The sequence below is a fragment of the Citrobacter sp. TBCS-15 genome, from assembly GCF_005280815.1.
Lineage (GTDB): Bacteria > Pseudomonadota > Gammaproteobacteria > Enterobacterales > Enterobacteriaceae > Citrobacter > Citrobacter werkmanii.
Genome location: NZ_SZWK01000251.1, coordinates 288,358 through 346,028, shown reverse-complemented (window position 1 = coordinate 346,028; position 57,671 = coordinate 288,358). Strand labels below are relative to the sequence as shown.

Below are 57,671 nucleotides of genomic sequence, written 5' to 3'. Positions count from 1 at the left end.
CAAAACCTGATGAAACAACCGCCAAATTTATTGAAAGTGCAATCAGGCACTTTTTAAAAGTAAACATTACGTATCCCTCATATGTACGCCAAAATACACCGGAAACATACCGTTTCCTGAAATGCGATAACGCCTGAACGCTCAGACATTACTCGCGAGAGAGATAAACGCCCCTGCCCACGTCTTCTCCAAATATTCATTCGTAGATTGAAGTCTTCTGGACAAAATAACATGTCCATTTCGCTTAATTATTACGCAACGAATATCCTGATATTCAGGATGTTTCCTGATTCGCGGTGAAGAATAGAATGGCTTATTAGTGGATTCAGTGACCTGTGTCGCGTAAGTTAATGATGACAAATGTGAATCCTGTGGCAGCACCGTGCTTTTTGTTTCCGGATATGACGTTACCTTTTGCGGCAATACAGCGAGGGAACATTGGAACTGGCGAAAATCCATGCGCCCTTATACTCCTCCATAACCAGGCTCAGGCTGCGTCCGGTCTGCCGATAAAACCCGGGCAACGTATTGTTGATATCCGCTTCATCGGCCGTGTCGGCGAAGGTTTTGACAACTTGCATGGCCTGTAACACCCGTGCATCACGCTGTTGGGTGTAGCTGAAATAGATGTTCCTGCTGATGTCTGAGATATTACGCCCATACAGCTTACCGGTAATTGTCGATAATCCTTCCTGGTTGTACATCCGAAATGAAACCGTTCCAGCAAAGCGGTTGCTGCCAATATTCCATTCAACGTTTCCAACGCAATTTAGCGGCTTTTCGGCATAACGTGAATACCATAGCCAACTACCTGAACCGAGTAGGGTAACCAGGCCAATAGTGAGCAAGATTATTTGGCGTGTTTTTTTCATTGCCCGCGCATCCAGTAATAATGGGTAGTACAAAATGCGTGGGCATCAATCCGCGCATCTTTATCGCATACAAATGCTACCATCCTCTCTGCTTTGAGGTAGCCAGATAGAAATACGTGTTTGTTGTTTTCACAGAGTAAAGGATGAAGCTGCATCAGATTGAAATAGCCATGCTGGTCGTACTCATTTGGAGAGTAATAAATTTTGCAGTTTTGCCGCGAAGGGATCTGCATGGAAACAGAGACAAACTTACTAAATGGCATAACCGGGCGAGTCTGATACCACACCAGCCAGATAACCAGAGTGGCGATAACAACACTAACGCTAAATAAAATGTTCCACCAGGAGATCTGCGTCGTTTGTTGTGGCGCGGTAAGAATTACCTTTGCAGGCGCGCGCTCCTCAATAACCGGTGACTGGGAAACGTCACTCTGAGGATCCGGTATCACTTCGACCTGAGCGTTTTCATTCAATCTTAGCCCACGGCGGGAAATAGTTTTCACCGTATCGCGCGGTAGTCCCACTTCCGCCAGCGCATTACGTAACGTCAGAATTGCCTGGTAGAACGTGTTGGTGGTGGTGACATTATTTCTCTCTCCCCAACCCACTATCATCAACGTGTTTTGGGAAACAATGTCACTTGCGTGAGTAATTAAATAGAGAAAACAGAGCGAAGCAGGGAGCTGGAGTTGTATTGTGCGCCCGGTCTGACGATTGACCAGACTTTTGCTATCAGGATTAAATTCGACCAACTGATTGATAAGATACAATTGCCCAGCCCTCAGTAACCAAAACGTATCACAGCGTGTCCTTGCACACCCCTTAAATTTTACATCCAAATCGATAAGACGCCTCACTCTTTGTACATGATCGAAGATAAGAATTTCACTTAGGGGATAAAAACCCTTCAAATACAACAAGTTATTAACCTAATTTCTTAGGTTGGAATTAGCTAATGTTAAATAATGAGAATTCATTACAGTTTTATCTGGGTTATCATTATATTTATCCACAGAGCGACAAGGGTGATTAAGTTATCTGAATTGTGTAATTAACAAGTAACCTTTACATCGGTTATTTTTTAGCAAATAGTGCTTTTTTAAGATTTATCCTAGAATTTTAATTTATGCATAAAATTCCTAATGCCCAGATTGTTATTCTGAGATAAAACATAAAAAAACTTAGCGGTATGGCATTGTTTACCGTATGTACATATTAGCGCATCAAGAGTTTATTACATTTTTTTAGGGTTGCTGTTATTAACTGACAAGGAATGTCATGCGTGTCGGATTGACACATTTATTTACCGATGAAATATTTATGGAAAAATAACAGGAGTCATTTTTGATGAAGAGATCCCCATCACAGAGTATTCGTTGCATAAGCTGTGAATTATCCTGTCAATTATTTCCGGATACTGCGGTACGCGCCAGGTACTGTCACCGTGCCGCTTTTGCGATCTGGCCGGAGGGAAATGGCTTTCTGCAAAGAGGAGTTATTGAAAAACTTCTACTTAATAATCAAAATCATTTGTCGCGCGGGTTTATTTTTGTGGATTTCTCCTTCCCAAACCTGCGCCTGTTCGCCGACCCGCAATGGGTTGACCGTCTGGCGTATAGCGGCATGCATATTGTTTTGATAGCGGACCGGAACCTGGCGCCGTTAGCCAACTACTGGCTGTCGAAAAGCAATAAAATACAAGGCATTATATATTCTGATGATGATGATGACGTACAGCATCAGAAAATGAGACGATTATTTACGGGTCATCTCGCTAACAGTAAACGTGGACGCTCACTCAACTATACAGAAATGATATTACTGAAGCGATTTGTCTCAGGAAAAAGTATTCAGCAAATTACCCAAATAGATAATATTGATATTAAGAAAATATATGTCTATAAGCTCCGGCTTGAAGATAAGTTGGGCCATAGTATTCATCAAATACTATCGAATATTTTATAACGCATTTCTGATTTTTATTATTTCACATCCTTGAGATGTGGTGGACGCTCTACGCCTGATAGCAGGAGGCTAATATGCCAAATCCCAAATCTTACTCTCGTATTGCCATCGCGGTTTCAGCCGCATTAACGTCTATGATATTTTCAGCCCATGCAGCCTGGGTTGATGTTGATAGTCTTCCTTCCAGCGGTCTGGTTAGCAGTCTGCCCCCGGAATTGCAGGCAATCATCCCAGCGCAGGCAAATGCCAATTTTGCTAAAACCAGCGCCATGCCAAATTATGTTTATCAGTGGAGTGCTGGCACCATTCCCGTTTATGGTAATGGATTAACGTTGAATGGACCCGGTGCAGAAGCTTTTGAGCACTCTGTTACTGTTATTCAGAACAGCGCGACGGGTAGCCCGGGCGTTATTTTCGGTGACGATCTGACGATCCGCACCCAGTCGAAAAATGCCGCCAATAATGGAAAAGATGTTGACGGTATTCGCACGCACGGGGCCAATACGCCGGATAACCCGGTCTTTATCATCACCGGAGATCGCACCAGTATTTATGTGGATGGTCAGGATGGTGATGGTATTAACGCCGGTTATAACGCGATAGGCCAGGGCTGGATAGGCTCGGCTAATATCTACGTCGGTGACGATCTGTACATCAAAACGACGGGTAACCAGGGGCGTGGTATCACCGCCAATGCCATGCGAGATGCGACGCTTGCTAAAAATACGATTGTTGTTGGCGATCGTGCGCACATTGTGACGACCGGCGACGGCTCTGAAGGCATTCGCTCCGGGCAGAGCGGTTCCTCGATCCTGCTTGGCAATGACGCCACCATTGAGACATCGGGTACCTCTTCCACGGGCATTTATGCCGCCTCATCTTCCAAAACGGAACTGGGCAATAACGCCACTATTACGGTTAACGGCGCGAGTGCGCATGCGGTCTATTCCACCAACGCGACCGTGAACCTGGGCGATAACGCGACGATTAGCGTGAACAGTTCTGGAAAAGCGGCTTCATACAGCAAAGCACCACGCGGACTGTTTGCGATCTCACGCGGGGCGATAAATCTGGCCGGTGGTGCCGCCATTACTATGGTGGGCGACCACAGTACTGAAAGCTATGCCATCAGCACCGAAACGGGCGGTACCGTAGACGGATCCACCGGTGGACGCTTTCTTATCGACGGCGATCTTCATGCTGCCGGAGCGATAGCCGCGACCAGTAGTTTGCCCCAGCAAAACAGTACGATTAAGCTCAACATGACCGATAATTCGTTATGGAACGGGGCGTCTTATATCACCAGCGCGACCGCCGGGACGGGGGTAATCTCTCTGCAAATGAGCGATGCGACCTGGAATATGACCAACAGCTCAACGCTGACCGACCTGACGTTGAACAGCGGGGCAGTGGTTAACTTTGGCCATGTTGACGGCGAACCGTGGCAGACGCTTACGATTAATGAAGATTTTACCGGGAATGGCGGCAAACTGGTTTTCAATACCGTCCTGAATGACGATGCCTCCGAAACCAATAAATTGACAGTGCTTGGTAACACGACGGGTAATGCCTTTGTGGCGGTGAACAACATTGGCGGTACCGGGGCGCAGACTGTTGAAGGTATTGAGATAATTGAGGTTGCTGGCAATTCTGACGGCACATTTGAAAAAGCGAGCCGTATTGTTGCCGGGGCGTACGACTATAACGTTGTGCAGAAGGGCAACAACTGGTATCTGACCAGCTTTATTTCTGCTCCGCCCGATCCGGTGGACCCTGTTGACCCTGATCCCGTAGACCCGGACCCGGTTGATCCCATCGACCCCGACCCCGTTGACCCGGATCCGGTGGATCCGATTATCCCTGATCCAGTTAACCCTGACCCGACCGATCCTGTGGACCCGGTTATTCCTGGACCGGAAGAGCCTCATGTTCCGCCGGTCACAGAGCAACAGTATCGTCCGGAAGCCGGCAGCTATCTGGCGAACAATTATGCCGCTAACACGCTGTTCATGACCCGACTGCATGATCGCCTGGGGGAAACCCAGTACGTTGACATGCTGACCGGTGAGAAAAAAGTTACCAGCCTGTGGATGCGTAACGTTGGCGCGCATACCCGCTTCAAAGACGGTAGTGGGCAGTTGAAAACCCAAAGTAACAGCTACGTCTTACAGTTAGGCGGCGATCTGGCGCAGTGGAGTAGCGACGGCCTCGACCGCTGGCATATTGGCGCGATGGCAGGTTATGCCAACAGCCAGAACCGCACGCAGTCCAGCCTGACCGGTTACCACTCTCGTGGTCAGGTCACCGGTTACAGTGTGGGACTGTACGGCACCTGGTATGCCAATGACGCCGACAAGACCGGTACCTACGTGGATACCTGGGCGCTGTACAACTGGTTTGATAACAAAGTGATGGGCCAGGAGCAGGCGACAGAGAAATACAAATCCAGCGGGATAACCGCTTCTGTTGAAGCTGGTTACAGCTTCAAACTTGGCGAAAGCGAGCGCAATAGCTACTGGCTGCAACCGAAAGCGCAAGTGGTGTGGATGGACGTGCAGGCCGACAGCCATCGCGAAGCGAACGGGACCCGCGTGAAGGATGACACCGATGGCAACCTGATGACTCGTCTGGGCGTGAAAGCCTTTATCAACGGCCACAACGCCATCGACGACGGCAAATCTCGCGAGTTCCAGCCGTTTGTCGAAGCCAACTGGATCCATAACACGCAGTCTGCCAGCGTGAAGATGGACGATGTGAGAAACGACATGCGCGGCACGAAGAATATCGGCGAGCTGAAAGTGGGGGTTGAAGGTCAAATCACTCCGCGCCTCAACGTGTGGAGCAATGTGGCCCAACAGGTTGGCGACAAAGGCTACAGTGATACCCGCGGTATGCTCGGCGTAAAATATAATTTCTAATGTAAGTGAGTAATGGAAAAGCCGCTGATTCACCGATCGGCGGCTTTATTTTTTTGGAATCGTAGTCCGGGATAAGCGTCAGCGCCATCCGGCATCAGGTTAACATGTAAGCGCCACTTACATGTTAACTCGCAATTCAATGGAGAGTCGCCAGCGTGCTCTCAATTCTTTTTAACTTCTGATTTGCTTCTTGCAGCTCATCCTGCAGCCGTTGTTCCTGTTCGCCGTAGACCATCAGGACGATACAACCATTCATCACTGGCAAACATAATAAATTCGCCTGTCGGGGATTGTGGAAGGTGTTTATTCGAAATGTCGCCTCCGTTTCAATCTGACTAATCGCGCAGCAGTCAACGTAGTATGCCAGAGATCAACACAGGATAAAGAAAGCTAAAAAGAGATGTGATTTAAGAAGAACTTACTTGAGGAACTTTGGCGGAAGATCACAGGAGTCGAACCTGCCCGGGAACGCTGGCGTCCCCAACTGGATTTGAAGTCCAGCCACCTCACCGGAGATGACGATCTTCCGCGCCTCGATTGCTACATGGAGGCGGGGCGCATTATAGCTACTTCCTCGGGTTTCCACACCCCCTCACTCACTTTTTTAACTTCCGTTTCTCCTTACCATGACCCCTTTCAAATAAATCTCTACAAAATCCATCACTTACAATTAGACATATTTTTAGACGCTACTCCGATCACAGAAAACAAGAATCGTAATTTGATAACGAGATATCGGAATACCCGCGCTCACAGGGATGGTTTACAAGAACTGTAACCGGTACCAGTGCGTGTGAAAGTGCCAACAAGGATGCGTAATGAAAAGTGAGATTCTGTCTGTTAAGGAGAAGATTGGTTACGGCATGGGCGATGCCGCCAGCCACATCATCTTCGATAACGTCATGTTATATATGATGTTCTTTTATACCGATATCTTTGGTATCCCGGCCGGATTTGTCGGCACGATGTTCTTACTGGCCCGCGCGCTGGATGCCATCTCAGACCCCTGCATGGGGCTGCTTGCTGACCGTACCCGTTCACGTTGGGGGAAGTTTCGTCCGTGGGTGCTGTTTGGCGCGCTGCCGTTTGGTCTGGTTTGTGTTCTCGCCTACAGCACGCCCGACTTCAGCCTGCACGGCAAAATGATTTATGCCGTCATCACCTATACGCTGTTAACCCTGCTTTATACCGTGGTGAATATCCCTTATTGCGCGCTGGGCGGCGTGATCACCAATGACCCGACGCAACGTATCTCCCTGCAATCGTGGCGCTTTGTGCTGGCGACGGCGGGCGGCATGCTCTCCACCGTCCTGATGATGCCGCTGGTAAAGCTGATTGGCGGTGAAAACAAGGCCCTGGGCTTCCAGGGAGGAATCGCAGTGCTCTCGGTTGTGGCGTTCCTGATGCTCGCATTCTGCTTCTTCACCACCAAAGAACGTGTTGAAGCGCCGCCAACCAACAATTCAATGCGTGAAGACCTGCGCGACATCTGGCAGAACGACCAGTGGCGTATTGTCGGCTTACTCACCATCCTCAACATTATGGCGGTCTGCATTCGCGGCGGCGCGATGATGTATTACGTTACCTGGATTTTGGGCACACCGGAAGTATTTGTCGCCTTCCTCACCACCTATTGTGTCGGCAACCTGATTGGCTCTGCGCTGGCAAAACCACTGACCGACTGGAAATGCAAAGTTAGCGTCTTCTGGTGGACGAACGCCCTGCTGGCCGTCATCAGCGTGGCGATGTTCTTCGTACCGATGCACGCCAACATCACCATGTTTGTCTTTATCTTCGTGATTGGCGTCCTGCATCAGCTCGTGACGCCAATCCAGTGGGTCATGATGTCCGACACCGTCGATTACGGGGAGTGGTGTAACGGCAAACGTCTGACGGGGATCAGCTTTGCGGGAACGTTGTTCGTGCTCAAACTGGGTCTGGCGCTTGGCGGGGCGCTGATCGGCTGGATGCTGGCAGGCGGTGGCTACGATGCCGCGGCGAAAACGCAAAACAGCGCCACCATCACCATCATCATTGCATTGTTCACCCTTATTCCGGCTATTTGTTACCTGCTGAGTGCTGTGATCGCCAAACGCTTCTACACCCTGAAAACCCCGTATCTGACTGAAATTATGCGTCAACTGGCACAGGGGGCACACCGTAATCAGCAGGATTTTACGACGAAAGAATTACAGAACTAAGGAACCGATTATGAAAATTAGCGACGGAAACTGGCTGATTCAGCCTGGTCTGAATGTGATTAATCCAATCCAGGTGTTCGAGGTTGAACAGCAAGGTAATGAGATGCTGGTCTACGTTGCGCCGCGTGACGTGCGTGAACGGACCTGGCAACTCGATACCCCGTTGTTCACGCTGCGCCTTTTCTCGCCGCAGGAAGGCGTGGTAGGTGTCCGGATGGAGCACTTCCAGGGTGCGCTGGATACCGGTCCGCATTACCCGCTGAACGTGCAGCAGGACGTAAAGGTTGAGATGCAGAACACCTCTGAGTTCGCTGAGCTGAAGAGCGGTAATTTGAGCGTTCGCGTCACCAAAGGCGAGCTCTGGTCGCTGGATTTCCTGCGCAACGGTGAACGTATTACCGGCAGCCAGTTGAAAAACAACGGCTATGTACAGGACGTCAACAGCGGACGCAATTACATGTTCGAGCGCCTGGATCTGGGCGTCGGTGAAACGGTGTACGGGCTGGGCGAGCGCTTTACCGCGCTGGTACGTAATGGGCAGACGGTAGAGACCTGGAACCGCGATGGCGGCACCAGTACCGAGCAGTCTTACAAGAATATCCCGTTCTATATCACCAACCGTGGCTACGGCGTGCTGGTGAACCATCCGCAGTGCGTGTCGTTTGAAATCGGTTCTGAGAAAGTGTCGAAAGTGCAGTTCAGCGTCGAAAGCGAGTATCTGGAATATTTCGTCATCGACGGCCCGACGCCGAAAGCGGTGCTGGATCGCTATACCCGCTTTACCGGTCGTCCGGCGCTGCCGCCAGCCTGGTCATTTGGCCTGTGGCTCACCACCTCGTTCACTACCAACTACGACGAAGCGACGGTAAACAGCTTTATCGACGGCATGGCGGAGCGCAACCTGCCGCTGCACGTTTTCCACTTCGACTGCTTCTGGATGAAGGCTTTCCAGTGGTGCGACTTTGAGTGGGACCCGCAGACCTTCCCGGACCCGGAAGGCATGATCCGCCGCCTGAAAGAAAAAGGCCTGAAGGTCTGCGTATGGATCAACCCGTACATCGGCCAGAAATCACCTGTTTTCAAGGAGCTGAAAGAGAAAGGTTATCTGCTCAAGCGCCCGGACGGTTCCGTCTGGCAGTGGGATAAATGGCAGCCGGGGCTGGCGATTTATGACTTCACCAACCCGGAAGCTTGCGAATGGTATGCCGATAAGCTGAAAGGCCTGGTAGAGATGGGCGTGGACTGCTTCAAAACTGATTTCGGCGAGCGTATTCCGACCGACGTGCGCTGGTTCAACGAGGCTGACCCGCAGAAAATGCACAACCACTACGCCTATATTTACAATGAGCTGGTGTGGAACGTGCTGAAAGAGACCGTCGGTGAAGAAGAGGCGGTGCTGTTCGCCCGTTCAGCCTCCGTGGGCGCACAACAGTTCCCGGTGCACTGGGGTGGCGACTGCTACGCCAACTATGAATCGATGGCCGAAAGCCTGCGCGGCGGCCTGTCCATTGGTCTCTCCGGCTTTGGCTTCTGGAGTCATGACATCGGCGGCTTCGAAAACACCGCCCCTGCGGACGTCTATAAGCGCTGGTGTGCATTCGGGCTGCTCTCCAGCCACAGCCGTCTGCATGGCAGCAAATCCTACCGTGTGCCATGGGCGTACGACGAAGAGTCCTGCGACGTGGTGCGCTACTTCACCGAAATGAAGTGCCGCATGATGCCGTACCTGTATCGCGAAGCAGCGCGCGCCAATGAGCTCGGAACGCCGATGATGCGCGCAATGATGCTGGAGTTCCCGGACGATCCTGCATGCGATTATCTCGACCGCCAGTATATGCTGGGTGACTCGGTAATGGTGGCGCCAGTGTTTTCCGAAGTCGGTGATGTGCAGTTCTACCTGCCGGAAGGGCGTTGGACGCATCTGTGGCACAACGACGAAATTCGGGGCAGCCGTTGGCATAAACAGCAGCACGATTTCCTGAGCCTGCCGGTGTACGTGCGCGACAATACCTTACTGGCGCTGGGCAGTAATAACCAGAAGCCGGACTACGCGTGGCATGAAGAGACCGCATTCCAGTTGTTCCATCTGCAAGAAGGTAGGGAAGCGGTCTGTGAAGTACCATCGATGGACGGCTCGGTTATCTTCACGCTGAAAGCGATACGCACGGGTAACAGCATTACCGTACAAGGTCGCGGTGAAGCGCATAACTGGACGTTGTGCCTGCGTAATATCCCGCAAGTTAGCAGCGTGAAGGGCGGTTCACATGCCAGCAACGAGTGGGGCGTAGTGGTGACCCCTGAAGGTGACGGGCTGACGATTACCCTGTAAATGTAGCCGACGTGGTGCCGGATGCATTTTATCCGGCCCACGATGCGAGCAGCGTTCCAGATCTGAAAATCAAAAATATTCTGACTTAAAAAATTACCTACCCATATTTGCGAGCGCTATCACTCTAATTCCCGTAAAAAATGTGATCTGCGCCGTAAATATCTCACTATTTCCCCGTTTTGTCTTATTTCTGTCCGGAATACAGGACACGATTTAGTATTGTTGGCGCATCGCAGTCCTCTTATATTTATCATCACGGATTACACGTGGAGCATAAACGCTTCTTTAGATATTTAATCTGGTGTGTGATAAGGGTAAATAATGCAAATGATTACCTCGCGACAAAACAGATTATTAAAATTCCTCCTGTCCCGGAAGGAATATGTCACGCTACTGAAAATTGCCGAATATTTGGCTGTTTCAGAGAAAACAGTCCAGCGCGATCTGCGGTTACTGGAACCATGGTTAGCGGAATGGAAAATAGCCATCGATAAGCGTACTGGCGCAGGCGTAATATTAAGCGCCGATAATATTACTGATCTGTTGTATCTGGATCAGTTATTAGGGAGCGAGGGTGATGATACTGACGGCATGATGAATAATTCGCGGCGCGTCAAAATAGCATCGCAATTATTAAGCGAAACGCCGCATGAAACGTCGATCAGTAAATTATCTGAACGTTATTTCATCAGTAGCGCATCGATTGTTAACGATCTGAAAGTGATTGAATCCTGGATAGCGCCATTGGGGTTATCGCTGATCCGCAGTCAAAGCGGCACGCACATTGAAGGTAGTGAGAGCAGCGTGCGCCAGGCGATGGCATCGCTGATTAACGGTGTGATTAACCATAATGAACCCGGCAGCATGGTGTATTCGCGTCTTGATCCCGGCAGCTATAAAGCGTTAGTGCATTACTTCGGCGAGGAAGACGTTTTATTTGTCCAGACGCTGCTGCAGGAAATGGAGAACGACCTGTGTTGGTCATTGGGGGAGCCTTATTACGTCAATATCTTCACCCATATTTTGATCATGATGTACCGCATCACGCGCGGAAATGCGCTGCCGAGAAAAGATGAAAACATCACCTCATGCGACGAGAATATTTTTTCTATTGCCAGTCGTATGATTCAGCATATCGAAAAACGCATCGCTCACCCACTGCCGGAAGACGAAGTCTGGTTTATCTATCAATACATTATCTCGTCCGGCGTGGTGATTGAAGAACATAATGATGTGAGCGTAATTGGTCATATGCACTCCAGCGACGAAGCGCGCTTGATTACCCATCGACTGATTGCCATCTTCGCCGAGATGGTCGACAGCGATCTCAGCCAGGATACTGCGCTGTATGACGGATTGCTAATCCATATTAAGCCGCTGATTAACCGCCTGAACTACCAGATCCGCATTCGTAATCCGCTGCTGGAGGATATTAAAGGCGAGTTGCAGGACGTCTGGCGTCTGACCCAATGTGCAGTGAATAGGGTATTTAGCGGTTGGGGAGAGCGGGCCGTTTCGGAAGATGAAGTGGGATACTTAACCGTCCATTTTCAGGCCGCAATGGAGCGCCAGATAGCGCGTAAGCGGGTGTTGTTAGTCTGCTCAACCGGGATTGGCACCTCGCATTTACTTAAAAGCCGCATTCTGCGCGCCTTTCCGGACTGGACGATTGTCGGCGTGGTGTCAGCTGGCAGTTTGCCCTCCGTACTGACGGACGATATTGAGCTGGTGGTATCGACCATTAATTTGCCCGCCATTGCTATGCCGGTCGTGTATGTCACCGCCTTTTTCAATGATGCGGATATTAAGCGGGTAACGGAAACGGTTATTACGGAAAAATTACATCGGGCGACATCGCTGGTCGTTGAAAATTAATGTCTGAACTCCATGAGGTATGATTGATGGACATCACGAAAATTCTCAATACAAATCGCGTTATTTTGGATATGAAGGCTACGAACAAAACGGAGGCTATTGAGGAACTTACTGATATTCTGCAAAAGGATGGGGCAATTAGCTGTCGGGAAACATTTATCCAGGATGTCTGGCAGCGCGAGTCCGAAGGCTCGACCGGATTCGAAAATCATATTGCGATCCCCCACGGGAAATCCTCGGCGGTAGTTAATACCACCCTGGCAATTGGTCGTACCCGCCAGGATATTCCCTGGGAAACCCTGGACGGCAGCAATGTGCGCTGCATCATTCTGTTTGCCGTACGTCTTGAAGATCAAAACACGACCCATATTCGTCTGCTCTCGCAGGTTGCCGGCGCGCTAGCGGATGATGACATTATTGAACAACTCTTAGTTGAAAGTAGTCCACAAAAAATTATTGAGCTGTTTAGTCAATATGCTGAATCCAATGTCTGCTAAATAAAATGTGGAGCATGTTATGAATATTGTTTGTGTTGCCGCCTGTACGGCTGGTATTGCGCACACCTATATTGCCCGCGAAAAATTAATTAAAGGTGCTAAAGCGCTTGGGCATAATATAAAAGTTGAAACCCAGGGCACCATCGGAACGGAAAACGAACTGCTGGCAGATGATATTTCTGCCGCGGATGTCGTGATTCTTGCCGTCGATGTCAAAATAAAAGGGGAGGAACGATTCTCAAATAAACGTATTGTGCGAGTAAAAACCGAAATCGTCATAAAATCGCCCATTCAGTTTCTTGAAAAGGTCGAAAAATCATTAGTTAATACTAACCAGTAGCGATCCTCATTCTGGAGGGATTTCACATGAGTGAAAATAAAATTCCGCTATCTCAGGAAATAAAAAAACATTTATTAACGGGGATTTCGTGGATGATCCCGTTAATTGTAGCCGCCGGGATCTGTATTGCTCTCGGGCAAATACTTGGTGGCACTAACGTAGGCGAAAAAACAGGAACTATACCCTGGATGCTCAACCAGATTGGCGGCTGGGGGATGGGGTTAATCGTGCCGCTGATAAGCGCGGCGATTGCGTACTCCATTGCCGATCGCCCCGGATTCGCGCCGGGTCTGATTGTCGGCTTTGTCTGCGGCGAAATTCATACCGGTTTTATTGGTGGGATGCTGGGCGGCTTTCTGGTTGGCTATACCGTCCTGCTGCTTAAACGCTATATCCGTTTACCGCAGTCGATGCAGGGTCTGATGCCCATCATGGTGCTGCCCGTATTGAGCACCGTCATCGGCGGGTTGCTGATGATGACGCTGATTGGCAAGCCGATAGCCTGGCTGCAGGACGCGCTAATTCATCTGCTGGAGTCCATGCAAGGCGGGTCACGCTTCCTGATGGGCGCCATTCTCGGCGCAATGGCGACGTTCGACTTCGGGGGGCCGGTGAATAAAACCATGTCGCTGTTCGCTGACGGCATGTTGGTCAGCGGCGTGTATGGCCCCGAAGCGGTGAAGTTTGTCGGTTCGATAATCCCTCCGTTCGGCATTACGCTCTCCTTCCTGCTCACGCGCCACAAGTATACCCGTGCGGAACGTGAGGCGCTGAAAGCGGCATTCCCGATGGGGATCTGCATGATAACTGAAGGCGTTATTCCGATTGCGGCGCGTGATCTGCTGCGCGTGGTGGGCTCCTGTGTGGTGGCCTCGGCGATAGCGGGTGGCCTGATTATGGTATGGGGTGTCGAAAGCCCGGTACCGCACGGCGGCATGTTTGTGGTTCCACTCTTTACGCATCCACTGCTGTTTTGCCTGGCGCTGGGGATCGGGACAGTGATTTGCGGCGTTATGCTCTCGCTGTGGAAGAAACCGGTAACCGAGCGTGACGAAGAGTTTGATGAGCTCAGCGATCAAAAGCTGAAAGACGAAGAGATCACCTTCACCCTGGAATAACCGGAGGCCGTATGTTTGCCGATATGAAAAGCATGGTGACGAAAGCCTGGCGCGGGCAGTATGCGCTGTTGGCTATCAACTGTATGAACCTGGAAAGCGCCCGTGCGGCGGTGCGGGTAGCAGAGAAACACCGTGCGCCCATCATTCTGAATCTGTATCAGGGGCACCTGGACCATTTTCCGGCACCGATAGCGGCGGCGGTGGTTAAAACGCTGGCAGAGGAAGCTTCGGTACCGATCGCGCTGGCGTTAGATCATGGAAAGGATCCTGTACGCATCCGCCAGGCTTTTCGCGCCGGATTCAGTGGGTTAATGATCGACGCCTCCGCCTTTGCCCTGGAAGAAAACATTCGCCAGACCCGGGCGGTGGTCGAGCTCGCAGCCAGCGTTTCTCTGTGCGTGGAAGGCGAGTTGGGCCACCTGGCTGACGCCCCGCGTTATGACCATGCCGCTAACGCTGATTTGATGACTCAGGCCGCTGACGTGGAGCCATTTATCCAACAGACCGGGATTGATTTACTGGCGGTGTCGGTCGGTACGGCGCACGGTATGTACGCGCCGGGCGTAACGCCAGCCATTGATTTCCAACGGCTGGAGGAAATCGCCCGTTTATCAACGGTGCCGCTGGCGCTGCATGGCGGTAGCGGGACGCCGTTTGACCAGCTACAGCGCTGCCCGACGTTCGGCGTTGCCAAGATTAACGTTGGCGCGGCGGTTTTCGAAGCCGGAAAGGCCGCGCTATTGCATACCCTATGTCGCGACACATCCTGCGAACTTGTTGATGCCCTGGCTCTGATGGAGCAGGCCTGCGAGGAAGCCATTATTCCGTATCTACAGGCCAGCGGCGCTATCGGCAAAGCCTGATTCATTTTCTGTAACGCCTTTTATGCCTCTGCGATGACGCACTGGCAGGGCTTTCTACACCCTGAAACTGGAGAATTAACATGTTAGTTTCGATGAAAGAATTACTGCAACCGACCCGTCAGCACGGTTTTGCCGTCGGCGCATTCAACGTGGCGGATAGCTGCTTTGTACGTGCAGTGGTAGAAGAAGCGGAAGCGACCAACACCCCGGCGATTATCTCCATTCACCCCAGCGAACATGATTTCCTCGGCGATGCGTTCTTTAGCTATGTGCGAGATATCACCCTGCGTAGCCCGGTCCCGTTCACTTTGCATTTGGATCACGGCGCTTCGGTAGAGCATGTTCTGCGGGCGATTCAATGTGGATTTACCTCGGTGATGATTGATGGCTCGCTGCTGCCGTATGAAGAAAACGTGGCGTTAACCCGTGAAGTGGTCAAGCTGGCGCATGCGGTGGGCGTTTCGGTTGAAGGCGAGCTGGGAACGATTGGCCAGACCGGAACGTCCGTGGAAGGCGGTGTGTCGAAGGTTACTTACACCGATCCCGCCCAGGCGCAGGATTTTATCGCCCGTACCGGGGCCGATACGCTGGCAGTGGCGATTGGTACCGCGCACGGGATCTACCCGAAAGGGATGCAGCCAGAGCTGCAAATGAACATCCTGCGCGATATCGCCGGGCGGGTGGACATTCCACTGGTGCTGCATGGCGGTTCAGCGAACCCGGATGCGGAAATCGCTGAATCCGTCACGCTCGGCGTGGGCAAAATCAACATTTCCAGCGATATGAAATACGCCTACTTCCAGAAAGTCCGAGAAATCCTGGCAAAAGAGACCTGGTGGGACCCGAACGTCATCTACCCGGAAGCCATCAGCGCTGCGCGGGACGTGATTCGCCACAAAATGAAACTGTTTGGCTCAACTGGNGGGGAGACCCGCCTCTTTCGCAACAAGGAAAAGTGCAATGAAGCGTTCACACATTAATTATGTCATCGATAAAGCACATGCCATCGCCGAGACTTTTCGGGTCTGTCTGCCAGATTTTGCGTATTTTACGGTCGACGCCTGGCGGCAACAGGACGCCACTTTGTGGCGTGAAGTGCGCGATCTCCAGCTGGGTTGGGACGTTACTGACTTTGGGCGCGGAGATTTTGCGCAAACGGGGCTGACGTTACTGACGTTGCGCAATGGTCTGATGGGTTCAGCGGGTTACCCCAAACCGTATGCCGAAAAGATGCTGCAAATTCAGCAGGATCAACAAACACCGTGGCATTTTCATCGCCATAAGATGGAAGATATCGTTAACCGCGGCGGCGGTGATTTGTGTATGCAGCTGGCGTGGTCCACGCCCGATGACGAATATGATACCCGGCGCATTGTTGAGATTAGCGTCGATGGCCAGCGGCGTACCGTTAAATCCGGTGATACGTTGGTGCTAAAACCGGGGCAGGGCGTGTGTCTGCCGCCGCGGTTGTATCATCGTTTCTGGGCTGAGAAAGCTTTTGTGCTGGGCTGGGAAATCTCGATGGTCAATGACGACCAGCATGACAATCACTTCCTTGAACCGGGCGGTCGTTTCCCGACGATAGAAGAAGACGAGCCGGTGAAATGGTTATTATGCAGTGAATATATGCGTTTATGAGCGGTAGGCCCGGTAAGCAAAGCGCCACCGGGCAATAATCACTGCGCAACGGGTGGGGCGATAACGTTACTACCTGATACCACACCCGCCTGCATGGTCTGCGTGACCTGCTGTTTCTCTGCATTCACCGCATGTAACTGGCCGTTGACTGTGGGCTTGAGCGACGTATCGGCCTGAATGTTGCCGCTGGCGGTGAGCTGAATGTTACCGTCACCGGAAAGCGGCAGTGAGGGCCAGCCCCACTGTTGCAGGATAGTCATTGGCACGCCGCGCCCGTTCAGGCTGACCTGTGCCTGACGCTGAGGCAGTTGCGAAATGCTGGCGGTGGCCTCCAGCAGCCCTTTTTCTGTATAGGCGCTTAGTTCGCTGATATTGATAGTACTGTTGTTCGCCGTTAGCGCCAGCGAAGGACGGCGCACGTCGGTGCGATTAAAGGTGGCAGCTGCAGCGTTGAGCGTGGCATTACCGCTCCAGACCCCCCACTGATTATTCTGTACCAGTCCGAGGTTAGCGCCGTAACCGTCCAGTGCGGTGAGTTGCCACGGGAAGGCCGGGTCGATGTCGATCACCAGATTACGGCTGGCGCTGAATTTCTTCAGCGTCAGGCTGTTTAGCCAGGCTGGCAGAGGCTTCATCCATAGCTGTTTCCAGTTTTCCGGTAGCGTATATTCCAGGCCGGCAATTGCGGCATCGTCGAGAACCAGCGCTTTGTTGTTACGGATCCAGTTTCCGGATGTTCTGAGCATTCCCCCTTCCCAGCGGGTCGTGAACTGGCGCAGCGCAATGCCCTGCGGCGAGAACTCGGCGTTCAGAATCGGATCGAAGAAATGCAGTGAACCGTAGATAAACTCGCTGGCGTTCATCGACAGTTTTCCTTCCTGTGTTTGCCAGTCATCTTTGCTAAACGTCATGTTGCGCAAGCTCAGATCGAGATCCGTGACCGCCCAGTCAGGACCTTGCAGACGGGCATCCGTCACTTCCAGACGACCAATTTGCAAGGATGGAATAGTGGTTAGCGGCGCAAAAAAGTCGGCCAGCGATTTATCACTTTGCAGCCGGATATCGTTCAGGCGCAGATTCTCTACCACCCAGCTACCGTCGGTATTGCGCTGCGCCACGCCGGTTAATGCGCCACGCGCGACGTCTGCGCCAATATTACTTAGCATCACCCGACCATGGTCAATACTGCCTTCAATCAATACGTTGGTGGTGGGGACATCGTTCAGCGTCAATGAGCTGGCGCTGAGCTGAATTTGTGCTTTGCTGCCGAGAATTTTACCTGCCTCAGGGCTCCAGGGAATCACGCCGCCGTTCACGCGCTGGGCGCTCAGGTTCCACTCGCTGCCGGGGCTGTTGAGCGCCATATCCTGTAACTGCAGGCGATCGGCCTGGAACGGCAGCGGTGCGGTTTGTTGGGACAGATTCAGCGTGCCGTTTTGCAAAAGGATAGTGTCTACGTGCAACGGGTCGGTGATTTGGCGACTGCTCAGCCCGATGTCGACTGTTTTAGCGACCAGCGTTGCGGGCTGACCATCGCGACCAAAGGTGACGTTTTCCAGCAGAATATGGGAAGGGGAAGAAAACCGGTGATCGATAGCATCAAATGCCAGATGATAGCTGCTGTTCTCCGAGACCCAGGCGCTGACGTGCTCTGCGCCCCAACGGGTTTGCAGTAGAAAATAAAGGCCGAGAATCGCCACTGCACAGGCGATCAGCACGTAAAGAAGCAGCTTTCCAATAAATTTCATGGTCTTCCATCCCGCGAAGTGCACATAGTCAAGTTATGCACGATTTAGAGGCAATGCTCAAGGCGGGAATGGTGAAAGAGCGTTACAGCGGCGTTGATTCAGAACCAACGCCGCATTTTGCTTATTGCTTCTCTGGTGGGAACACCAGATTCAGAACGATAGCGGTGATACCGCCTGCGGCAATGCCAGAAGAGAGCAGATTTTTCACCCAATCCGGGGCAAATTGCAGAATCAGCGGCTGCTGGGAGACACCCAGGCCAACGGCCAGCGACAGCGCAATAATCAAAATAGCGCGGCGGTTCAGCGGCTCGCGAGACACAATACGCACACCAGATGCGGCGATAGTACCGAACATTACCAGGGTTGCGCCGCCCAGTACCGGTTCAGGAATATGCTGTACAAAACCGCTGACTGCCGGGAACAGGCCCAGTGCGATCAGCATCAGCGCCACCACAAAACCGACGTAACGACTGGCTACGCCTGTTAACTGAATGACCCCATTGTTCTGTCCAAAACAAGAGTTCGGGAAGGTATTGAACACAGCGGAAACAAACGAGTTCAGACCGTTCGCCAGCACGCCACCTTTCAGGCGTTTCATGTACAGCGGACCAGAAACGGGCTGTTCGGAAACATCGGAGGTCGCCGTAATATCACCGATGGTTTCCAGCGACGTAATCATAAAGACCAGCATCAGCGGCAGCAGTAAGCTCCAGTCGATGCCGAGGCCGTAGTACAACGGCGTTGGCACCATGATCAGGTCCTGGCTTACCGGTGCGGTATTTTGCGGCAGCATGTCCATAAACCAGGCCAGCAGGTAGCCTGCCGCCATCGCAATCACCAGGGACGCAACACGCAGGTACGGGTTGCGTTGGCGGTTAAGCAGGATGATCAGCGCCAGCACGACGCCGGCCAGCAGTAAATTCTTCGGTGCGCCAAAGGTGTTATCACTCATTGCGGCATAACCACCGCCAATCGACGTCAGACCCACCTGAATCAGCGACAGGCCGATAATCATCACCACCACGCCTGAGACCAGCGGGGTAATAATCCGCCGCGCCAGATGCAGTACACGCGAGATTACCATTTCAGTACAGCTCGCCAACATCAGCGTACCGAACAGGGCCGCCATCATGGTTGGGACATCTGCGCCACCGGTTTTTAGCGCCGTGCCACCCATAATCAGCGGCGCAACAAAATTAAAGCTGGTGCCCTGAATAGATAACAGTCCGGAACCAACCGGCCCCCAGGCTTTGATCTGAATGATAGAAGCTACGCCGGAAGCGAACAGCGACATACTGATAATGTGTTGAGTATCCTGAGCCGGTAAACCGAGCGCCTGGCAAATTAACAGCGCCGGGGTGATCACCGCAACGAACATGGCCAGCAGGTGCTGACAGGCGGCAAACAGGGTCTGGGCTAGCGGGGGGCGATCTTCAAGACGGTAAATCAGTTCACTGTTGTGAGTCTGCGCAACCGGTTGCGCATTTGTTGACTCTACGGCGTTAACGGACATCAGAGGCAATCCCATGGTGGAAAAGCGGTGATTTTATCTGACCAGGGCGGAAAAGCAAACGTTTGCCAGCAGTTATTCTTAATATTTAAAACGGATAAACAAACTTTTTTATATAACTTTTCATCATTTTCTGCTTAAAATCCACCCCGAAAACTCAATAAGAGCTAAAAATCGGTCTGGAATGCATCGTGCGTGATTGTGCTAAACGCACTAATGGAGCTGTAAATGTTTTATCTCGATACGTTATCTACTCTGGTTGCGGCAACCCTTGTTTTGCTGCTGGGACGTAAGCTCGTCCAGTCTGTCTCCTTCCTGAAAAAATACACCATTCCCGAACCTGTAGCCGGTGGATTGCTGGTGGCGATTGCGTTGCTGGTGCTGAAAAAAAGCATGGGCTGGGAAGTAAACTTCGATATGACCCTGCGCGATCCGCTGATGCTGGCGTTCTTCGCTACCATCGGCCTGAACGCTAATATCGCCAGCCTGCGCGCCGGTGGCCGCGTGGTGGGTATTTTTCTGATTGTCGTTGTGGGACTGCTGTTGATGCAGAACGCCATCGGTATCGGTATGGCGAGCCTGCTGGGCCTGGATCCGTTGATGGGCCTGATTGCAGGTTCGATAACGCTTTCTGGCGGACACGGAACCGGGGCTGCGTGGAGTAAGTTGTTTATTGAGCGCTACGGTTTTGCCAATGCGACTGAAGTCGCAATGGCTTGCGCAACGTTTGGTCTGGTGTTGGGGGGACTGATTGGTGGCCCGGTGGCACGCTATCTGGTTAAACACTCCACCACGCCTGACGGTATGCCGGACGATCAGGCTGTGCCGACCGCGTTTGAAAAGCCGGATGTGGGACGCATAATCACTTCGCTGGTGCTGATTGAAACTATCGCGCTGATCGCTATCTGTCTGACGGTGGGTAAAATCGTTGCGCAAATGCTGGTCGGAACGGTGCTCGAACTGCCGACTTTCGTCTGCGTGCTGTTTGTTGGTGTGATCCTCAGTAATGGCCTGGCGCTCATGGGCTTTTATCGGGTGTTTGAACGGGCGGTTTCAGTGCTGGGCAACGTGAGCCTGTCGCTGTTCCTGGCGATGGCGCTGATGAGCCTGAAACTGTGGGAGCTGGCATCTCTGGCGTTGCCGATGCTGGCGATACTGGTCGTGCAGACGATTTTTATGGCGTTGTACGCGGTATTTGTTACCTGGCGCATGATGGGTAAAAACTATGATGCCGCTGTTTTGGCTGCCGGCCACTGCGGTTTTGGCCTCGGCGCGACGCCAACGGCGATTGCTAACATGCAGGCAATTACCGAACGCTTTGGGCCATCCCATATGGCGTTCCTGGTGGTGCCGATGGTGGGGGCGTTCTTTATTGATATCGTCAACGCGTTAGTGATTAAACTGTATCTGCTGCTGCCGATTTTTGCGCAATAACGGCTGTGCGGCGGAGTAACATCCGCCGCGATAAGTCGATTATGCGTTGGAGTAACGTTCGGTTTCCGGCATCCAGCGCTCTATCAGCGCGGCAGCCTGTTGCGGATAACGTTCGTGAATATGGCGGGCTATACGCTGAACTTCCGGAATAATAGCCTGATCGCGCAATAAATCCGCTACTTTGAATTCTGCCGTTCCGGTCTGGCGCGTACCTAACAGCTCGCCGGGTCCGCGGATCTCTAAATCTTTTTGTGCAATCACGAACCCGTCATTGCTGTCCCGCAGAACCTGCAGGCGTTTCTGCGCCGTTTTTGACAGCGGCGATTTGTAGAGCAGGACGCAGTGGGAAGCCACGGCGCCGCGGCCTACGCGGCCACGCAACTGGTGCAGCTGCGCCAGGCCTAATCGCTCCGGGTTTTCAATGATCATCAGGCTGGCGTTTGGCACGTCCACACCCACTTCAATCACCGTGGTGGCGACCAGCAGATGTAATTCACCCTGCTTAAAGGCGGCCATCACCGACTGCTTCTCGGCGGGCTTCATGCGCCCATGCACCAGACCAATATTCAACTCTGGTAAGGCAAGCTTAAGTTCTTCCCACGTGGCTTCTGCCGCCTGAGCTTCTAATAAATCAGACTCCTCGATTAACGTACAAACCCAGTACGCCTGACGCCCTTCGTGGGTACAGGCGTTGCGCACACGGTCAATGATGTCGCTACGGCGGGTGTCGGGGATAGCCACCGTGGTGACCGGCGTACGCCCTGGCGGCAGTTCGTCAATGACAGACGTGTCGAGATCGGCATAGGCGGTCATGGCCAGCGTACGCGGGATCGGGGTGGCGGTCATAATGAGCTGGTGTGGGTGGAAACCCTGCAGCTGGCCTTTCTCCCACAGCGCCAGACGCTGATGCACGCCAAAACGGTGCTGTTCGTCGATAATCACCAGCGCCAGCCCGTTGAACTGAACTTGTTCCTGGAAAATTGCGTGCGTGCCGACAATCATCTGTACCTGACCGCTGGCGATGGCTTCCTGCTGTGCCTGGCGTGCTTTACCTTTTTGCTTACCCGCCAGCCAACCCACTTCAACGCCCAAAGGTTCGAACCAGTTGCGGAAATTATTTGCGTGCTGTTCAGCCAGCAATTCAGTGGGGGCCATCAGCGCCACCTGCTTACCATGCGCAATCGCACGCAGGGCGGCAAGTGCTGCCACCAGCGTTTTACCGGAACCGACATCGCCCTGCACCAGGCGCATCATTGGGACATCCAGCGCCATATCGCGTTCAATTTCGGCAGTGACCCGAGCCTGTGCGCCGGTTGGCTTAAAGGGGAGCGCCGCCAGCAGTTGATCTTTCAGCCGATCGTCAGGACTCAGCGGTTGGGCGTGAAAACGTTGCGCTCCGGCGCGAAGCGCCAGCATGCTGAGATTGTGCGCCAGGAGTTCTTCCAGAATCAGGCGCCGCTGTGCCGGATGTTGCCCGGTTTCAAGATCGCTAAGCTGTAACGTCGGCGGCGGGCGGTGCAATGTGCGCAACGCTTCCGGCAGGCTCATCATGCCTTGCAATAACTCAGGAGGTAAAAGCTCGGCAATGGCGCAGGTATCGAGCAGATCCAGCGCCTGATCGGTCAGTTTGCGCAGCGTTGCCTGCTTAACGCCTTCCGTGGTCGGATACACCGGTGTGAGCGTTTCCTGCAGTTCCGGCGTGTTGAGATCGCCCTGTACGCGGTATTCCGGATGGATCATTTCTGCGCCGTACTTGCCACGTTTAGCCTCGCCATAGGCCAGTACCCGACGCCCGGTGGCGAGGCTGTTTTTCATTGCTGCGCTGAAGTTGAAGAAGCGCATAGTGAGAATGCCGGAGCCATCGCTTATCTGGCAGGTCATCATCCGGCGGCCACCGAAAGTGATATTGCAGTTCAGCACTTCGCCTTCAACGGTGGCATAGACGCCCGGCAGCAGTTCACCAATGGGGTACAGATGAGTACGGTCTTCGTAGCGCAGAGGGAGGTGGAGCAGGAGGTCCTGCACGGTGTGCAAGCCAATTTTCGCCAGTTTACTGCTTTGTGCTGCGCCAACGCCCGTCAGAGAGTTGAGCGGGATGGCATCCAGTAAACGGCCTTTCATCGCGTTTATTTCGCAGACTGCATAGTGGCCCACCACGTTGCATCGGCTTCAATTTCGCCCTGCGTGTTTACGTGAGGGTAGGGAAGTCCTTTGCGCTTAGCGACATTCGCCAGCACCGGATAACCGCCTTCAAACAGCAAGCGCTGCTGTTCATCTTCCGGCAACATACTGTTTTCTCGTCGGTACATGCCAGCATTTTGTCGCTGGCGCTGTGCTTCGTACAGAATCAGCGCAGAGGCAACCGAAACGTTCAGCGATTGCACCATGCCAATCATCGGAATGATGATGTCCTGGTCCGCCAGAGCGAGTGCTTCCTGAGTGATACCGGTTTTTTCCTGGCCCATCAGGATGCAAGTCGGTCGCGTGTAATCAATTTCGCGGAAATCGACGGCTTTATCAGAGAGGTGGGTCGCCAGAACCTGCATGCCCTGGCTTTTTAACTGCGTGACCGCATCGCTAATGGTCGGGTGGGTTTTAACCTGCACCCAGCTGTTACTGCCCGCGGCAGAAGAGGCCATGGTACGCATACGACTACCCGGCCAGACGGCGTGGACTTCATGTACGCCGACAGCGTCTGCGGTACGAATGATCGCAGAAACGTTATGAGGTTTATGGACCTGCTCCATGCAGACGGTCAGATCGGGCTGACGCCTGGCAAGCATTTCGCAAATGCGCTCATAGCGTTTTGAGTTCATATCTCTAGTTTCGGTTGCGGGTGACTTTAATCACGTCCGGCATGACGCGGATTTTGCGCATAATATTCGCCAGATGCACGCGATCGCGAGCGGTCAGGCGAATAAAGGCGCTATAAACACGGCCGTCTTTCTCTTCAGTATTCAGACTTTGAATATTGGAGGTCGTCGTGTTGATTGCCGCCGTCAGGTTCGCCAGAGCACCCTGGTGGTTAAACATATCCACCTTAATTTCGGTGATGAACTCCTGCTCTGTCTCTTTATCCCATTCCACCGCCATAAATTTCTCTGGCTCTTTCTGGTAGCCACGAATGTTACGGCAGGACTCATGGTGAATCACCAGACCTTTACCCGGACTGACGTGGGCAATGATCGGATCGCCAGGGATTGGACGACAGCATTTGGCAAAGGTGATCAGTACGCCGTCTGCGCCTTTGATCGGCAGATGACCATGACCAGATTGCGCAGGAACGTTCGCCGATGCTTCGCCCTGCTGAAGGTTTTTCGCAACCACCACGCTCATGGCGTTGCCCAGACCGATTTCCGCTAACAGATCGTCAAGTGTGGCGAGCTTCATACGCTCAAGCTCACGCTGGATACTTTCCTGCGGGATTTCAGCCAGTTTACGGCTACCACCCAGGGCATGGTTAAGCAGTCGACGCCCCAGACTGACGGAATCATCGCGCTTAAGGTTTTTCAGCAGTTGGCGAATTTTTGCACGCGCTTTCGAGCTGACGACAAAGTTGAGCCATGCCGCATTCGGCCGGGCGCCTGGTGCAGTAATGATTTCAACGGTCTGACCGCTAAACAGCGGTTGGGAAAGCGGATAAGGCTGTCTGTCGACACGTGCGCCAACGCAGGCATGGCCGATATCGGTATGTACGGCGTAGGCGAAGTCGACAGGCGTCGCACCGGCAGGCAACTCGACAATGCGCCCTTCCGGTGTGAAAACATAAATCTCATCCGGGAAGAGATCAGATTTAACGCTTTCAATAAATTCAAACGAGCTACCGGCGCTTTGCTGCAGTTCCAGCAGGCTTTGCATCCAGCGTTGGGCGCGGATTTGTGCCGTGGTGCTGGTTTCGCCATGCTCTTTGTACGCCCAGTGTGCCGCGACCCCCATCTCCGCCATCTGGTCCATGTCTTCGGTACGAATTTGTACTTCAACAGGCACGCCGTGCGGGCCGATCATTGAGGTATGCAAAGACTGGTATCCGTTCGCTTTGGGAATGGCGATATAGTCTTTCACGCGGCCTGGACGCGGTTTGTACAGGCTGTGCATCTGACCGAGTACGCGATAGCAGGTATCGGAGTCATGAACGATGACGCGGAAAGCGTAAATGTCCATGATCGAGTGAAAACGCTGCTCTTTGAGTACCATTTTGCAGTAGATAGAGTACAGGTGTTTCTCGCGACCGCTTACGCGACACGGAATGCCTGCTTCCTGCAAACGCCCTTCGATTTCTGAGAGGATTTTTTGGATCATCTCTTTGCGGTTGCCGCGGGCGGCTTTTACCACTTCTTTAATCACGCGATAGCGGTTCGGGTACAGTGCTTCAAAACCCAGCTCTTCCAGCTCGGTCTTAATGTGATGAATACCTAAACGGTGCGCCAGCGGACTGTAGATTTCGAGGGTTTCACGGGCGATGCGGCGGCGCTTATCGGGGCGTAATGAGCCCAGCGTGCGCATATTGTGGGTACGGTCGGCAAGTTTGATGAGAATGACGCGGATATCCTGCACCATCGCCATAATCATCTTGCGAAAGTTTTCAGCTTGCGCCTCTTTCTTATCGCGAAACTTAAGCTTATCAAGCTTCGATACCCCTTCTACCAGCTCTGCAACGCTTTTACCAAAAAGCTGTTCCATATCCTGGTAGGTGGCCGGAGTATCTTCAATCACGTCATGCAGCAGCGCAGCCATCAGCGTTTCGTAGTCGAGTTTCATCTCGGCCAGAATGCAGGCTACCGCTACGGGGTGCGTGATATAAGGTTCACCGCTTGAACGTGTCTGGCCCTCGTGAGCGTCACGTGCAACGAGATACGCCTGCCGAAGACGCTTAATCTGGTCTTCCGGCAGGTAGTTTTGAATCAGCTGATTCAGGCTTTCAAACAGATACAAGGGCGACCCGCTTTGTGATTAACGACGACCTTCAGCAATAGCGGTAACGGCTTGTAATTCAGCGGCTTCCTGCTCTTGCTGTTCCTGGCGCTCACGCACGTCGAGGATCTGGTTGTTGATCAGACCCTCTTCGATTTCGCGCAGCGCGATAACGGTAGTTTTATCGTTTTCTTCCGGTACGAGCGGATCCTTTCCGCCTACCTGCATCTGACGAGCGCGACGCGCGGCGACCAGTACCAGGTCAAAACGGTTACCAATTTTCTCTACAGCGTCCTGAACAGTTACGCGTGCCATACTTAAAATGCTCCACAGGTGAAGAAATGACTGGGCATGATACTGAATGTGGGTTCAGTCTGCCAACAGTTTGCTGATTAAAGCGTCATGACGCTGCTTTTGGCGGCTCATGCGCAGACGTTCGGCGCGAATGATGGTTTTCAAATCGCCCAGGGCGGTATCGAAATCATCGTTCACAATAAGATAATCATATTCGGCGTAATGGCTCATTTCTGCAACAGCTTGCGCCATACGTTTTGCGATCACGTCTTCGCTATCCTGACCTCGACCACGAAGACGGCGGTCCAGCTCAATCTTAGATGGCGGCAAAATAAAAATACTGCGCGCATGCGGCATTTTTTGACGAATTTGCTGCGCACCTTGCCAATCGATATCTAAAAAGACGTCTACGCCGGATGCTAATACTTGCTCAATGGTCTCACGCGAGGTGCCGTAGTAATTACCGAAAACCTCAGCGTGTTCCAGGAACGCGTCTCTGCCAATCATGGCTCTGAATTCGTCATGGTTCACAAAGAAATAGTGTTCACCGTGCACTTCCCCCGGGCGCGGTGCGCGCGTGGTGTGCGAAACAGAAACCTGGGTGTCATACAACGGTTGGGTCTTTAATAAAGCCTGAATCAGGCTGGATTTACCCGCGCCACTGGGGGCAGAAACAATATAAAGCGTGCCTTGAGCCATGAGTATCTTAATGTATGTGATTGTCGAAAGAGAGCCTACATACGGGCTTATTATACACGTAGCCGCTATGTGACGTAGCCTTTGTCACACTTTTTGCGCATGTTTATTGCGTTTTGCGTACCCGTTTCCCGTTTTACCGGCAATTTGCAGCAATACGTCAAAATGTCAGGAAGGCTGCTCGCAGGATGAATTTTTGTCGCTCTGTTTCGGTTGCACTCCGCGCTATACCTGCCGGGAAGCACATTGGTTAACGGAGGCAATATGGGGCGATGGAAATGCCTTGGCATAGTTTTACTGGTCTGGAATTTGCCGGTCTGGGCGGTATGCCCGGTCTGGTCTCCAGCCCGGGCAGGCGAGGAAATTTCACGATTACAGCAGCAGATAACACGGTGGAATGACAGTTACTGGAAACAGGGTGTCAGCGCCGTTGATGACGGCGTTTATGACCAGCTCAGTGCGCAACTCATCCAATGGCAGCGCTGTTTTGGCGATGATGCTCCACCAGATCTGTCTGCGCCTCCAATAAGTGGCACAGTCCCGCATCCAGTGCCTCACACGGGGGTCCGTAAGCTGGCAGATAAGCAAGCGTTACAGCAATGGATGCGTGTGCGCAGCGATCTCTGGGTACAACCAAAGGTCGACGGCGTGGCGGTAACGCTGGTCTATCGCAATGGCAATCTGGTAAGAGCGATTAGCCGAGGTAATGGCCTGAAAGGTGAAGACTGGACGCAAAAGATTCTTCAGATCCCATCCGTACCACACACAACCAAAGGTCTGCTGGCGAACAGTACGTTGCAGGGCGAGATTTTTTTACAGCAGGAAGGGCATATCCAGCAACAGAGCGGGGGAATGAACGCACGTTCAAAGGTCGCTGGAATGATGATGCGCCAGAGCAACCCGGAATTGTTACGCTCATTGGCTATTTTTATCTGGGCCTGGCCTGATGGTCCGGCGGTCATGTCGGAAAGGCTGGAACAACTCACTTCTGCCGGGTTCAGTTTCACGCAACGCTATACCCAGCCCGTGAAAAATGCGGACGATGTCGAGCATGCCCGTGCCCGATGGTGGACTTCGGCACTCCCTTTTGTGACGGATGGCGTCGTGGTGCGATCGGGGAAAGAACCGCAAGCGCGATACTGGTTACCCGGGCAGGGAGACTGGCTGGCGGCGTGGAAATATCCGCCCGTGGCTCAGGTATCCGAGGTCACAGATATTCAGTTTTCAGTCGGTAAAAGTGGGAAAATTGCCGTAGTCGCGCTGCTGGCACCCGTCATGCTGGATGATAAGCGCGTGCAACGCGTGAATATTGGCTCTGTACGTCGCTGGAATGAATGGGATATCGCGCCTGGAGATCGGATCCTGATAAGCCTGGCCGGACAGGGGATCCCTCGTATCGACGAAGTGGTCTGGCGCAGCACTCAACGCACTAAGCCAACGCCGCCTGAGGGGCGCTTCAATTCAATGACCTGCTTTTATGCCACGCCGGCGTGTTATGAGCAGTTTATTGCCAGACTGGTTTGGCTGGGCGCGAAAGAAGTGCTGGAATTAGAAGGTATTGGTGAAGCAGGATGGCGTGACCTTCATCAGGCGTATCACTTTGAACATATCTTTTCCTGGCTCGGATTAACTCAGGAGCAGCTCCAGTCCACATTAGGCGTAAGCAAAGGGGAGAAGATGTGGCATCAGTTCAACCTGTCGCGCCATCTTCCGTTCACACGTTGGGTTATTGCCATGGGAATACCGTTAACACAGGCAACCCTGAATGCCAGTCGGGATGCTTCGTGGCAACAATTGCAGGACCGTGATGAGCAAAGCTGGCGGCAGCTCCCTTTAATGGGGGAACGCCGGGCACGACAGATCATTCAGTGGCTGGAGACCAGGGAGGTCATAGCGCTGAGCAACTGGCTGGCTGCTCAGCGTATTACGGGCTTTATGCCTAATGGCCTTCATGCCGATAATAAAATACTGGCAGGCCCAACTTCAGGCGCAGCGCCAGTAACCGGGCGGTAAAGCCGAAGAGTAGGGTAGAGATAACCACCACATCGTGGCTGGAGACGTAATGTTGCAGCACGATGTAAAGCACGGCAGCGGCAAAAGAAACTCCAGCATACAGTTCTTTCTGGAACACTAATGGAATGCGTTTGCAGAACATGTCGCGTAACACGCCACCGAAGACGCCGGTAGTGACCGCAGCGACCACGGCGATAATCGGCCCGTGGCCCATATCCAGTGCCACCTGTGCGCCAATAATAGAAAAGACCACCAGGCCCAGCGCATCCAGTACAAGGAATATTTTACGCAGGTAGGGCATGACAGGAGCGATAATGGTGGTGAGTACCGCAGCGGCCGCCACGATAATGACGTATTCAGGATGCTTTACCCAGCCAAGCGGATAGTGGCCGAGAAGAATGTCGCGTACCGAACCACCGCCGATGGCGGTCGCAGTGGCAATAATAATAACGCCAAATGTATCCATACGGCGACGCCCCGCCGCAAGCGCGCCTGTCATGGCTTCGGCAGTAATACCAATTAAATATAAAACGTGTAACAGCATGTATTCCCCCTGATGTGCTGGGGGCTAAGGTTATCGATTTGTGCGCATTGTCACGATTGAGATTTTCTAAGGTGAAACGATTTTAATAACTACAGCTAATGTGAATATGTCAGAAATGCGTTATGGCATGCTGTTTAAAATGTGGTGGATGATAATAAACGATGAGAAAATGTAATTCGAAGTAAAGGAGCGGAAGCGAAACGCCGGGAAAAATACGTAGTCCCGCCGTTTACTGGCGGGCTACGTTGAGTAATGGCTTACTCGATGTTCTGAATCTGCTCGCGCATTTGCTCGATCAAAACTTTCAGTTCAATTGCGGAGTTAGTCACCTCAGCATTGATAGACTTGGATGCCAGGGTGTTCGACTCACGGTTGAATTCCTGCATCATGAAGTCCAGACGACGGCCAACCGCCTCTTTTTTCTTCAGAATGTTGTAGGTTTCTTTGACGTGAGCTTCCAGGCGATCCAGTTCTTCAGCCACATCGATACGCTGTGCCATCAGCACCAGCTCTTGCTCAAGACGGTTATTTTCCAGTTGCACCTGTGCGTCTTCCAGTTTGGCTACCAGACGCTCGCGCTGCCATTGCAGAATTTCCGGCATGTGCGCACGTACCTTCGTCACTTCAGCGCTGACGCCTTCCAGACGCTGCTCGATCAACGCTTTCAGCGCCTGACCTTCGGTTTCACGCGCAACGATAAAGTCATCCAGCGTACCGTCAAGCGCAGCGAGGATTTCGGCGGCGATGGCATCCAGGTCTTGCTCCTGCGCTGCCATTACCCCTGGCCAACGAAGGATATCAACCGGATTAATTTCACCTTCATCACTCTGCATTTTGACCCAGTTAGCAGCGCTCACGAGCTGTTTAGCGAGCTTTTCATTCAGGATCAGCTCGCCTTGCGCGCTGGCATCCGGCTCAAAACGCAGTGTACATTCGATTTTACCGCGCGTCAGACGCGAGCGAATGCGTTCGCGAACCACGGGTTCGAGACTACGGAACTGTTCCGGCAGGCGAAAATAAGTTTCCAGATAACGCTGGTTTACCGAGCGCATTTCCCAGGTTGCGCTACCCCATTCACCCTTGATTTCACGCCGGGCGTAGGCGGTCATGCTGCGGATCATAGACGTTCCTGTTTTTAAAGATGAGATGGGAGGATTATAGCCATCCACGTCTTGTCAGGATAGGAATAACCGTCGGAAGTCCGTATAATGCGCAGCCACATTCGTTTCAAGCCGGAGATTTTATCATGCGTCCAGCAGGTCGTAGTGCCAATCAGGTGCGTCCCGTTACCCTGACCCGTAATTATACAAAACACGCTGAAGGCTCCGTGCTGGTCGAATTTGGTGATACCAAAGTGCTGTGTACCGCTTCTATTGATGAAGGCGTCCCACGTTTTCTGAAAGGTCAGGGCCAGGGCTGGATCACCGCAGAATATGGCATGCTGCCACGCGCCACGCACACCCGTAACGCCCGTGAAGCGGCGAAAGGTAAGCAGGGCGGCCGTACCATGGAAATCCAGCGCCTGATCGCTCGTGCGCTGCGCGCCGCCGTTGACCTGAAGACGCTCGGTGAATTCACTATTACGCTGGACTGTGATGTTATTCAGGCAGATGGCGGTACGCGTACTGCATCGATTACTGGCGCATGCGTTGCGTTGGCTGATGCGCTGAACAAGCTGGTGGCGAGCGGTAAGCTGAAAACTAACCCGATGAAAGGGATGGTTGCCGCGGTTTCCGTGGGGATTGTCAATGGTGAAGCGCTCTGTGATCTGGAGTACGTTGAGGATTCAGCGGCAGAAACTGACATGAACGTGGTGATGACTGAAGACGGTCGAATTATTGAAGTGCAGGGCACGGCGGAAGGTGAGCCGTTCAGCCATGAAGAACTTCTCACCCTACTGGCCTTGGCCCGAGGGGGAATCGAATCCATTGTAGCGACGCAGAAGGCGGCGTTAGAAAATTGATTTTAAAGGCGACTGAAGAGTCGCCTTTTTTTTGTCTGTAATAAAGTGAGATGAGGAGCGAATCCATGAAACCGTATCAGCGCCAGTTTATTGAGTTTGCGCTTAGCAAGGAGGTACTAAAGTTTGGCGAATTTACGCTGAAATCCGGGCGCAAAAGCCCCTATTTCTTCAACGCCGGGCTGTTTAATACCGGGCGCGATCTGGCACTGCTAGGCCGTTTTTATGCCGAAGCGCTGGTGGATTCCGGCATCGAGTTCGATTTGCTGTTTGGCCCAGCCTACAAAGGTATTCCGATTGCCACTACTACGGCTGTAGCACTTGCGGAACACCACGATAAAGATATGCCGTACTGCTTTAACCGCAAAGAGGCGAAGACCCATGGCGAAGGCGGTAATCTGGTAGGTAGCGCACTTGAGGGGCGTGTCATGCTGGTGGATGATGTTATCACCGCAGGTACGGCTATTCGTGAGTCGATGGAGATTATTCAGGCTAATGGCGCTACGCTTGCTGGGGTATTGATTTCTCTCGATCGTCAGGAGCGTGGTCGGGGCGAGATTTCGGCGATTCAGGAAGTAGAGCGTGATTATGGTTGCAAGGTGATTTCTATCATTACCCTGAAAGACCTGATTGCGTATCTGGAAGAGAAGCCTGAAATGGCAGAACACCTGGTAGCAGTGCGGGCATATCGCGAAGCATATGGCGTATAAAAAGTGTAGATGCCACTGCGCGTATCCGGCCTACGGGTTACGTAGGCCGGACAAAACGAAGCCGCTACTGCAATTGAGCAGCAACCAGCGGCCAGCGGGTGTCAAAATCATCCGTTGGACGATATTTAAATTCGCTACGTACAAACCGGGACAACATACCTTCGCAGAAAGCCAGTAACTGGCTGGCCAGCAGCGTTTCATCCACGGTGTAACCTTCACCTTCACGCATTCTTTTTTCGCGCAGAACCTGGCGCAGCTGGGCCTCAATACGTTCGAAAAGCTGGTTAATGCGGCCTTGCAGACGATCCTGTTCAAACATGAGCGCATGCCCGGTCAGAATGCGCGTCAGACCGGGGTTACGTTCACCGAAGCCTAAAATCAGCAGAACGATCAAACGCAGACGTGCGCTGGTGTCCTTTTCGTCTTTTAAGATCAAATTGATACGGGTAATCAGACTATCTTCGATAAACTCAATCAGACTATCGAACATGCGGGTCTTGCTGGGAAAATGGCGATACAAGGCCGCTTCGGAAACGCCTACAGAGGCTGCCAGTTTCGCTGTCGTGATGCGTTGGCTTCCATCGCTGGACTCAAGCATCAGTGCCAGAGACTGAAGTATTTCTTCGCGACGATTCCTTTTCGCAGTTTGCTTTTCTACCATGTTACAAAATACCCCTGAAAATAAGCTCTTGCCAGGCAGGCATCCACACAGCGACCGCAAACGGCTGTTTGCGGTGTGTTATTGCGTTATTACGCTGTGGGATACTTTTCTGCGGGTTACTTGCGCCCGGAATGGCCGAAGCCACCTTCGCCACGATCGGTGGCTTCAAACTCTTCCACCAGATTAAATTCAGCCTGCACGACCGGTACAAATACCATCTGTGCGATACGTTCGCCCGGTTCAATCGTGAAGCTGTCCTGACCACGGTTCCAGATAGACACCATCAATTGTCCTTGATAGTCGGAATCAATCAGACCGACCAGGTTGCCCAGTACGATGCCGTGCTTATGACCCAGCCCGGAACGTGGCAACATCACTGCCGCCAGAGAGGGATCGGCAATATGGATGGCTAACCCGGTTGGCACCAGCGTGGTTGCACCCGGCGCCAGCTCTACGGCGTCATCAAGACAAGCACGCAGGTCAAGTCCGGCAGAGCCAGAAGTGGCGTACGTTGGGAGCGGAAATTGTTGCCCTACGCGCGGGTCCAGAATCTTAACGTCGATTTTTTTCATCATAACGGGTCACGATCTCGTCGAGTAATAATTGGCCCAGGAGTTCTTTACGCTCAAGCGGTAAGACTTTATCTCCATCCTGCCAAAAAAGGTGTAATGCGTTGCTGTCGCTGTTAAATCCTTGATTTGATAACGAAACGTCGTTCGCACAGATCACATCAAGGTTTTTGCGGATGCGTTTTTGCCGGGCATATTCTTCCACATTATTTGTTTCGGCGGCAAACCCAACGACAAAAGGACGATTAGCATCCAGTGCGGCAACACCGGCGATAATATCCGGATTTTTGACCATTTTTACTGTTAATTCATCACCCTGCGTCGCCTGTTTTTTGATTTTTTCGGGGGCGACGGTCTCGGCGCGATAATCAGCGACTGCGGCGCAGCCGATAAAAATATGCTGTTGTTGCACCGCAGATTGCACGGCGGCTTCCATCTCCAGTGCGGTCATCACATCAATGCGCTGCACAAATGGCGGTGTGGGTAACGAAACAGGTCCCGACACCAGCGTGACGTTTGCGCCGCGTTTTGCGGCAGCGGCTGCGATCGCAAATCCCATTTTTCCGGAGCTGTGATTGGAAATGTAACGCACGGGATCCAGCGGTTCACGCGTCGGGCCCGCCGTAATCATGATGTTGAGATGTTGCAGATCGTTGACAGGCGAGAAATGTTCTGCGGCCATATCGACAATCGTCAACGGATCCAGCATGCGGCCAGGACCGACATCGCCACATGCCTGGCTACCGCTGTCAGGGCCCCAAATGAGCAAACCTCGCGAGGCAAGAATGCCCAGATTGTGCTGGGTCGCGGCAGCACGGTACATCTGCTGGTTCATGGCTGGCAGCACAGCAACAGGAGCAGGCGTTGCCAGACAGATCGTTGAAACCAAATCGTTAGCCATACCTGCGGCGACGCGGGCAATCAGGTCTGCCGTAGCAGGGGCCAGGATAACCAGGTCGGCCCATTTCCCCAGCTCAATGTGGCCCATCGCGGCTTCGGCCGCGGGGTCAAGCAGGCTGTCGGAAACGGGATAACCCGAAACCGCTTGTAAGCTCAGGGGAGTAATAAACGCTTTTGCCGCTTCGGTCATCGCCACGCGGACGTCAGCGCCGCGTTCCCGCAAACGACGCACCAGTTCAGGGGTTTTGTACGCAGCAATGCCGCCACTGACGCCAAGTACGATTTTTTTACCGGCCAGGCTCATCATGATCTTTCCTGTTGGGTTTCACCAGAAGGCGGATATTTTATCACAATCCGCAATGAGTCGTGCTTTTGCCCGCGCTTCAGTTTGCGAGCCGCTACGAAGAAGTGATAACAGAGCGTCGATTCGCGACAGGCGTTATGCCACTATGCGGACGCGAAAGGAGGGGGAAGCATGGAAAATACAGGACGTATGATGCCCCGGGAAAAACTATTGGCGCAGGGGCCAGGTTCACTTAGCGATGTTGAGCTACTGGCGCTTTTTTTACGCACCGGGATTCTGGGTAAAGATGTGCTGACGCTGGCAAAAGAGTTGATCCAGCATTTTGGTTCGCTGTATGGTCTGTTATCAGCAGACTATATGGCGTTTAGCCACGTTCACGGTATTGGCCTGGCGAAGTATGCGCAGCTTAAAGGGATTGCCGAACTGGCAAGGCGCTACCATAACGTGCGAGTGATGGAAGAGCGCGCGTTACTTAGCCCGGAAATGGCGCGAGAATTTCTGCAAAGTCAGCTCGCGCAAGAGGAACGTGAGATCTTTCTGGTGATCTTTATGGATTCTCAACATCACGTGATTAAACACAGCAAACTTTTTTCCGGTACGCTTAGCCATGTTGAGGTGCATCCACGAGAAATTGTGCGTGAAGCGATAAAATTGAATGCGTCAGCGGTGATCCTTGCGCATAATCACCCTTCGGGTTGTGCAGAGCCGAGTAAAGCAGATAAACTTATCACCGAGCGTGTTGTGAAATGCTGTCAGTTCATGGATATCCGGGTGCTTGATCATCTGGTCATTGGGCGCGGAGAGTACGTTTCTTTTGTGGAACGCGGTTGGATTTAACGCACTTTACGCGATCCATCGGGATCTTTGTCTGTTCGGGACTTGAGCATAACGCCGGGTCAGCGTATACTACGCCACCTTTGAGAATCTCGGGTTTGGCATTTGGGCCTGGCAATCGAGAGTTCACTTAGAACTATGCGATGACCGGGCTGTAAAGCCTGACGAGGCGCCGATACCCCATACGAAGCTCGAGCTAATTTGATTTTTGGAGAATAGACATGTCCCGAGTCTGCCAAGTTACTGGCAAGCGTCCGGTGACCGGTAACAACCGTTCCCACGCACTGAACGCGACTAAACGCCGTTTCCTGCCTAACCTGCACTCTCACCGTTTCTGGGTTGAGAGCGAAAAGCGTTTTGTCACCCTGCGTGTATCTGCTAAAGGTATGCGTGTTATTGATAAGAAAGGCATCGAAACAGTTCTGTCTGAACTGCGTGCCCGTGGCGAAAAGTACTAAGTACTAAGAGGAAATAAATCATGGCTAAAGGTATTCGTGAGAAAATCAAGCTGGTTTCTTCTGCTGGTACTGGTCACTTCTATACCACTACGAAGAACAAACGTACTAAGCCGGAAAAACTGGAACTGAAAAAATTCGATCCAGTTGTCCGTCAGCACGTTCTCTACAAAGAAGCGAAAATCAAATAATTCTCGCTTTGATGTAATAAAAAACCTCGCTTCGGCGGGGTTTTTTGTTTTCTGGCCGTCCCCATATTAATGTGACCTGATACATCGCCGGAGATACTATGCCTGAATTACCTGAAGTCGAAACCAGCCGCCGCGGTATTGAGCCGCATCTGGTTGGGGCAACGATTATGCACGCGACTGTGCGTAACGGTCGTTTGCGTTGGCCGGTATCAGAGGAAATCTATCGTCTGAGTGATAAACCTGTCCTCAGCGTACAGCGGCGCGCTAAATACCTGCTGCTGGAGCTGCCGGATGGTTGGGTAATCATTCATCTGGGGATGTCGGGGAGTTTGCGTATCCTTCCTGAAGAGCTTCCTGCAGAAAAGCATGACCACGTTGACTTAGTGATGAGTAACGGCAAAGTCCTGCGCTATACCGATCCTCGCCGTTTTGGCGCCTGGTTGTGGACTCCCGAATTGGATGGACACAATGTTCTCGCTCATCTTGGCCCTGAGCCACTGAGCGACGATTTCAACGCCAGTTATCTGCAGCAGAAATGCGCGAAGAAGAAAACCGCGATTAAACCCTGGCTAATGGATAATAAGCTGGTGGTGGGGGTCGGTAATATCTATGCCAGCGAGTCGCTGTTTGCCGCTGGCATCCATCCTGACCGCCTGGCGTCATCTTTGTCGCAGGATGAGTACGAACTGCTGGTACGCGTCATCAAGGCGGTTTTACTGCGTTCGATTGAACAGGGTGGAACGACGCTGAAGGACTTCCTGCAAAGCGACGGTAAGCCGGGCTATTTTGCCCAGGAGTTGCAGGTCTATGGGAGAGAAGGTGAACCCTGTCGCGTATGCGGCGCGCCAATCATTGCGACAAAACACGCCCAGCGCACAACGTTCTACTGCCGTCGCTGTCAGAAATAACATTCGTTGCTGGCCGGGTAAACTTTATGTCTTATCCGGCAAGACGCATTACTTTAGTTTACTCATTAACGCCTGATGGACGTTTTCCGGCAGAAAGTGTGTCACATCACCCTGATGGCGGGCGACTTCTTTCACCAGTGACGATGAGATAAATGACCACTCTTTAGACGGCATCAGAAAGACGCTTTCCAGTTGCGGCATCAGGTGGCGGTTCATGTGCGCCAGCTGCATTTCATACTCAAAATCTGCTACCGCGCGCAGGCCTCGGATCAGAATGTTAGCCTGATTATCGCGGGCAAAGTTTGCCATTAAGTCGCTGAATCCCAGAACTTCCACATTGCCGAGATGCGCCGTTGCCTGTTGCGCCAGCTCGACGCGCTCTTCAAGGGTAAACATCGGTTTTTTACTGGGACTTGCGGCAATCGCCAGGATCACGTGATCGAACATGCTGGTCGCACGGGTCACGATATCAAGATGGCCGTTAGTTATGGGATCAAAGGTTCCTGGATAAATCGCCCGTTTTTGCATGATTTGCCTCAATGCGTTTTGGGTGGCAGATAAGGTTCCAGCAGTTGCAGCAGGCGCTGTAGCGCGCCCTGATTTTGATACAGGACTTCAACTGCATGACGGCCATAAAAATTACGATAATCGGCATCGGTCAGTAAAGAAGAGACCTCTTTCACCAGCGTGGTTGCGTCGGTGACGGTGATCAATCCGCTTGCCTGTTCGAGACGGGCGCAAATATCTTTAAAATTAAAGGTATGTGGCCCCATCAGCACCGGAATAGCGTGTGCCGCGGCTTCCAGTGGGTTGTGTCCCCCACGTTCAACCAGTGAACCACCGACAAAAGCAAGGTCGGCAATGCCGTACAGCAACATCAGCTCGCCCATGGTGTCGCCGATAACGACCTGAGTATCTGAGGATGGAACTTCGCCAGAAGAACGTGTGGTATAGCTTAGCCCAGCCTGACGTACGAGGTTAATGGCATCCGGGAAGCGTTCCGGATGTCTGGGAACCAGGATCAATAAAAGATTAGGAAACTGATTTAATAACGCTCGATGGGCAGCAATGATAATGCTTTCTTCACCATCGTGCGTGCTGGTTGCAATCCACACCGGGCGATGAGGTGCCCATTGACGACGCAAGGTAATCGCTTTTGCGGCCAGCTGTGGCGTGACGGAAATATCAAACTTCAGGCTGCCGGTGACGGTGACCTGGTTGCTTCTGGCGCCAAGCGTAATAAAACGAGCGCCATCTTCTTCGTTCTGTGCGGCAATCAACGTAATTCGACGCAGTAGCTTACCAACAAATTTGCCTAATTTTGCGTAGCCAGCAGCTGAACGCGCAGAAAGCCGTGCGTTGGCGATGACCAGAGGAATACCGCGCTTATGGAGTGCCGCGATCAGATTTGGCCACAGCTCGGTTTCCATGATTAACACCAGCTTGGGGTCAACTTTATTCAGGAAACGGTTCAGTGCATCCGGTAAATCGTATGGCAAATAAATGTGCTGAACGTCAGTACCAAAAGCGGATTGTACGCGCTCAGAGCCGGTTGGCGTCATGGTGGTTACCGTGATCGGCAAGTCGGGATAGCGATGTCGCAGAGCGCGGACTAATGGAATAGCTGCCAGCGTTTCGCCCACAGAAACTGAGTGAAGCATGATGCCGCCTGGTTTTAGCGGACGGCGGTAAAAACCGTAGCGTTCACCCCAGCGTTTACGGTAGGCCGGAGCCTTACGTCCGCGCACCCAAAGCCGTATCCAGATCAAAGGCTGAATAAGGTAGAAAAGGGCGGTGTAAAGCAATTCGAGCATAATGGTAGCTAACTTATGAATGTGCTGGGGATTCTATGTATTTAACTATGGCTTTACCATCATTTTTATCCAGGTTGCAGCAAAACGATGGAATCGTCGGGCACCGTTTTAGCCTACGGCTATTTTAAAAATGCTTATGATCGTACTGACGTGGCTTAACGTCTTGTGCGGCGTGTGTTTTAAGGTGAAAGCACTAATTTTATATCTTTTTGTTTTTAAAGGTTTATTTGTTTGTTCTGTTCAAAAAATATTCGTTTCGGAATGCGTGATAATAAATGATATACTACTGCGCAATTTCAGGTAGCTAGCCGGCAGAAACATTTCGAAAACATGGGCGGTAAACTTTGGATGTATCAGACCTGCTATGCCTGGCGACGCGATGCGGATATTAATGCATGAATATTGCTTTTTGTTTGTACAAGTATTTTCCCTATGGTGGGTTACAGCGTGATTTTCTGCGAGTAGCGCTCACGGTTGCTGCACGAGGTCATCATGTCCAGGTGTTTACCCAGTCATGGCAGGGCGAACGTCCGGAAGGACTCGAAATTATACTCGTACCCGTCACAGCCAGAACTAATCATGGGAAAAACGAGCAATATTATCAGTGGGTTCAAAATCATTTAAGCCAGCATCCCGTCGATCGTATCGTTGGTTTTAATAAAATGCCTGGGCTGGATGTGTATTACGCTGCCGACGTTTGTTATGCGGAAAAGGTCGCTCGCGAGAAGGGCTTCTTCTATAAGTTGACGCGTCGGTATCGGCACTACTCTGCATTTGAAAAAGCGACGTTTCAACGAGGTTCTGGTACCACGCTTTTGATGTTAACCGATAAGCAAATCGGTGATTTCAAACAGCATTATCATACCGAGAGCCAGCGTTTTCGTATTCTGCCGCCAGGTATCTACCCAGACAGAAAATACAGCCTGCAACCTGAAAACAGCAGGCAGATTGTCAGAGAAAAGAATGGTATTGCTCTCGATCAGTTCCTGCTTCTGCAGGTCGGCTCCGATTTCAAACGCAAAGGTGTGCCAAGAAGCTTACAGGCGTTGGCTTCTTTACCTGAGACTATACGTCACCGTACTCAGTTGATGGTTGTTGGTCAGGATAAGGCCGATCGTTATCGTGCTCAGGCCCGCCAATTGGGTATTGAAAAGCAAGTTCAATTCTTCTCAGGGCGAGATGATGTCGCTGAATTGATGTCTGCTGCCGATTTATTGCTTCACCCGGCAGTTCAGGAAGCCGCTGGTATCGTCTTGCTAGAAGCCGTAGTTGCCGGGCTGCCAGTATTAACCACTGAGGTATGCGGCTACGCAGGGTATATCACTGCCGCCCAATGCGGTGTGGTGATTCCTGAACCTTTTGCGCAGGAAAATTTGAATACAGCACTTCTCGATGCGCTGCAAAATAATGAGCAGAGAAGTCGTTGGGCTGAAAATGCGCGACATTTTGCTGATACAGAAGATCTCTACAGCCTGGCAGATAAAGCTGCAGATATCATTTTAGGTCTTGAAAATGATTGAATTGAAAGAACCATTTGCCACGCAATGGCAAGGAAAAGACCCGTTCACAGAGGTCACTAAGCTGGATGGCGAGGTTTTTCGCGCTCTGGAAACACGGCGTACCCTGCGTTTTGAGATGATGGGAAAAGGTTACTTTCTTAAATATCATCATGGGACCACGCTTAAAGAAGTGTTGAAGAACCTTATTTCTCTGCGCATGCCTGTGCTTGGCGCGGACCGGGAGTGGCTGGCGATTCACCGTTTGCAAGCATTGAATGTGGATACAATGACGGGTGTTGCTTTTGGACAGAAAGGGCTGAATCCGTTAGAGCGAACCTCATTTATTATCACTGAGGATCTTTCTCCTGCTATCAGTCTTGAAGATTTTTGCGCCGATTGGGGAGTTGAACGGCCCGATTTTGTATTAAAACGGACCATTATTACCCGCGTGGCGGAAATGGTGGGTAAAATGCATCGAGGTGGAGTAAATCATCGGGATTGTTATATTTGCCATTTCCTGCTCCAACAGCCGATGCCAGCAGATGTTGCGGAGATCAAACTCTCTGTGATTGATCTGCATCGTGCGCAAATACGTCAGCGGGTACCACGCCGCTGGCGGGATAAGGATTTGATCGGGCTCTATTTCTCCTCACTGGAGATTGGGCTAACGTCCAGAGATATCTACCGTTTTTTACGTGTCTATTTTTCGATGCCATTACGTGAAATCTTTCGTCAGGAAGTCAGGTTGTTTGAACAGGCTGTCACAAAAGCGCAAAAAATAAGACAAAGAACAATAAGAAAAGCGCTATAAATTACACATGAAGTTTGAGGCTATTTTATTATGAACATCGATTTCCAGAAGTTGATCATTCAAAAACATATCATCGACAGCTCGACGCATGGCAAGAGTAAAAAACTAAGCGTTGCGTATGGTGTCGATCGTAATTTTTTGTTTGGATCCGGCATTTCTATGACCTCAGTATTAGTGAATAATCCTGATATTGATATCCATTTTTATATCGCCACTGACTATATCGATGACGACTATCTGGAAAGCATAAAACGCCTAACGCAAATGTACAGTACGACAGTGACTGTCCTTGTTTTCGATAATGCGGCCTTTCGTGAACTGCCGAGCACGAAAGCCTGGACTTATGCAATGTACTATCGTTACTTTGCATTTGAATATTTAAGCACCGAATTAAGCTCGGTACTGTATCTGGATGCCGATGTCATTTGTAAAGGTTCTCTACGGGAACTTACTGAGATTAATTTCTGCGGGGAATATGCAGCTGTCATTAATGATGTTGATGAAGTGCGAATTAAATCCGGTACCAGACTCGGTATCCCTGAACTGAGTAAGGGGTATTTTAATTCGGGTGTTGTATTTGCGAATCTCGAAGTATGGCGTGAGCAGCAGTTGTTAACCAAAGCATTTTCTATATTAGACAAACGCCAAAAGGAATTACTTTATTTCGACCAGGACGTGCTCAATATTTTGTTTGTCGGCAATGTTATTTTCCTGAGAAGAGACTTTAACTGTATCTATGGGGTCGATCAGGAACTCAAAAATAAAAACGATAAGATTTATCAGGATTTCATTACCGACGATACGGTATTAATTCACTATGTGGGCGTCACTAAACCATGGCATTCATGGGCTAAATACCCGGTGGCTAAGTTTTTTATTGAAGCATATCAGAAATCCGCATGGGCAGAAAAGTCTCTGTTAAATGCAAATACAGCCAAGTTGTATAAACGTAAGTCACGACATGAAAGAGTGCAGCGGAAATATATTCGTTCTGTGTTAAGTCATGTTATGTATATAAAAAATAAACTACATAATGCACGGTCGCACTAGTTTGTTGTGCAGATAATTTTCAGATAGCATAAAAAAGGTGTAGTACATGAATTTTGATTGTCATCAGTCTATCAAGGATACCATCGAGATCTTTGGTGCTCCAACAGATCATACCCCTCAGTTGAATATTGCATGGGGGGTTGATCAGAATTTTATGTTCGGAGCGGCAGTTTCGATGTCATCCGTTTTACTACATAATCAAGATATCAGCATTCATTTCCACCTTTTTACTGATTATATTGATTTAGATTATCGGCAACGGCTTGAAAAACTAGCAAAGCAATTTGCTACTAATATAACTGTCTATGTAATGAATGCTGAAGGACTAAAGGTCTTGCCATGCGGAAATGCCTGGTCTCATGCTACTTATTTTAGATTTATTGCATTTGAATATCTTAGCGAAAAAATCGATAGTTTGCTCTATATTGATGCCGATGTGGTATGTAAGGGGTCGTTGATTGATTTAACAAATATCAAATTTGAGCATCATGTAGCTGCAGTTATCCAGGATGTTGATGATAGTCGTTCATATGCAGCTACTCGTCTTAATGTTCCAGAGTTTAATGAGCAATATTTTAATGCTGGGGTTATTTTTGCTAATTTAAAGGAATGGAAGGAGCAACAATTTTTCTCTAAAGCATTTTCTACTCTGTTAGATAAAACTAAGAAATTTGCGTTTCTTGACCAGGATGTTTTAAATATCCTGTTTTTGGGAAAAACTATTTTCTTACCACGAATTTATGATGCAATATATGGTATTAAACAAGAGCTTAAGAGCAAAGATCTTTCAAAGTATAAAGAGTATATAACGCCTGAAACTATTCTGATCCACTATATCGGCGTGACCAAACCATGGAATTCATGGGCTAACTATCCTTCAGCACAGTTTTTTGTTGAAGCGTGGAAGTCTTCTCCATGGGCTGATGTTCCTTTGTTACCAGCCAGAACACCAAAGCAATATAAAAAGAAATCACGGCATGAAAGGCTACAAGGAAAATATGTTGCTTCAGTAATTAGCTATATCGGCTATTTACGTGCAAAGTTACAAAGTAAGTAAAAAAACTCCCGAAAGGGAGTTTTTTATTTAGCGCAATTTCGTTTTGAGATATTTCAGATACCATTTGATAGAAGCGCAGTAATTTCCCCTTTTGGCTTCCTGACGTGAGTAAACCCGATAATCAGTAGGCCTCATTCGTGGGGCATAAGAGCGCATTTCTGTGGTCTGCCAGGGTGTGAAATGATGGTAGAAAAGATACAGTTGCTGTGAAAGCCCAGTATGCTCTTTATACCATGGCTTTCGTCCACCGGTGAAATGGATAATGCGTGGCAGGATATCTTTTTGATAGAAGAAGCTATCTTTTTGTTGGTCGTTAAACCAGTTAAACAAAAAATTCCATCGATTATCAATAAATTTGACATTGCCATCCATTGCGATATTCAGAGCATCTTGATCAAAGTAAGGTAGACTTTTTCCCTGTTCAAATAGTACAGTGTTTGCTTTGTTTTCGATGTCGAACTTAATCCAATTGGCGATATTAATATACAAAAAACCGGCATTGAAGTAATGACCTGTACTGAGACCCAGGCGTTTAGCATTTTTTGTATCATGGATATCGAGCGAGTCGTGGCTGACTGCGCAAATGACGTTACTGATATCAATACTGTTAATATCATTGAGTTTATCAAAACACAGAGTATCGGCATCTAAATAGATAAAGTACTCAACTTTATCTTTTAGTAAGCGCGGAACGGCAAGGCGCATATAGGTCGAACGGTTCAGATGTTTGATTGCAAAGTCATTGTTATACTTTTCAATCTCCTCTTTATCAATATTGATAACCTGAATTTTATCACTGGTTGAGCGCAGTTTATTGATTTCGTCGTCCGAGACGTCATAGACAAAAACGAAAAATGACAGGTCTTGTCCTGGGTTGTTCATTATGACAGACATAATGGACACTGCTACATATTCCAGATAATTAGCATCTGTGCAGTAAGCAATATTAATAACGTTATTTTTGTTGTCCATTTATGCTTTCTCATTACCTTTATCATTGCCACTATCATGAAGTACCCTATCGATAGCGTCAATCACGGCTTGCTCCGGTATCCATGTTAAATATTTTTTTGACCTGTCGAGTTCATCTCTGGAGGGCATTGGATGGTAATCACCAGCCCAAATCAACACGGCGTTATCTGACCATGGTCTCCATTGCTGATAATTGGTCGCGCCAAACAGACAGACCTGAGGTGTTCCTAATGCTGCCGCCATATGCATAGGCGCAGAATCGACCCCGATGTAAAGAACGGCATGGTCGATTAACGCAGCCAACTGCAGGAAAGTTGTTTTGCCTGCCAGCGCCAGGTCAGGGGCAGATTGACACAGTTCAGCAATGCGCTGGACTTGCTGTTGCTCACTTTGTGCTGGCCCACAGGTGAGGTAAACATGCAGACCACGCTGATGCAGATGGTCAATCACATGGGCGAATTTATCATCATCCCAACATTTAAATTCTTGTCTGGCAGTAGGTTGAATAACGACATATTTTTGTGAAGATAATGCCGGAAGTTGGGAAACCAAATGGTGGTAATCATCCTGGCGATAGTGCAGTGACATCTCTTTTTTCAGATCTGCTTCGCTAAACCCGATACCCTTTAAAATGGATAGATTTTGTTCAACTATGTGCGTGCCGGTCATCGGTGTAACACGTGAAAAAAGATTGTTCCATTGTTTCTTATCACGCTCAAATGCAATTGAGGGGCGACGTAAGGAGGCAACAAGAGCGCCAATCGGCCATTGCTCGGTTAGGTTAACGATCAGGTCATAGTGATTTTTTTTCAGCTGTTGACGCACTGAAAGATAATTTTTTACTGTATCTAAAAGGCCTTTCTTTTTCTCAATGAGATAAAAATTATTGATACTTTCATTTGCTGCCAAAATTGATTTTGTATCTTTATAAAGAAGCAGATCGATTTTAGCATGAGGATAACGAGCCTGAATGCTGGCAATAACAGGTGTTGTTAACAGAACATCACCATAAAATTTGAGCTTGCAAATAAGAACACGGTCGACTTTATCAAACATGTTAAAATCCCTTTCGAAAAAATAAACTTTTGCAAGCGGATAGTATCTTATATCTAATTTCAGAAATTGAACGATCAATATGCGGGTATTTCATCTTAAGGATTATTTTATTCTTAACGATTTTTGTATCGCAGCACGCAAGCGCATTCTGAATGTCATTCAACATACTTTCGTTATAACGATAGTAGCCTTTTTTCTTGCGTAAAAGTTTGCGGCCTTCCAGAAAACAATTGATGATCATTAATGTGGCGACGGTACGTTTCTCGTTATTTTTATTCACATAGTTATACATTTTTCGCATAGCAAAGAAGATGCTGTCCGCATCGCTATCAATAATATTTTCGGTAATGCTTTTTTCATTTACCCGATAGTAATATAATTTATTCTCTATCTTTAATATGTTATGACACTTAAAGTATTGGAAGGGACAAAAAATCATGTCTTCATATCGACGATGTTCTTCGAATCGATCGTTGCCAATAATGTCGCGGTGAAAAATTTTTGTCATGAGATGCCATTGCCCGGCACGAAAAGTTGGTAACAGGGGAGCATAGTTATCATCAGCCAAAATAATTTCGTGTTGAGCCAGGGTATTCTTTGCGCCAGGTTTATTCTGATACAGATTGTTTATATTTCGAGTTAAATTGAATTCCACAATATCATATTTCCCCTCCCTAAGTTTAGGGAGAAGGATAGTGAAATAATCAGCACAGACAATGTCATCGCTGTCGACAAAACCAATATACTTTCCCGTTGCCTGGGTCAATCCGACGTTGCGGGTGATTGCAACACCTTGATTTTTCTGGCTTATATATTTTACATTGTTGCAGTTATGCTCATGATAAAATGCCTTGATGCGCTCTTCCGTTAAATCTGTTGAACCATCATTGACAATTATTATCTCCACCTCGTCAGTGATGCTCTGATGGACCGATGTCAACGTAGCTGTGATGAGTTCAGCATTGTTATAAGTAGGTATAATTATGCTCAGCAAATAACCTGAAGCGTTAATCATGGCATTGTTCTCTCGTTGAATTTCGAGCTCAGCATTGCTGCTACACATAACGCCAGCACACTGCTCAAGGCTTCACCTTTGGCATACAATAATAAATCACTCAAGCCATAGATAGCGATAGCGCTTGAGATGACGAACAACAGAGGGCTGCGTTGCCAGTAAGCTGTTAAAAACATGGCAGTATAGAGCAAGAGTAGCACAATCACCCCAGGGATGCCCTTCAGCGAAAAGGTATCAACGATTTCGTTATGCAGATGGACGTTAAGGAACACTACCGCCCCTTGCAGAGAGGTGTCTTGCACAGCAAGTTGCTGAATTTCTGCACCACGTTGTTCAAGTGACTGCCCCCCGAGATGTACTTTCCCTGCTTCAATACCTGCTCGTTGCATTGCAAGCCGCGCGCCAATAGAGTTAACACTATTGTTCTGAATATAAGAATGTAGATCGATGAGAAAACTCTGGTAACGATTTTCAATCACTGATTTTAAGGGGATAGCTACCAGCCCAATCAAGAGTAAGAAGCCCAATAGCGCCTTTAATAAGATGGTGCGGTTATGGCGAAAGTGCATGAAAAACAGCCCAATGCTCAGGAGTGGGTAAACTAAAATCGCCGCCCGGGTTTGCGTGGTGATGATCACTGCGAGCGATATCAAAAAATGTAATAGATACAAAGAAATGGTATGTTTCAGGCGCAGGTTAATAATGGCCTGTGATGCTAATAATGCAATAAGTGTCAGGGCGTAGGCTGTGCCGGTTTGGTGTTCAAAACCAAGGGCTACGCGATACCTAAAAAGATAGTCTGCTCCCGAAATTTGATATCCCGCGTAAAGGTACAAACCTATTGCTGTAAGAATCACCCAGATACTGGTGATGCGGGTTTTATTGGCACACGGCGCTCGCGATGTTAGCGCGGTCATCACCAGTGCGGAAAAAAGCATCACTTTGCCACCGTTCTGGTATGAGCGGTAGGCTCCGGTAAAGGCTGAGCCTGGCTGTTTAAATATTTCTACCCAAATAATCTGCAGCAAACCGAAGAGCAGCAACATAAAAGGCAAAACCAGATTCTTTTTGTTACTGCATACATGCTTTAAGTTTTTACCTATAAGAGGCAGAGACAGAACAGTGGAGAAAATAAATATCTTCAGTGCTTCATCCGGATTGACCAGTACCATCCCTAAAGTAGCAAGTATCCCGACATAAAATAAGAAGTATATAAAATCGAATGGATTGTTTTTTATACTATATATAAAGCGAGAAAGCATGTGTTGGTGAAGCATGGTTCATCTCTTAAAGTTAAAGCAAATTATTATCAACCAGCGATGCGTTGACTAAACTAGCATCCAGATCCTGCAATTTTCCGGAATGGCTCTGTTGTGTATATTGGTTTTTCCCATATCCCCCAATCAATCCCGGATCCGTTGGGCCATACAGCGTTATATTGGGGCGATCCAATGCGGCGGTTAAATGGCTTAGGCCTGTATCAACCGACACTACAAATTTGGCCCCCGCCAGAACGCGGGCGACCTCCTCCAGACTCATCCGTGGCAGGACATCAACATAAGTAAACCCTTCCGCCAGTCGCCTGGCACGCGCTTCTTCATGCGCGGCTCCCCAGGGCAGTTTAATGCGTATGCCTGCATTGTTTAACAGGCCAATCAGCTCCCGCCAGTTGGCTTCCGGCCAGTGCTTATCATCACGGGTCGTGGCATGAAGAAACACCGCATACTGCGCTGTATCAGCATTTACTTCCGTCAAAAAATGCTGAGCGATAGCGTAATCACCCTGCGATTGCGGTTTGGTATATCCCAGACTTTTTGCGAACAATTCACGCGTACGTTCTACGGCGTGCTGTTGTCTGGCAATATGGTGCTTGCGATTATAAAACAGGCTCGCCAGCGGTTCACGGGCGGTGCTCCAATCCATACCATGCTTGACCCCGTGTGCCAGACGGGTAACCAGTGCTGCGCTTTTTACCAGCCCCTGGGCATCAATTATCGCGTCATACTGCTGTAAACGGACGGCATCACGAAACGCTTTACGCTCGGCTTTAATCGACGCGGAAAACCACGCTTTACGCCAGCGGCGGATCGCCACCGGTATCACGCGGTCAACGGCCGAATGCCAGGAGGGGATCTGAGCGAACCCTTCTTCCACCACCCAGTCAAAGTGAATATCCGGTATGGCCTGCTGCGCATCGGTTAATGCGGGCAACGTATGCAGCACATCACCCATAGACGATGTTTTAACGATCAGAACCCGCATCCGTCAGGCTTCCTCTTGTAACAACAGGTCATTCAGTTCTTCCAGTACGCGCTGAGGAGTGATGTCGATCAGGCTCTGGTGATAACCTTCTGCTGCATCGCCCTTACGCACCTTGTGGTAGCCCGTAATCAGGCGGATGACTCGCGCTTTGTGCGACAACGGCGGGGTAAAGTCCGGACTACTTGGACCATACAATGCTACCAGAGGTCGATTCAACGCGGCGGCAACGTGCATTAATCCAGAATCATTGGTGACAACCGCTTTGCAGGCGGCGAGAAGAATGACCGCCTGCTCCAGCTGTGTCTCACCCGCCAGATTGCGGCACCAGGCCTGCTGTTCAAGGCTCAGCGTAGCGAGGATCTCATTTCCGGCTTCGTGGTCTTTTGCCGAGCCAAACAGCACAATCTGATGACCTTCATCGATCAATTGTTTCGCCAGTTCCGCATAGTGATAATGTGGCCAGCGTTTCGCCGGACCAAATTCCGCACCTGGGCAAAAACCGATGATCGGACGTTCGGCAGAAAGAGAAAACTGACTACAGGTCAGTGATTTTTCACCTTCGCTGACCTGCAACTGCGGCCATAGCAGAGGCTGCGGCAAATCTTTGGCCGTCAGCATCACGCCTTTATCATAGGCCAGAGCCACATAGCGCTCGACCATCAACGGCCATGCTTCTTTATCCAACACGCGCGCATCGTTTAGGAGGCCGTAGCGCATCTCTCCACGCCAGCCGGTACGATGGGGAATGCCAGCAAAAAAGGGCACCAGAGCGGATTTAAAAGAGTTGGGTAGCACCCAGGCGCGATCATAGCGTTTCTCACGCAGGCTATGACCAAGCTTACGGCGCTCGCCGATCTCCAGCGCGCCATGTCCCAGCGGCATGGCGATGGCTTCGTTGACTTCAGGCATACGCGACAGCAGCGGACGGCACCACGCCGGTGCCATCACGTCGATTATCGCCTGGGGATAGCGCGCCTTGAGCGTGCGATAGAGACTTTGCGACATCATCATGTCGCCCACCCATGACGGGCCGATCACCAGTATTTTCATGCTAACTTCTTACGCGTCGCGGTTCAGCCAGGCCATATATTCCGTTACGCCTTCGGCAACGGTCTTAAACGGCTTGTCATAGCCCGCTGCGCGCAGGTTAGTCAGATCTGCCTGGGTAAATGCCTGGTAGCGGCCTTTCAGTTTTTCCGGGAATGGAATGTACTCAATGCTGCCTTTTTTATGGTACGCCAGCGTTGCATCGGCAACGGCCTGGAAAGATTCCGCGCGCCCGGTACCGAGGTTAAAGATGCCGGAAACCCCGTTTTCGAGGAACCACAGATTTACCGCCGCCACATCGCCAACATAAACGAAATCACGTTTGAAGTTTTCACTGCCTTCGAACAGTTTTGGTGTTTCGCCATTGTTAAGCTGGGTGTTGAGGTGGAAAGCGACGCTTGCCATGCTGCCTTTGTGGCCTTCACGCGGTCCGTAGACGTTGAAATAGCGGAAGCCAACAATCTGAGAGTTGGCTTCTGGCAGGATCTGGCGCACGTATTCGTCGAACAGGAATTTTGAGTAGCCATAGACGTTCAGTGGTTTCTCATATTCACGGGATTCGATGAAATCAGATGTACGACCGCCGTAAGTCGCGGCGGAAGAGGCGTACAGGAACGGAATTTCACGCTCCAGGCAGTAGTGCAGCAGCTCTTTGGAGTATTGATAATTGTTATCCATCATATACTTGCCATCCCACTCGGTGGTGGAGGAGCATGCGCCTTCGTGGAAAATCGCTTCGATATCGCCGAAATCTTCGCCAGCCATAATCTGGATCAGGAAGTCTTCCTTATCCATGTAGTCAGCAATATTCAGGTCCACCAGGTTAACAAATTTAGTGCCGTCTTTCAGGTTGTCCACCACCAGAATATCGGTGATGCCTTTATCATTCAGGGACTTAACGATGTTGCTGCCGATAAATCCCGCGCCGCCGGTAACGATGATCATAAATGTAACCTTCGAATTATGGAGTCAGAGACAATCTCAGACACGAATACTTCTATCATATCACTACATGGTCCAGGCTTCAGCCATTCACCGATAAGCTGTGCGGGTACGCGTGATTTATGCTTCATTTTGAAGAAGTGATGATGCGTCATCTCGTATCAATGTATAGCTTTGGGTAATATGTGCTGAAATTTGCCCAGTCTGGAGAATTGAAATGCGTGGGGATTTTTACAAACAGTTAACCAACGATCTCGAAACCGCACGTGCGGAAGGATTGTTTAAAGAAGAGCGCATTATTACATCTGCCCAGCAGGCGGATATCACCGTGGCAGATGGAAGCCACGTTATTAACTTTTGTGCGAACAACTATCTGGGACTGGCTAACCACCCGGAACTGATTGCCGCGGCAAAAGCGGGTATGGATTCTCACGGGTTTGGTATGGCTTCGGTACGCTTTATTTGCGGTACCCAGGACAGCCATAAGCAACTGGAGCAAAAACTGGCGGCTTTCCTTGGTATGGAAGATGCCATCCTTTACTCTTCCTGCTTTGACGCCAACGGCGGCCTGTTTGAAACGCTGTTGGGCGCAGAAGACGCGATCATCTCCGATGCCCTGAACCATGCTTCAATCATTGATGGCGTTCGTCTGTGTAAAGCGAAGCGTTTCCGTTACGCCAACAACGACATGGCCGAGCTGGAAGCGCGTCTGAAAGAGGCGCGCGAAGCGGGGGCTCGTCATATCCTGATTGCCACCGATGGCGTGTTCTCTATGGATGGCGTGATTGCGAACCTGAAAGGCGTCTGCGATCTGGCGGACAAGTACGATGCGCTGGTCATGGTTGATGACTCCCATGCGGTCGGCTTTGTCGGCGAAAATGGTCGTGGCTCTCATGAATACTGTGACGTGATGGGCCGTGTGGACATCATTACCGGTACGCTGGGTAAAGCGCTCGGCGGCGCATCCGGTGGTTATACCGCAGCGCGTAAGGAAGTGGTGGAGTGGCTGCGCCAGCGTTCACGTCCGTATCTGTTCTCCAACTCACTGGCTCCGGCGATTGTGGCTGCTTCCATTAAAGTGCTGGAAATGGTCGAGGAAGGTAGCGAACTGCGCGATCGCCTGTGGGCGAACGCGCGCCAGTTCCGCGAGCAAATGTCTGCCGCAGGCTTTACCTTAGCCGGTGCGGACCACGCGATTATCCCGGTTATGCTGGGTGATGCGGTGGTGGCGCAGGAGTTTGCCCGTGAGCTGCAAAAAGAGGGGATTTACGTTACTGGATTCTTCTATCCAGTGGTTCCAAAAGGCCAGGCGCGTATCCGTACTCAGATGTCTGCAGCGCATACCCCTGAGCAGATTACGCGTGCTGTTGAGGCGTTCACACGCATTGGTAAACAACTGGGCGTTATTGCCTGAGGATGTGAAATGAAAGCGTTATCCAAACTGAAAGCGGAAGAGGGCATTTGGATGACCGACGTTCCTGAACCGGAAGTCGGCCATAACGATTTGCTGATTAAAATCCGTAAAACAGCCATCTGCGGGACTGACGTTCACATTTATAACTGGGATGACTGGTCGCAAAAAACCATCCCGGTTCCGATGGTCGTGGGGCATGAATATGTCGGCGAAGTTGTTGGCATTGGTCAGGAAGTTAAAGGCTTTAAAATCGGCGATCGCGTTTCTGGCGAAGGTCATATCACCTGTGGGCATTGCCGTAACTGCCGCGGTGGGCGTACGCACCTGTGTCGCAATACGACCGGTGTCGGTGTAAACCGTCCTGGTTGTTTTGCACAATACCTGGTGATCCCGGCATTTAACGCGTTTAAAATCCCGGACAATATCTCCGATGATCTGGCGTCCATCTTCGATCCGTTCGGTAATGCGGTGCACACGGCGCTGTCGTTCGATCTGGTGGGTGAAGATGTGCTGGTATCCGGCGCGGGTCCAATCGGTATTATGGCGGCGGCGGTCGCGAAGCACGTTGGCGCACGCCACGTGGTGATCACCGACGTGAATGAGTATCGTCTTGAGCTGGCACGCAAAATGGGCATCACCCGTGCGGTCAACGTATCGAAAGAGAATTTGACCGACGTGATGGCTGAGCTGGGTATGACCGAAGGGTTTGATGTAGGCCTGGAGATGTCCGGCGCGCCGCCAGCGTTTCGCACCATGCTGGACACCATGAACCACGGTGGCCGTATTGCTATGCTGGGGATCCCTCCGTCAGATATGTCTATCGACTGGACAAAGGTTATCTTTAAGGGGCTGTTTATTAAAGGTATCTACGGTCGCGAGATGTTTGAAACCTGGTACAAAATGGCTGCACTGATTCAGTCTGGTTTGGATTTGTCGCCAATCATCACCCATCGATTCTCGATCGATGAATTCCAGCAAGGCTTTGACGCGATGCGTTCAGGCCAGTCAGGGAAAGTGATCCTGAGCTGGGATTAACCGTATCCACGTAGTGGATTCTGTATGTAATCCCCGGATGTTGACTATCGTTAACTCTCCGGGGATTTTTTTGTTTGCTGCACTCACTCATCCGGCGCATTTTCCGCTAAAGTTTTGAGAAATTTTCTCTGAAGATTTACCGCTAAATATGTTAGAAATTGCCGTTAATTATACTGTTTGGCAGGATTTGACATGACCTATACCCCCGGCCTATTGAGCGTCATTATGCCGCTCTACAATACGGGTGAACCATTCATTGCGTGTATGGATTCGCTGATTGCGCAAACGTGGAAAAATCTGGAGATCATCATTGTTAATGATGGCTCTACGGATAACTCTGCGCAGCTCGCACAGGCATATGCGGATCGTTATCCGCACGTTCATCTACTGCATCGGCGGAACGGGGGAGTCTCAGCGGCGCGTAATACCGGGATGGAAGTCGCCAGGGGTGAGTACATCGCTTATGTTGACGGCGATGATATTGCTTATCCGGAAATGTATGAAACGTTGATGAATATGGCGCTGCAGGACAATCTGGATGTGGCGCAGTGCAATGCCGATTGGTGTATTGCGGAGACGGGGCATACATGGGCATCCATTCCTACCGATCGTATACGTTCTACTGACGTGATGACCGGACCGGACTGGTTAAGAAAAGCGTTAGCCAGCCGCCGCTGGCGGCATGTTGTCTGGATGGGCGTATATCGTCATCAGACGATCCGCGACGCGGGGCTGACCTTCCTGTCTGGCCTGCACCACCAGGATATCATCTGGACCACGGAATTTATGTTTAACGCCAAACGCACGCGCTATACGGAAGTTCCATTGTACAAATACTTTCTGCACGGCGCGTCCGTGAGTCGTCTGCCGCGTACCGGGCTGAAGAACCTCGCCTATCAGCGCCACTACATCAAAATTACCCGCCTGCTCGACAAGATGAATCACGAGTACGCCGGGCGCATTCCCATTTACCCGGAATTCAAACAGCAGGTGATTTACGAAGCGCTACGCGTTTGTCATTGCATACGTAAAGAGCCGGATGAAAAAATCCGCCAGCGTATGATTGCTGAAGTATTTGTGTCGGGTATGTTCAAACGGATGGTAAGTAATATCTGCAGCGTTAAGCTGGGTTATCAGGTGCTGCTGTGGGCCATCCGTTTTAGCCAGTGGCGCGATAAATCACTGACGCCGCGCCGCCTGGCCCATTTAACGCTGGAACTTAACGACTGATTATTGCCAGCCCTGCCACTGCAGGCGCATATACTGCACCAGCGTACTTTGGGTGATGCTTTCACCGAGTACGGTGAAGAATCGACTGGCGTAAATGGGTTCTAACGGCTGTTTCGGTTTGCACAATTTCACACCACGGAAAGGATTACGTGGTGCGCTGTTATTCGGCGGCGTGAGGTTGGGTCTGGAGGTATCGACCTGCGGTTCATTGAGCAGACTGCTCGGGCGAACCAGCGTAATATCGGCTGGCAGATTATAAAGCATCTGCTGTAATACTCGCACCGTGGAAGGGTGAGGGTGACCAATGGCGATTGCTGAGCCGTTGCGGCGTGCAAGATCGACGGCGCGAGTAAACTGACGACGAATGTCAGCTTCATTTTGTGTGTCATCCAGGAAGACTTTGCGTTTGATGACCTTCACACCGGTTCCTGACGCTGCGCGCATGGCCTGGCTGTTGCCGATAGTCATGCTGTCCAGAAAGTAGAGATCGTAACGCTCCAGCGCCTGCATCACCTTCTGCATGCCAAACAGGCTGGAAGTCATCGCGCTACCCATATGGTTGTTCAGCCCCACGGCATTCGGCACTTTACTTACCGCGTCGCGAATAATGCGCTCAATCTCTTCGCTGCTCATTTCCGGGCGCAAAGTATCTTTCTCTAACGGTTGTTTGCTCAGCGGCGCCATCGGCAGATGGATTAACACTTCATGCCCGCTGTTATGCGCTTTAATCGCCATTTCACGCGCGTGTGGGGCATTAGGGAGAACGGCAACCGAGATGGTGGAAGGCATCGCCAGTACTTGATTTTCAGTTTGTGGACGATAGCCGAAATCATCAATAACGATGGCGAGTTTGCCAGCAAAAACAGGTGTTACGAAGGCCAGCACGCTGGCAAGAGAGAGTAATTGACGACGAAATTGAGGCAAAACTTATCTTCCCAACCACGGCTGTGGATTGACCGCCTGACCCTGGCGACGAATTTCGAAATAGAGTGCCGGCCTGCCCTGACCGCCGCTGCTACCCACAAGTGCAATAGGCTGCCCGGCGCGAACCTGCGTACCGACGCTGACCAGCGCGCTCTGGTTATAACCGTACAGGCTCATATCGCCTTTACCGTGCTCAACCACCACCACCAGGCCATAGCCCTGCAGCCAGTCCGCCAGAATGACGCGACCATCGGCAATGGCTTTAACTTCGGTGCCTTCGGATGCGCCAATAACCATACCCTTCCAACGTAGCTCACCCTGCAGTTGTTCGCCATAACGATGCAGCGTTGGGCCACGAACGGGCCAGAATGCCTGGCCGCGCGGCGAACCCAGGCCACCGGTACGGGACATCAGTGATTTTTCGCTTTCGGTCGGCTTGTAGGTCGAGCCTTTTCGTGACGCATCCTTCTGCTTATCACGTACGGCCTGCGCCTCGCGCGCTTCACGTTCCGCGCGCGCTTTGGCCGCGGCTTCGGCGCGAGCAATGCTGTTGCGCAGACGGGATTCGTTAGCGCGCATTTCGCCCAGTTGCTGCTGGCCCTGTTGAATTGATGATTCCAGACCCGACAGTGTTTTCTGGCGTTCGTTACGCGCCTGCTCCAGCTTAGCCTGCTGAGCGCGTTGTTCGTACAGCAGGGTCTGCTGTTCGCTCTGCTTATCTTCCAGCTCGGCTTTTTGCGAGTCGACCTCTTCGCGGGTTTGTTTCAGCTGCGCGATAGTTTCTTGCCGCGCCTGGTTCAGGTAGCCGAAATAGGCCTGCAGGCGCTGTCCGCGCTGGCTTTCTTCGCCGCTGAGGATGAGCTGAATACCGGTGTGTTCACCCTGGCGAAACGCGGCGTCTAACTGTGCTGCCAGGCTGCGCTCTTGCGCTGCCCGCTGCTTTTCCAGCTTCGCGAGCGCGGCGTTCATCTCAGCGATTTGTGCATTCAGCTGTGCCAATGAGTTTTGTGTTTCGCGCAGTTGCCTTGCGGCGACGGCAATAGCCTGTTCCTGAGCTTTAAGCTGAGCGAGGAGAGTGGAACGTTGTTGTTGCTGTTGGCGTACCGCGCGTTCTTTTGCCGCGATATCGGCCTGAATAGATTTGAGCTGATCGCGTTCGTCCGCGTGGGCGGAAAAGGCGCACAGCAATACGCCAGCGCTAAGCGCGCTGGCGTAGAACAAGGGCCTGACTGAAAACTTTGGCAGTTTCACGGCCCGAGTGATGGTATTAATCGCCTTTCCCCTCATGGGGAGGGATTATTCCACGATGAACAGCGGCTTACCAGTCATCTCTTGCGGGATTTCCATACCCATCAGCGTCAGCATCGTCGGGGCGATATCCGAAAGTTTACCGCCTTCGACCGCTTTAACGTTTTTACCACCGACATAAATCAGCGGAACCGGCAGGTTGGTATGCGCGGTATGCGCCTGGCCAGTAGACGGATCGCGCATTTGCTCTGCGTTACCGTGGTCTGCGGTGATCAGCAGCTGTCCACCAACGGATTCAACGGCTTTCGCTACCTGCTCAACGCAATGGTCCAGCGCTTCAACCGCTTTAACCGCTGCTTCCATCACCCCGGTGTGGCCAACCATGTCGCCGTTCGGGTAGTTACAAATGATGGTGTCGTATTTACCACTCTCAATCGCTGCAACCAGCTTCTCGGTCAGTTCAGCAGAACTCATTTCCGGCTGCAGATCGTAGGTAGCGACTTTCGGAGAGTTGATCAGAATACGGTCTTCGCCTTTGAACGGCTCTTCTACACCGCCGTTGAAGAAGAAGGTTACGTGCGCATATTTTTCAGTTTCGGAAATACGCAGCTGCGTTTTTTCGTTCTTCGCCATCCACTCGCCAAAGGTGTTGGCCAGAGATGCTGGTGGGTAAGCAACCGCAGTTTTGATGTCTGCCGCGTATTCGGTCAGCATCACAAAGTTGAGGTTAACGACTTTCTTACGGGCGAAGCCGTCGAAATCAGCGTTAACAAATGCGCGAGTGATTTCACGCGCACGGTCAGCACGGAAGTTCATGAAAATCAGCGTATCGCCGTCTTCCATAGCTGCATCTGCCTGACCTTCGGCACGGATCACGGTCGCTTTGACGAATTCGTCGTTTTCGTCGCGGGCATAAGCAGCCTGCAGGCCTTCAACCGCCGTAGCGAACTGGAACTCGCCCTTTGCCAGCGTCATCAGATCGTAAGCCTGTTCTACGCGATCCCAACGGTTGTCGCGGTCCATAGCGTAGTAACGAC

Annotated in this window: 53 protein-coding genes, 1 tRNA gene and 1 pseudogene (2 of these 55 only partly in view); 26 read left to right on the top strand and 29 right to left on the bottom strand. The window is 50.9% G+C overall.

The annotated features are described in order from the left end of the window. The 3 genes from FDW96_RS14490 to FDW96_RS14480 all read right to left on the bottom strand — a co-directional run. Positions 1-67, bottom strand: partial view of a C69 family dipeptidase gene (locus FDW96_RS14490; RefSeq protein ID WP_137365869.1) — the 5' portion only. Its footprint begins 1,430 nt before the window's first position; only the first 67 of its 1,497 coding nucleotides appear in the window; its start codon is at positions 65-67; its stop codon lies beyond the left edge, outside the window. 340 nt (positions 68-407) lie between these two features. Further along, positions 408-872 carry a hypothetical protein gene (locus FDW96_RS14485; protein WP_042311533.1) on the bottom strand — a complete coding sequence of 155 codons (465 nt, stop codon included), beginning with the start codon at positions 870-872 and terminating at the stop codon, positions 408-410. Beyond that, positions 869-1,642 carry a transcriptional regulator gene (locus FDW96_RS14480; protein WP_079226201.1) on the bottom strand — a complete coding sequence of 258 codons (774 nt, stop codon included), beginning with the start codon at positions 1,640-1,642 and terminating at the stop codon, positions 869-871. The genes FDW96_RS14485 and FDW96_RS14480 overlap by 4 nt, the downstream gene beginning before the upstream one ends. A 577-nt stretch (positions 1,643-2,219) precedes the next feature. Between FDW96_RS14480 and FDW96_RS14475 the strand changes: the two genes are divergently transcribed. Both FDW96_RS14475 and misL read left to right on the top strand, forming a co-directional pair. Continuing rightward, complete coding sequence (locus FDW96_RS14475; RefSeq protein WP_042311535.1) at positions 2,220-2,837, top strand: helix-turn-helix transcriptional regulator; 618 nt, start codon at positions 2,220-2,222, stop codon at positions 2,835-2,837. Positions 2,838-2,911: 74 nt separating this feature from the next. Beyond that, on the top strand, positions 2,912-5,755 hold the full coding sequence (gene misL, locus FDW96_RS14470) for an intestinal colonization autotransporter adhesin MisL (RefSeq protein ID WP_137365868.1): 2,844 nt from the start codon (positions 2,912-2,914) through the stop codon (positions 5,753-5,755). Positions 5,756-5,891: 136 nt separating this feature from the next. Here the strand turns inward: misL and FDW96_RS25545 are convergent, their stop codons facing one another. Then, on the bottom strand, positions 5,892-6,020 hold the full coding sequence (locus FDW96_RS25545) for a hypothetical protein (RefSeq protein WP_256372614.1): 129 nt from the start codon (positions 6,018-6,020) through the stop codon (positions 5,892-5,894). A gap of 168 nt (positions 6,021-6,188) precedes the next feature. Further along, a tRNA-Sec gene (locus FDW96_RS14465) sits at positions 6,189-6,283 on the bottom strand. A 290-nt stretch (positions 6,284-6,573) separates the two neighbouring features. On the opposite strand from FDW96_RS14465, the gene FDW96_RS14460 reads away from it, so the two are divergent. The 9 genes from FDW96_RS14460 to FDW96_RS14420 all read left to right on the top strand — a co-directional run bounded on the left by FDW96_RS14460 (position 6,574) and on the right by FDW96_RS14420 (position 16,616). Beyond that, complete coding sequence (locus FDW96_RS14460) at positions 6,574-7,956, top strand: glycoside-pentoside-hexuronide family transporter (RefSeq protein ID WP_038635456.1); 1,383 nt, start codon at positions 6,574-6,576, stop codon at positions 7,954-7,956. A gap of 10 nt (positions 7,957-7,966) precedes the next feature. Continuing rightward, a complete protein-coding gene (gene yicI, locus FDW96_RS14455; RefSeq protein ID WP_137365867.1) occupies positions 7,967-10,285 on the top strand; it encodes an alpha-xylosidase in 2,319 nt (772 codons plus the stop codon). 321 nt (positions 10,286-10,606) lie between these two features. After that, positions 10,607-12,160 (top strand): transcription antiterminator, encoded by a 1,554-nt coding sequence (locus FDW96_RS14450; RefSeq protein WP_042311540.1) that lies wholly within the window; start codon positions 10,607-10,609, stop codon positions 12,158-12,160. A gap of 26 nt (positions 12,161-12,186) precedes the next feature. Next, positions 12,187-12,657 carry a PTS sugar transporter subunit IIA gene (locus FDW96_RS14445; protein ID WP_003024008.1) on the top strand — a complete coding sequence of 157 codons (471 nt, stop codon included), beginning with the start codon at positions 12,187-12,189 and terminating at the stop codon, positions 12,655-12,657. 19 nt (positions 12,658-12,676) lie between these two features. Beyond that, positions 12,677-12,997, top strand: a complete 321-nt coding sequence (locus FDW96_RS14440; protein WP_042311542.1) for a PTS fructose transporter subunit IIB — start codon at positions 12,677-12,679, stop codon at positions 12,995-12,997. 26 nt (positions 12,998-13,023) lie between these two features. After that, positions 13,024-14,115, top strand: a complete 1,092-nt coding sequence (locus tag FDW96_RS14435) for a PTS fructose transporter subunit IIC (RefSeq protein WP_042311543.1) — start codon at positions 13,024-13,026, stop codon at positions 14,113-14,115. 11 nt (positions 14,116-14,126) lie between these two features. Further along, positions 14,127-14,978 (top strand): class II fructose-bisphosphate aldolase, encoded by an 852-nt coding sequence (locus FDW96_RS14430; RefSeq protein ID WP_042311544.1) that lies wholly within the window; start codon positions 14,127-14,129, stop codon positions 14,976-14,978. Positions 14,979-15,058: 80 nt separating this feature from the next. After that, entirely contained in the window at positions 15,059-15,958 is a 900-nt protein-coding gene (locus FDW96_RS14425) for a ketose-bisphosphate aldolase (RefSeq protein WP_137365866.1), read from the top strand. Continuing rightward, entirely contained in the window at positions 15,939-16,616 is a 678-nt protein-coding gene (locus tag FDW96_RS14420; RefSeq protein ID WP_061380894.1) for a D-lyxose/D-mannose family sugar isomerase, read from the top strand. The genes FDW96_RS14425 and FDW96_RS14420 overlap by 20 nt, the downstream gene beginning before the upstream one ends. Positions 16,617-16,654: 38 nt before the next feature. Here the strand turns inward: FDW96_RS14420 and FDW96_RS14415 are convergent, their stop codons facing one another. Both FDW96_RS14415 and xanP read right to left on the bottom strand, forming a co-directional pair. Next, on the bottom strand, positions 16,655-18,364 hold the full coding sequence (locus tag FDW96_RS14415) for an AsmA family protein (protein ID WP_137365865.1): 1,710 nt from the start codon (positions 18,362-18,364) through the stop codon (positions 16,655-16,657). Positions 18,365-18,485: 121 nt separating this feature from the next. Further along, the gene (gene xanP / locus FDW96_RS14410) at positions 18,486-19,877 is read right to left on the bottom strand and encodes a xanthine/proton symporter XanP (protein ID WP_038635433.1); all 1,392 of its coding nucleotides are present in this window, start codon (positions 19,875-19,877) and stop codon (positions 18,486-18,488) included. A 225-nt stretch (positions 19,878-20,102) separates the two neighbouring features. Here xanP and gltS point away from each other — a divergent pair, with 225 nt between their 5' ends. Next, positions 20,103-21,308 carry a sodium/glutamate symporter gene (gene gltS / locus FDW96_RS14405; RefSeq protein WP_042311549.1) on the top strand — a complete coding sequence of 402 codons (1,206 nt, stop codon included), beginning with the start codon at positions 20,103-20,105 and terminating at the stop codon, positions 21,306-21,308. A 39-nt stretch (positions 21,309-21,347) separates the two neighbouring features. Here the strand turns inward: gltS and recG are convergent, their stop codons facing one another. From recG to gmk, 5 genes are read right to left on the bottom strand one after another with little or no spacing between them, the layout of a single operon-like run. After that, positions 21,348-23,429 (bottom strand): ATP-dependent DNA helicase RecG, encoded by a 2,082-nt coding sequence (gene recG, locus FDW96_RS14400; protein ID WP_061380896.1) that lies wholly within the window; start codon positions 23,427-23,429, stop codon positions 21,348-21,350. 5 nt (positions 23,430-23,434) lie between these two features. Next, positions 23,435-24,124, bottom strand: a complete 690-nt coding sequence (gene trmH, locus FDW96_RS14395; RefSeq protein ID WP_042311553.1) for a tRNA (guanosine(18)-2'-O)-methyltransferase TrmH — start codon at positions 24,122-24,124, stop codon at positions 23,435-23,437. Positions 24,125-24,128: 4 nt separating this feature from the next. Further along, the gene (gene spoT, locus FDW96_RS14390; protein WP_038635422.1) at positions 24,129-26,240 is read right to left on the bottom strand and encodes a bifunctional GTP diphosphokinase/guanosine-3',5'-bis pyrophosphate 3'-pyrophosphohydrolase; all 2,112 of its coding nucleotides are present in this window, start codon (positions 26,238-26,240) and stop codon (positions 24,129-24,131) included. Between the two features lie 18 nt (positions 26,241-26,258). Continuing rightward, complete coding sequence (rpoZ, locus tag FDW96_RS14385) at positions 26,259-26,534, bottom strand: DNA-directed RNA polymerase subunit omega (protein WP_000135058.1); 276 nt, start codon at positions 26,532-26,534, stop codon at positions 26,259-26,261. 54 nt (positions 26,535-26,588) lie between these two features. After that, entirely contained in the window at positions 26,589-27,212 is a 624-nt protein-coding gene (gene gmk, locus FDW96_RS14380; protein ID WP_042311556.1) for a guanylate kinase, read from the bottom strand. Positions 27,213-27,473: 261 nt separating this feature from the next. Between gmk and ligB the strand changes: the two are divergent. Then, positions 27,474-29,150: pseudogene (ligB, locus tag FDW96_RS14375) on the top strand (NAD-dependent DNA ligase LigB); the annotation flags it as partial. Here the strand turns inward: ligB and FDW96_RS14370 are convergent. Further along, positions 29,149-29,766: a trimeric intracellular cation channel family protein gene (locus tag FDW96_RS14370; RefSeq protein ID WP_038635410.1), complete on the bottom strand. Its 618-nt coding sequence runs from the start codon at positions 29,764-29,766 to the stop codon at positions 29,149-29,151. The pseudogene ligB and the gene FDW96_RS14370 sit on opposite strands and share 2 nt — an antisense overlap. Before the next feature lie 257 nt (positions 29,767-30,023). Then, positions 30,024-30,887 (bottom strand): YicC/YloC family endoribonuclease, encoded by an 864-nt coding sequence (locus tag FDW96_RS14365; RefSeq protein WP_042311560.1) that lies wholly within the window; start codon positions 30,885-30,887, stop codon positions 30,024-30,026. A 125-nt stretch (positions 30,888-31,012) separates the two neighbouring features. On the opposite strand from FDW96_RS14365, the gene rph reads away from it, so the two are divergent. Together rph and pyrE are read left to right on the top strand one after the other, a co-directional pair. Beyond that, the gene (rph, locus tag FDW96_RS14360) at positions 31,013-31,729 is read left to right on the top strand and encodes a ribonuclease PH (protein ID WP_003024054.1); all 717 of its coding nucleotides are present in this window, start codon (positions 31,013-31,015) and stop codon (positions 31,727-31,729) included. Between the two features lie 65 nt (positions 31,730-31,794). After that, positions 31,795-32,436 carry an orotate phosphoribosyltransferase gene (pyrE, locus tag FDW96_RS14355; RefSeq protein WP_137365864.1) on the top strand — a complete coding sequence of 214 codons (642 nt, stop codon included), beginning with the start codon at positions 31,795-31,797 and terminating at the stop codon, positions 32,434-32,436. 64 nt (positions 32,437-32,500) lie between these two features. On the opposite strand, the gene slmA is transcribed toward pyrE, so the two are convergent. From slmA to coaBC, 3 genes are all read right to left on the bottom strand, one after another. After that, positions 32,501-33,097, bottom strand: coding sequence for a nucleoid occlusion factor SlmA (slmA, locus tag FDW96_RS14350; protein ID WP_003024060.1), 597 nt, complete (start codon positions 33,095-33,097; stop codon positions 32,501-32,503). A gap of 116 nt (positions 33,098-33,213) precedes the next feature. Next, positions 33,214-33,672, bottom strand: a complete 459-nt coding sequence (gene dut / locus FDW96_RS14345) for a dUTP diphosphatase (RefSeq protein WP_006687626.1) — start codon at positions 33,670-33,672, stop codon at positions 33,214-33,216. Then, positions 33,650-34,870 (bottom strand): bifunctional phosphopantothenoylcysteine decarboxylase/phosphopantothenate--cysteine ligase CoaBC, encoded by a 1,221-nt coding sequence (coaBC, locus tag FDW96_RS14340; protein WP_094300993.1) that lies wholly within the window; start codon positions 34,868-34,870, stop codon positions 33,650-33,652. Before coaBC ends, dut begins: the two co-directional genes overlap by 23 nt. 171 nt (positions 34,871-35,041) lie before the next feature. Here coaBC and radC point away from each other — a divergent pair, with 171 nt between their 5' ends. From radC to mutM, 4 genes are all read left to right on the top strand, one after another. Continuing rightward, positions 35,042-35,707: a DNA repair protein RadC gene (gene radC / locus FDW96_RS14335; RefSeq protein WP_137365863.1), complete on the top strand. Its 666-nt coding sequence runs from the start codon at positions 35,042-35,044 to the stop codon at positions 35,705-35,707. 218 nt (positions 35,708-35,925) lie between these two features. Then, the gene (rpmB, locus tag FDW96_RS14330; protein ID WP_003024071.1) at positions 35,926-36,162 is read left to right on the top strand and encodes a 50S ribosomal protein L28; all 237 of its coding nucleotides are present in this window, start codon (positions 35,926-35,928) and stop codon (positions 36,160-36,162) included. Between the two features lie 20 nt (positions 36,163-36,182). Further along, a complete protein-coding gene (rpmG, locus tag FDW96_RS14325) occupies positions 36,183-36,350 on the top strand; it encodes a 50S ribosomal protein L33 (protein WP_003024094.1) in 168 nt (55 codons plus the stop codon). Positions 36,351-36,448: 98 nt separating this feature from the next. Further along, positions 36,449-37,258 carry a bifunctional DNA-formamidopyrimidine glycosylase/DNA-(apurinic or apyrimidinic site) lyase gene (gene mutM, locus FDW96_RS14320; protein WP_042311567.1) on the top strand — a complete coding sequence of 270 codons (810 nt, stop codon included), beginning with the start codon at positions 36,449-36,451 and terminating at the stop codon, positions 37,256-37,258. A gap of 48 nt (positions 37,259-37,306) precedes the next feature. On the opposite strand, the gene coaD is transcribed toward mutM, so the two are convergent. Both coaD and waaA read right to left on the bottom strand, forming a co-directional pair. After that, on the bottom strand, positions 37,307-37,786 hold the full coding sequence (gene coaD / locus FDW96_RS14315) for a pantetheine-phosphate adenylyltransferase (RefSeq protein WP_003024099.1): 480 nt from the start codon (positions 37,784-37,786) through the stop codon (positions 37,307-37,309). A gap of 8 nt (positions 37,787-37,794) precedes the next feature. Continuing rightward, positions 37,795-39,072, bottom strand: coding sequence for a lipid IV(A) 3-deoxy-D-manno-octulosonic acid transferase (waaA, locus tag FDW96_RS14310; RefSeq protein WP_061380901.1), 1,278 nt, complete (start codon positions 39,070-39,072; stop codon positions 37,795-37,797). 395 nt (positions 39,073-39,467) lie between these two features. Here waaA and FDW96_RS14305 point away from each other — a divergent pair, with 395 nt between their 5' ends. The 4 genes from FDW96_RS14305 to FDW96_RS14290 are packed head-to-tail and all read left to right on the top strand — an operon-like array spanning position 39,468 to position 43,489. Continuing rightward, positions 39,468-40,592, top strand: a complete 1,125-nt coding sequence (locus tag FDW96_RS14305; RefSeq protein WP_137365862.1) for a glycosyltransferase family 4 protein — start codon at positions 39,468-39,470, stop codon at positions 40,590-40,592. After that, the gene (gene rfaP, locus FDW96_RS14300) at positions 40,585-41,382 is read left to right on the top strand and encodes a lipopolysaccharide core heptose(I) kinase RfaP (protein WP_137365861.1); all 798 of its coding nucleotides are present in this window, start codon (positions 40,585-40,587) and stop codon (positions 41,380-41,382) included. Before FDW96_RS14305 ends, rfaP begins: the two co-directional genes overlap by 8 nt. A 30-nt stretch (positions 41,383-41,412) precedes the next feature. Further along, positions 41,413-42,432, top strand: a complete 1,020-nt coding sequence (locus tag FDW96_RS14295) for a glycosyltransferase (protein ID WP_042311575.1) — start codon at positions 41,413-41,415, stop codon at positions 42,430-42,432. Between the two features lie 46 nt (positions 42,433-42,478). Further along, complete coding sequence (locus FDW96_RS14290; protein ID WP_042311576.1) at positions 42,479-43,489, top strand: glycosyltransferase; 1,011 nt, start codon at positions 42,479-42,481, stop codon at positions 43,487-43,489. A 27-nt stretch (positions 43,490-43,516) separates the two neighbouring features. Here FDW96_RS14290 and FDW96_RS14285 read toward each other — a convergent pair whose 3' ends face one another. The 7 genes from FDW96_RS14285 to rfaD are packed head-to-tail and all read right to left on the bottom strand — an operon-like array spanning position 43,517 to position 50,786. Then, positions 43,517-44,461, bottom strand: coding sequence for a glycosyltransferase family 8 protein (locus tag FDW96_RS14285; protein WP_042311579.1), 945 nt, complete (start codon positions 44,459-44,461; stop codon positions 43,517-43,519). Further along, the gene (gene rfaQ / locus FDW96_RS14280) at positions 44,462-45,517 is read right to left on the bottom strand and encodes a lipopolysaccharide core heptosyltransferase RfaQ (protein WP_137365860.1); all 1,056 of its coding nucleotides are present in this window, start codon (positions 45,515-45,517) and stop codon (positions 44,462-44,464) included. It abuts the gene before it with no gap. A gap of 1 nt (position 45,518) precedes the next feature. Then, entirely contained in the window at positions 45,519-46,532 is a 1,014-nt protein-coding gene (locus tag FDW96_RS14275) for a glycosyltransferase family 2 protein (RefSeq protein ID WP_137365859.1), read from the bottom strand. Continuing rightward, positions 46,529-47,809: an O-antigen ligase gene (locus tag FDW96_RS14270; protein ID WP_137365858.1), complete on the bottom strand. Its 1,281-nt coding sequence runs from the start codon at positions 47,807-47,809 to the stop codon at positions 46,529-46,531. The genes FDW96_RS14275 and FDW96_RS14270 overlap by 4 nt, the downstream gene beginning before the upstream one ends. A gap of 16 nt (positions 47,810-47,825) precedes the next feature. Continuing rightward, complete coding sequence (gene rfaC, locus FDW96_RS14265; RefSeq protein WP_137365857.1) at positions 47,826-48,794, bottom strand: lipopolysaccharide heptosyltransferase RfaC; 969 nt, start codon at positions 48,792-48,794, stop codon at positions 47,826-47,828. 3 nt (positions 48,795-48,797) lie between these two features. Next, positions 48,798-49,844: an ADP-heptose--LPS heptosyltransferase RfaF gene (gene rfaF / locus FDW96_RS14260; protein WP_137361681.1), complete on the bottom strand. Its 1,047-nt coding sequence runs from the start codon at positions 49,842-49,844 to the stop codon at positions 48,798-48,800. 9 nt (positions 49,845-49,853) lie between these two features. Beyond that, the gene (gene rfaD, locus FDW96_RS14255; RefSeq protein WP_003827312.1) at positions 49,854-50,786 is read right to left on the bottom strand and encodes an ADP-glyceromanno-heptose 6-epimerase; all 933 of its coding nucleotides are present in this window, start codon (positions 50,784-50,786) and stop codon (positions 49,854-49,856) included. A 214-nt stretch (positions 50,787-51,000) separates the two neighbouring features. On the opposite strand from rfaD, the gene kbl reads away from it, so the two are divergent. The 3 genes from kbl to FDW96_RS14240 all read left to right on the top strand — a co-directional run bounded on the left by kbl (position 51,001) and on the right by FDW96_RS14240 (position 54,462). Further along, positions 51,001-52,197 carry a glycine C-acetyltransferase gene (kbl, locus tag FDW96_RS14250; RefSeq protein WP_137365856.1) on the top strand — a complete coding sequence of 399 codons (1,197 nt, stop codon included), beginning with the start codon at positions 51,001-51,003 and terminating at the stop codon, positions 52,195-52,197. Between the two features lie 9 nt (positions 52,198-52,206). Next, positions 52,207-53,232: an L-threonine 3-dehydrogenase gene (tdh, locus tag FDW96_RS14245; protein ID WP_137349133.1), complete on the top strand. Its 1,026-nt coding sequence runs from the start codon at positions 52,207-52,209 to the stop codon at positions 53,230-53,232. A 192-nt stretch (positions 53,233-53,424) separates the two neighbouring features. Then, the gene (locus FDW96_RS14240) at positions 53,425-54,462 is read left to right on the top strand and encodes a glycosyltransferase (RefSeq protein ID WP_137365855.1); all 1,038 of its coding nucleotides are present in this window, start codon (positions 53,425-53,427) and stop codon (positions 54,460-54,462) included. On the opposite strand, the gene FDW96_RS14235 is transcribed toward FDW96_RS14240, so the two are convergent. The 3 genes in view from FDW96_RS14235 to gpmM are tightly spaced (at most 33 nt apart) and all read right to left on the bottom strand, a layout consistent with a single transcriptional unit that may run on beyond the window. Further along, positions 54,463-55,386 carry a divergent polysaccharide deacetylase family protein gene (locus FDW96_RS14235; RefSeq protein WP_061380912.1) on the bottom strand — a complete coding sequence of 308 codons (924 nt, stop codon included), beginning with the start codon at positions 55,384-55,386 and terminating at the stop codon, positions 54,463-54,465. Between the two features lie 3 nt (positions 55,387-55,389). Then, complete coding sequence (gene envC / locus FDW96_RS14230; RefSeq protein WP_233639320.1) at positions 55,390-56,649, bottom strand: murein hydrolase activator EnvC; 1,260 nt, start codon at positions 56,647-56,649, stop codon at positions 55,390-55,392. 33 nt (positions 56,650-56,682) lie between these two features. Beyond that, on the bottom strand, positions 56,683-57,671 hold the 3' portion of the coding sequence (gene gpmM, locus FDW96_RS14225) for a 2,3-bisphosphoglycerate-independent phosphoglycerate mutase (RefSeq protein WP_042311597.1). The gene runs 556 nt beyond the window's last position; 989 of the gene's 1,545 nt are visible here — the last part of the coding sequence; its start codon lies beyond the right edge, outside the window; it ends in the stop codon at positions 56,683-56,685.

Coding starts and splice junctions, on each gene's coding strand:
- FDW96_RS14485 (WP_042311533.1), bottom strand. CDS start 872: ATGAAAAAAACACGCCAAATAATCTTGCTCACTATTGGCCTGGTTACC.
- FDW96_RS14475 (WP_042311535.1), top strand. CDS start 2,220: ATGAAGAGATCCCCATCACAGAGTATTCGTTGCATAAGCTGTGAATTA.
- misL (WP_137365868.1), top strand. CDS start 2,912: ATGCCAAATCCCAAATCTTACTCTCGTATTGCCATCGCGGTTTCAGCC.
- FDW96_RS14460 (WP_038635456.1), top strand. CDS start 6,574: ATGAAAAGTGAGATTCTGTCTGTTAAGGAGAAGATTGGTTACGGCATG.
- yicI (WP_137365867.1), top strand. CDS start 7,967: ATGAAAATTAGCGACGGAAACTGGCTGATTCAGCCTGGTCTGAATGTG.
- FDW96_RS14450 (WP_042311540.1), top strand. CDS start 10,607: ATGCAAATGATTACCTCGCGACAAAACAGATTATTAAAATTCCTCCTG.
- FDW96_RS14445 (WP_003024008.1), top strand. CDS start 12,187: ATGGACATCACGAAAATTCTCAATACAAATCGCGTTATTTTGGATATG.
- FDW96_RS14440 (WP_042311542.1), top strand. CDS start 12,677: ATGAATATTGTTTGTGTTGCCGCCTGTACGGCTGGTATTGCGCACACC.
- FDW96_RS14435 (WP_042311543.1), top strand. CDS start 13,024: ATGAGTGAAAATAAAATTCCGCTATCTCAGGAAATAAAAAAACATTTA.
- FDW96_RS14430 (WP_042311544.1), top strand. CDS start 14,127: ATGTTTGCCGATATGAAAAGCATGGTGACGAAAGCCTGGCGCGGGCAG.
- FDW96_RS14420 (WP_061380894.1), top strand. CDS start 15,939: ATGAAGCGTTCACACATTAATTATGTCATCGATAAAGCACATGCCATC.
- FDW96_RS14415 (WP_137365865.1), bottom strand. CDS start 18,364: ATGAAATTTATTGGAAAGCTGCTTCTTTACGTGCTGATCGCCTGTGCA.
- xanP (WP_038635433.1), bottom strand. CDS start 19,877: ATGTCCGTTAACGCCGTAGAGTCAACAAATGCGCAACCGGTTGCGCAG.
- gltS (WP_042311549.1), top strand. CDS start 20,103: ATGTTTTATCTCGATACGTTATCTACTCTGGTTGCGGCAACCCTTGTT.
- recG (WP_061380896.1), bottom strand. CDS start 23,429: ATGAAAGGCCGTTTACTGGATGCCATCCCGCTCAACTCTCTGACGGGC.
- trmH (WP_042311553.1), bottom strand. CDS start 24,124: ATGAACTCAAAACGCTATGAGCGCATTTGCGAAATGCTTGCCAGGCGT.
- rpoZ (WP_000135058.1), bottom strand. CDS start 26,534: ATGGCACGCGTAACTGTTCAGGACGCTGTAGAGAAAATTGGTAACCGT.
- gmk (WP_042311556.1), bottom strand. CDS start 27,212: ATGGCTCAAGGCACGCTTTATATTGTTTCTGCCCCCAGTGGCGCGGGT.
- FDW96_RS14370 (WP_038635410.1), bottom strand. CDS start 29,766: ATGCTGTTACACGTTTTATATTTAATTGGTATTACTGCCGAAGCCATG.
- FDW96_RS14365 (WP_042311560.1), bottom strand. CDS start 30,887: ATGATCCGCAGCATGACCGCCTACGCCCGGCGTGAAATCAAGGGTGAA.
- rph (WP_003024054.1), top strand. CDS start 31,013: ATGCGTCCAGCAGGTCGTAGTGCCAATCAGGTGCGTCCCGTTACCCTG.
- pyrE (WP_137365864.1), top strand. CDS start 31,795: ATGAAACCGTATCAGCGCCAGTTTATTGAGTTTGCGCTTAGCAAGGAG.
- slmA (WP_003024060.1), bottom strand. CDS start 33,097: ATGGTAGAAAAGCAAACTGCGAAAAGGAATCGTCGCGAAGAAATACTT.
- dut (WP_006687626.1), bottom strand. CDS start 33,672: ATGATGAAAAAAATCGACGTTAAGATTCTGGACCCGCGCGTAGGGCAA.
- coaBC (WP_094300993.1), bottom strand. CDS start 34,870: ATGAGCCTGGCCGGTAAAAAAATCGTACTTGGCGTCAGTGGCGGCATT.
- radC (WP_137365863.1), top strand. CDS start 35,042: ATGGAAAATACAGGACGTATGATGCCCCGGGAAAAACTATTGGCGCAG.
- rpmB (WP_003024071.1), top strand. CDS start 35,926: ATGTCCCGAGTCTGCCAAGTTACTGGCAAGCGTCCGGTGACCGGTAAC.
- rpmG (WP_003024094.1), top strand. CDS start 36,183: ATGGCTAAAGGTATTCGTGAGAAAATCAAGCTGGTTTCTTCTGCTGGT.
- mutM (WP_042311567.1), top strand. CDS start 36,449: ATGCCTGAATTACCTGAAGTCGAAACCAGCCGCCGCGGTATTGAGCCG.
- coaD (WP_003024099.1), bottom strand. CDS start 37,786: ATGCAAAAACGGGCGATTTATCCAGGAACCTTTGATCCCATAACTAAC.
- waaA (WP_061380901.1), bottom strand. CDS start 39,072: ATGCTCGAATTGCTTTACACCGCCCTTTTCTACCTTATTCAGCCTTTG.
- FDW96_RS14305 (WP_137365862.1), top strand. CDS start 39,468: ATGAATATTGCTTTTTGTTTGTACAAGTATTTTCCCTATGGTGGGTTA.
- rfaP (WP_137365861.1), top strand. CDS start 40,585: ATGATTGAATTGAAAGAACCATTTGCCACGCAATGGCAAGGAAAAGAC.
- FDW96_RS14295 (WP_042311575.1), top strand. CDS start 41,413: ATGAACATCGATTTCCAGAAGTTGATCATTCAAAAACATATCATCGAC.
- FDW96_RS14290 (WP_042311576.1), top strand. CDS start 42,479: ATGAATTTTGATTGTCATCAGTCTATCAAGGATACCATCGAGATCTTT.
- FDW96_RS14285 (WP_042311579.1), bottom strand. CDS start 44,461: ATGGACAACAAAAATAACGTTATTAATATTGCTTACTGCACAGATGCT.
- rfaQ (WP_137365860.1), bottom strand. CDS start 45,517: ATGTTTGATAAAGTCGACCGTGTTCTTATTTGCAAGCTCAAATTTTAT.
- FDW96_RS14275 (WP_137365859.1), bottom strand. CDS start 46,532: ATGATTAACGCTTCAGGTTATTTGCTGAGCATAATTATACCTACTTAT.
- FDW96_RS14270 (WP_137365858.1), bottom strand. CDS start 47,809: ATGCTTCACCAACACATGCTTTCTCGCTTTATATATAGTATAAAAAAC.
- rfaC (WP_137365857.1), bottom strand. CDS start 48,794: ATGCGGGTTCTGATCGTTAAAACATCGTCTATGGGTGATGTGCTGCAT.
- rfaF (WP_137361681.1), bottom strand. CDS start 49,844: ATGAAAATACTGGTGATCGGCCCGTCATGGGTGGGCGACATGATGATG.
- rfaD (WP_003827312.1), bottom strand. CDS start 50,786: ATGATCATCGTTACCGGCGGCGCGGGATTTATCGGCAGCAACATCGTT.
- kbl (WP_137365856.1), top strand. CDS start 51,001: ATGCGTGGGGATTTTTACAAACAGTTAACCAACGATCTCGAAACCGCA.
- tdh (WP_137349133.1), top strand. CDS start 52,207: ATGAAAGCGTTATCCAAACTGAAAGCGGAAGAGGGCATTTGGATGACC.
- FDW96_RS14240 (WP_137365855.1), top strand. CDS start 53,425: ATGACCTATACCCCCGGCCTATTGAGCGTCATTATGCCGCTCTACAAT.